Below are 56,174 nucleotides of genomic sequence, written 5' to 3' on the forward strand. Positions count from 1 at the left end.
CTGGGATGAAAATACCTGGCTGGCGCAAATCCAGTCACAAGTACACCAGGCCGGAGAAGAAGCTCAGTTGGTGCTCTTGTTATCCGATGCCGGGACTAATCCCAATTTCTGGCTGGCTCAGCGCCTGCAAGGCGTGGATTTAATCCTGTCATCGCGTGGACAGGATCTTTGGCCTGACCTGGTTTCTCCGCGTCTAGAGAACGCCAATCCCATTCCTGTCTGTCTGGCAGGCTCCCAGGGGCAGGGCTTTTTTGAAATCCGTCTGACCTCAGCTGGCGATCACTGGCAGCTGGAAGCCGACTATCATCCGCTCTGGAGTCAACTGGCTCCAGCCGCTTCAGGAGTGGCCGAACAGATTGCCCGCTTGAGAGCACCCTTTGCTGGCTGGCTGGAAGAACCTCTGGCTGTTGCTCCTGACTGGCTCTATCGACGCGATGCTCTGGCTGGAACCTGGGACCAGCTGATTGCCGAGGCCCTGAAAACCCAGGGAGCACAAATGACCCTGGCGCCCGGCTTACGTCACGGTCTGGCTGTCGCCCCCGGAGAAACCCTGACCCGTGAACACCTGCTCAGCCTGACCGCTGGTTATGAAGCGCCGGTCTATTCGGTTCAAGCCGGTCGCGAAGAGGTTCGATCCAGATTGGAAGCGGGCACAGCCCAATGGCTGGGTTCGTCACTGTTTCTGCATACCAGTGAAGATCTACCGCGCTTGACGGGAGGTCAGTATTTACTGCGTTACCAGGCTCCAGCCGGACAAAGGGTTGCCGAATTGCAATGGCCTGCTCCCAGTACCAGTGATCAGGTGCGCATTAGCGGCTGGTCACAGCACTATCAGCAGGAAGGCACTCCGCTTTGGCAGCTACTGGAATCCTGGTTGCGTGAACGTCCGGCCAACTGGCAGTTACCGGAAAAAGAAGAGCCCAGCCTGGCTTTTGTTGAAGGTCATCCCGGCTGGCATCCGCAAGCGCTGGTTTCCGGAGAGCCTTCCTGATGCCTGCCTGGCTGCCTGTGAAATCCCTGCTGCAGCTGAGTGGCTGGTTGCTGGTTGCCTGGATGAGTGCCCACTTGACCTGGACGCTTTTGCTGTACGCGCAGCCATCTACCCAGGCTAGACCGGCCTCCACTTCAGGAGCCGCCACGCCAGCGCCGGTCATCTGGCCGGATTCCCTGGCCAGTCATTGGCTGGCTTCTTCCTCTCCGGCACCTGAGGTGGAAGAAAGGGTTCAGCCCAGCCGCCTGGCCGTTCAGGTTCAGGGATTGTTTTATTCATCCCGGGCAGAGGCATCCCTGGTGGTCCTCAAGTATCAAAATCAGACGTTCACTCTGGCCGAAGGTGACCCCCTGGAAACGGGGATTACCCTGGTCAATATCCGCCCCCAGGCGCTGGTCTTCCGGCGCCACGGCCAACTGGAGCAGGTGGATCTGAACCTGACCAATGCCGAGGAAGTGGCGGATCCGTCCCAGCTTTTAAATCAGGAAGACAGCGAAGGCACTGCCAGCAACCGTCAGACTGCTGCTCCTGAGGTATCTGGCCAAGCGCAAACGTCGTCGCCTCGAACGGAGACTGCCCCGCAATCAGTGGATCGGGAGTTACGCGTGGGCACCCGGCCTTTGGAAGATGCCTTCGGCCCGGATTTTCGTGAATCTCTGGTGCGTGACCCTCTACAGTTGATGCGACACGTCACTCTGGTACCGCATTCGCAGGAAGGAGAACTCCAGGGCTATCGCCTGAGACCCGGATCAGACCCTAATCTTTTCCAGGCTTTGGGTCTGGAAGAAAATGATCTGCTGGTCGCTGTCGAAGGCAATCCGGTCAGCGATTCCTCACAAATGATGCAATTACACAGTCAACTGGCAACGGCTCGCAGCCTGGAGGTGGAATTACTCCGGAAGGGTGAGCGGTTGCGGTTAAGTCTGGAAATGGAGTAAACGGTGAAACTAATCAAAATAATCGGGCTGTTACTGCTGCTTTGCTGGCCAATTTGGGCCGGTGCAGAGGAACGCTACGCCGTCAATCTCAGGGATGTGGAACTGACTGAATTTATTCAAAGTGTCGGGCGGATTACCGGTCAGAATTTTGTGGTTGACCCGCGGGTGCGTGGCCGCGTGAGCGTGCGTAGCCAGCGAGAACTGACGGCCGAAGAGGTTTACCAGGTATTCCTTTCCCAGTTGCGTGTTAATGGTTATGCCGTGGTGGAACTGGATGAAAACCGGGCCAAGGTCGTACCCGAACAGACCGCACGCCTGGAACCTCTGCCCACGGAAACGGCTGAAAACCCGGTGTCCGAAGGTCTGGATATCATGGCCACCCGCGTGGTCACCGTGGAAAACTCCAGTGCCGCCCAGCTGGTCAATATTCTCACGCCACTGATGGACCGGCGCATCGGGGTGATTACTCACTACGAGCCTTCCAACCTCCTGATTTTGACTGACTGGGGCAGTAACCTGGATAGACTGACCCGTCTGGTGGAACGCATCGATACCGCCAGTAATGACGATATGGAAGTCGTGCTTCTGGAACATGCGGCTGCCACGGAAATGCAGGGGCTTTTGAATCAACTGCTGCGCCGGGAAGGTCAGGGCAATGCCAATGCCCCCACTCTCTTGGCAGATAGCCGCCTGAACCTGCTGATCATTCGTGGGGATGAAGCCACCCGCGAAGAAGTCAAAAATCTCATTGCTGAACTGGATCAACCGGTCGAGCGTTCGGCCAATACCCAGGTGTTTTACCTGCGCCATGCTTCGGCCCCGGAAATGGTGGAATTGCTAAGAGGCTTGACTGAGGAAACAGCAACGGGTGGCGAAGAAGGTTCGACCAGTGCATCTTTGAAAATCCAGGCGCATGAGGCCACCAATGCCCTGGTGGTGTCTGGCAGTCCCGACCAGATCCGCGAGATGCGCCTGCTGGTGGATCAGCTGGATATCCGTCGTGCCCAGGTGCTGGTGGAAGCCATTATCGTGGAAATTTCCGAAAACCGCGCCCGCGATCTGGGGGTGCAGTGGTTGTTTGCCGATACTGCGGATGGTTCCATCCCCGTAGGCGCAGGTGGTTTTCCCGGTAATACCTCCCTGGGCGGGGAAACCAGTGCCAATCTCTTGAGCGGTGACCGAGCCTCGATTTTTGAAGCCCTGGCTGGCATGACCGGAATTACCGGCGGAGTGGGGCGGCTGTCTTCTTCGGGCATCAGTTTTGGCGTCCTTTTGAATGCCATCCAGCGGGATACCGATTTTAATATCCTCTCCACGCCCAGCATCCTGACCCTGGATAATGCCGAAGCCTCGATTCTGGTCGGTCAGGAAGTCCCCTTTATTACCGGCTCCACCGCCGGGGACAACAACACCAACCCCTTTCAGACCATTCAGCGCCGGGAAGTGGGGATACGCCTGCAGATCAAGCCCCAGATCAATGACGGGGATTCCGTGCGTCTGGAGATTCTCCAGGAAGTCTCCAATATCGAGGATGCCACCCGGGCCAGCGACATTATCACCAACAAGCGGGAAATCAGCACCACGGTGATGGCCGATAACAACGACATCATCGTGCTGGGCGGGCTGATTCGCGAGGATGAGCAGGAGACCTTTAGCAAGGTGCCCTTCCTGGGGGATATCCCGCTGTTGGGGGTATTGTTCCGCTCCAGTAGTGTCAGCCGGGAAAAACGCAACCTGATGGTGTTTATCAAGCCACGTATTCTGCATGACCGCGATGCCCTGGCTCTAGCTTCCAGTGAAAAATACCGCTATATGCGGGCTGCTCAGCTACTGCGCGATAGTGAACAGCGCCGCCTGGATGCCTGGGAACCTCAGGGGCTTAACGAACAGGAAGTCAATCTGCAAAGCCTCTTCCCGGCGCGGCAGGAAAGGCCATGATGCGAGTGGAGTTGCTGCCTTACCGCTTTGCCAAGCGCTTTGGGGTGTTGGTGGAACCCCAGGCTGACGGTCGTTATCTGCTGGTGGTCGATGAGGAGGCAGATTTGTCCAGCATCCAGGAAGTCTTGCGCACTGCGGGTGACCCGCTGGCGCTGGAAAGAGTCGCTCGTGAGGATTTTGAACGCCGCCTTTCCCGTACCTATGATGCCGGACGAGCTTCCACCACCGAGCTGATCGAAGGGCTGGAAGAGGTTAATCTCGACAGCCTGATGGAAGAACTGCCCGCCATTGAAGACCTGCTGGAGAGCGAGGGTGAGGCCCCGATTATCCGCCTGATTAACGGGCTCTTTTCCGAAGCCCTGCGTTTGGCTGCTTCAGATATCCATATAGAAACCTTTGAGCAGGAGTTGCTGGTCCGCTTTCGGGTGGATGGTGTGCTTCTGGAAGTCATGCGACCACCGCGCAAGCTGGCTCCCATGCTGGTCTCGCGAATCAAGGTGATGGCGCGCCTGGATATTGCCGAAAAACGTCATCCCCAGGATGGTCGCATTACCGTGAGAACGGCAGGACGGGAGGTGGATATCCGCGTTTCCACCCTGCCTTCCATCTATGGCGAAAGGGTGGTCATGCGCCTGCTGGACAAGACCGCGGCCTTGATGGGCCTGACCGAATTGGGCATGCCGGAAAAAGTTCGCGAAACCTTTCGGGATTTGCTCAAACAGCCCAATGGCATCCTGCTGGTAACCGGGCCAACCGGGTCGGGTAAAACCACCAGTCTCTATGCCAGTCTCAATGAACTCAATGATGCCAGCCGTAATATCCTTACCGTGGAAGATCCGGTGGAATATGCGATTGCCGGTATCGGCCAGACCTCGGTTAATGTCAAAGCGGGTATGACCTTTGCCAAGGGGCTGAGAGCCATTCTGCGCCAGGACCCGGATGTGGTCATGATCGGTGAAATCCGTGACCTGGAAACAGCCTCCATTGCGGTGCAGGCGAGTTTGACCGGGCATCTGGTGCTTTCCACCCTGCATACCAATTCGGCACTGGGGGCCATTACCCGCTTGCGTGACATGGGAGTGGAGCCCTTTTTGCTGGCCTCCAGTCTCAAGGGAGTCATGGCCCAGCGCCTGGTGCGTCGCCTCTGTAACCACTGCAGCCAGTCTCGACCCTTGCGGGATTCCGAACGCGCCTGGTTGGGTCAGGCTGCTGAAGGGCTGCAAGAGGTTCGTGATGCCGTGGGCTGCCCACATTGTCAGCAGACTGGCTATTCCGGGCGGATCGGTCTTTATGAACTCGTTCCCATTAATGCCAGTCTGGCCGACAAGATTCACGAGGGGGCGGCTGAGGCTGAAATGGCCCGGGAAGTTTTTCAGGAGTGGCCGGACCTGCTGGCTGCCGGGGTGGAACGTATCGCCCGGGGAGAAACCACCCTGGAAGATGTCCTGCGCGTGACCCGGAGTTAATGCATGGATTCCTTTCGTTATCAGGCGTTGGATCGTCAAGGCAAAACCCAGAAGGGGGTGCTGGAAGCCGATAGTGAACGTCATGCGCGTCAGCTCTTGCGTGATCGTGGACTCTTTCCCCGCAAGGTGGAAATCAGTCACGGCAAAGCCGAGCGGACGAGCCCTACCCGGTCGGCAGCCGGTCATCTGAGTCATGATCAGAAAACCCTGTTTACCCGCCAACTAGCTACCCTGGTTGCCGCGGGTTTGCCCCTGGAAAACGCTCTGGAAACCCTGAGCAAGCAGGCGGAAACCGACAAGCAACGCAGTCTTCTCCTGGGACTGCGCACCCGGGTGCGCGAAGGCCACAGCCTGGCGGATAGCCTGAAAGCCTGGCCGCAAACCTTCCAATCACTCTATATCGCCCTGGTTGCAGCCGGGGAAAAAGCCGGACGTCTGGATCAGGTACTGCAGCGTCTAGCCGATTATCTGGAAACCACCCAGAAGCAACGTCAGAAAGCCGGTATGGCGCTGGTTTACCCCGTCTTGTTGACCCTGGTTTCACTGGGGATCGTGATTGCCCTGATGACCTTTGTCGTGCCTCGGATTGTCAGCCAGTTCGATCATGCCGGGCAGACTCTTCCCGCTATCACCCGGGCCCTGATCTGGATTAGTGATACCCTGAGAGACTGGGGGCTGCTCTTGGCCTGCCTGCTTGTGGGCGGATTCTTGCTGGTGCGTTTTTTACTCAGCAAACCCCGATTGCGTCTGGCCTGGCATCGCAGGCAACTCAGCCTGCCATTGGTAGGCAAGCTGGGGCGGGCTTTGAATACCGCGCGTCTGGCGCGAACAGTTGCCATTCTCACCGGCAGTGGTATCCCCCTGCTCGAAGCCCTCAAGGTGGCGCGGCAAACCCTGGGCAATCTCTATATGCAACAAAAGGTGGAAGGCATCATTGATCAGGTTCGTGAGGGGGTGAGCCTGCACCGCGCACTGGAAGCCAGTGAGGAGTTCCCGCCGATGATGGTTTATATGGTGGCCAGCGGCGAAGCCAGTGGTGAATTGGATCAGATGTTGACCCGGGTCGCTGATTTGCAGGATGGCGAATTTCAACAAAAAGTGGATGTCAGTCTGGCCTTGTTTGAACCCCTGATGATTCTGTTCATGGGGGGCGTGGTGCTGACGATCGTGCTGGCGATCCTCTTGCCGATTATGCAGTTGAATGATGTGCTCAACCTCTAGTGTGTAAACCGAAGGAAGAAAAAATGCAGCAAGTCAAAAAAAACAAGGGTTTCACCCTCTTGGAAGTGATGGTGGTGCTGGTCATTATCGGCCTGCTGGTTGCGATCGTGGCGCCCAATGTTCTGGATAACCAGGACAAGGCCATGGTGCAAAAAGCCAAGGCCGATCTGGCCAGCCTGGAGCAGGCACTGGAAATGTATCGTCTGGATAACTTCAATTACCCCACCAGTGAACAAGGCCTGGATGCACTGGTTACTAAGCCCACCCTGGCTCCGCAACCGGATAACTACCGCGAGAATGGCTATATCCGCCGCTTGCCGACTGATCCCTGGGGCAATGACTACCAATACCGTCAACCGGGAGAACACGGCCGCGTGGATATCTACTCCCTGGGGGCGGATGGTCGTGAAGGCGGCGAAGATCTGAATGCCGATGTCGGCAACTGGGAACTCTAGGTCATCTCTTGATGTTGCCTCGGTCCCGCCAGGCAGGCTTTACCCTGCTGGAAATGATGGTGGTGATTTTTATCCTGGCTTTGACTGCCTCACTGACCCTGCTCACGCTGGGACGTAATGATCAGAGTCAGGTTGACAGCCAGGCGCGGCAGTTATTGACCGATTTTACCTTTGCCCGGGATCTGGCTTTGAATTCTTCACGGCTGGTGGGCTGGCATAGCGATGCTGAGGGGTATTATTTTTCCCGGCGTAGCTCTCGGGGAGATTGGGAAAAATACACCAGTCGCGGTTTGCCGCAACGTCGCTGGCCGGAAGGACTGATCCTGGTGGGCAGCGATAGCCCGGAAAACCCAACAGCAGAGCACCTTGAGCAGCCTCGTCTGGTTTTCTTTCCCAGTGGTGCCCTGACGCCAGCCCGCCTGACGCTGCAGTTGGGGGAGGCCCGTCGCAGCCTGCAGGTTGCCGCCAGCAGGCTGGAATTGCTGGATCGGGAGGCAGCGGATGAAGACTAGTCATCAGGAGGGCATGACTCTGGTCGAGGTGCTGGTGGCCCTGTTTATTCTGGCGTTGCTGGCGGGTATGGCCAATCAGGTGGTGACTCGCGCGGTGGATGTGCGTCTGGCTGCTGAAGAGCGCTCACTGGCACAGCTCTGTGCCGACAACCTACTGATGGCCCGCCTGATCGAAAAGGATGTCTGGCCGGAGCTGGGACGCGAGGAAGGTGAGCAGACCTATGCCGGTCAAACCTGCTATTGGCTGCTGGAAGTACAGGGAACACCGCTGCCCACGATGAGACGCCTGGATATCAGCGTTTTTGCCAGTGATGAGCGCAGCTACCAGCTGGCGCGGGTTTCCGGTTTTGTGGGGCAATAGCATGCAAGACGGGCAAAAGGGTTTTACTCTGGTTGAAGTTCTGGTGGCCCTGGCCTTGATGGCAGCCCTGGCCGTAGGACTCACCCTGGTCGTGACCCAGGTGCTGGATGCCCGCAATCAATTGAGTGAAGTGCGTGCTAACGGGCGGGATGGCGTGGTCAGTTTTCTGACCCGTGTCGATCGCCAGCTAAGCCAGTTGGTGCCTCGCCAGATTCATCTGGCCGGGGAAAAGGTTGGTGACGGAGGTTTGGAAATCAAGCCGGCAAGCCGGGAGCTAAGCTGGGTGAGTGGCGGTCAATGGGCCTTGCCTCTGGAGGACTATTCGACCCGCTTGCGTCTCTGGCGAGTCCGCTGGGAAGAGGAGAGTCAAACCCTCTATCTGGAGACCTCGGGCCTTTTGGATGCGGTGGAGGAGCGGATCTGGACAGCGGCCGATCAATTGCACGGGGTGATGGCGGTGGATTGGGCTTTCTACTACCCGCCTGCCTGGCAGCCCGACCCGGTAGCCGGCAGTTTGCCAAGCGGTGTGCGCTTGCAACTGACGCGGGAAGAAGGGGAGTATCAGCGCCTGACCCTGCTGCCTGAAGTCCGGCGAGCCCGGCCAGCCACGACGGGAGCAGGTCAATGAAGGCTTCTCGGCAGGAGGGAATGGCGCTCTTGGCTGTTCTCATGATTCTGGTGGTGGTCACCCTGGCTTTGACCCAGATGCAGGGAGCCAGCCGTCAGGATCTCGAGCGCCTGGATCAGCGTCGCAGTCAGCTACAGGGGCGTGCCTATATGCTGGGTGCGGAAACCCTGGCCCGTCAGGTACTGACGGATAGCCGTATCCGTGAGCAGCCGCGTTGGTGGAATACCCTGCGGGGAGAGCCAGTGCCCTATCCGGTGGATGAAGGGCTGTTAACCCTGACCGTGACGGATCTGCGCGGCTGTTTCAATCTCAATCATCTGGCCGGACTGGAAACCCAGGAAGCCAGTTTCGATTTACAACAGCTTCTGCCCTGGCGACTTTATATCAATCACCTGGAGCAGACTTCGAGCTGGCTGAAGGATTTGTCCCGTGAAGTTTTTCTGGACCAGTTGCGCGATTGGGTCGACAGTAATAACGAAGCGCTGGAATTTGGTGCTGAAACCGGCCAGTACCTGCTGGCTGACCCACCCAGGGTAGCTGCCAACCAGCCACTGGTGGATCTGAGTGAAGTCAACTGGCTGCAGCCGGAAAATCGTGAGCGTTTTCGCCACTTGCCGGCCGGTCTCTGTGTACTGCCGGACACAGGCTTGCGTTTAAATATCAATACCCTGCCACAAGAGCAGTTGCCGCTTTTGTGGGCACTGATGGAAGGTCAGGTACCCAGGGCCGCTTTGGAGGACTGGTGGCATGAGCGGCCGGAAGTGGGCTATGACCAGTTGGAAACCTTCTGGACCGACCTGGGCGAGAACTTTCTGCCCCAGGACCTGGCCTGGAAGCAAAGAGTGGCTGCCCGGCTGATGTTTGTCAGTGATTACTATCGGGTCAGTATTGAAATGAACCTGAATCAGCGTGAAATGGTGTTTGAAAGTGATATCTACCTGGGGCCTGATGCCGAAACCCAGGTTTATGCGCGTCGCTGGGGGCCGGTTGATGGCCGGGTGACCCTGCAGGATCAATTGCCGGATGAAGAGGCAGCGGCACAAGACTAGTTGCTGCCTGGAAGGAGGATTCAAGATGCAAGGCATAGAAGCCTTGGCTTTTAACAAGTCGGCACAGACCGGGCAGCTACTCGTGCGCCTGGCGGTGGATGCCGAGGCCGATGACTACTGGTGGCTGCCGGAGGCTTCAGCGCCTCGGCGGCTCAGTATCGAAGAGGCTGCTGAAATGAGCCATCGCCAACCGGCCCAGGTTCTTCTGGATACTCGCGGAGTGCGCCTGGATTGGGTGGAACTACCTCCCGGTGTCAAACCAGCTGAAGCCAGCTTACTGCTTGAAGAGCATCTCAGCCAAAGCCTGGAGGAGGTGGAAATCCTGCCCCTGAAAAAGCAGGGACGCCAGCTGCTAGTGGCAACCCTGGATCGGCAACAGGCTGAGAGCTGGCGTGAAAGAATGCAGGCTAGCCATCTGCGAGTCGGACGCTGGTTGCCCGAAGCCCTGGCCTTTGCCCAGGCCAGCCCGGAAGAGGATCTGGTGATCAGTGAAGGAGGCCGGATCTGGCGCTACTGCGCCCGCGAGCAGCAAGTCCTGCAAATGCCGCCAGCCCTCTATGCACAAATGGCCTGGTCGCACTCCCTGACGCCCTGGGCTTCGAGTGATCTGCCCGGTGGTGCCCTGACGCCTTTTCTGGGTCAACACCTGCCACCGCGCATCAATCTCTGGCCGAGTGCCGCCTGGCGTGCCTGGCTGGCCCCCTTGAAGGCACTCAAAGGTCTGAAAAAACAGGGGCGCACTGCTCTACCCTGGGCCCTGCTGGTTTGCCTGCTGTTGGGGCAGTGGATTCTGGGCAGTCTGCAGGATGGATCCGAGGCGACAGGCCAGCGTTTACAGCAATTAAGCCAGCAACTGACCGGTCGCCAGCTGGAACCCCAGGCTTTGCAGGCTGAGGTGACGGCTCGTGTGCAAGCCCTGCAGGCACAGCAGCAATGGCAACAGACCCGTCAGCTAGCCTGGCAGACTCTGGCCGAAGAGCTGCAAGCCTTTCCCGGGCTGGAAGTGACTCGTCTGCAACTCAACCGTGAGGGTATTCGGGTGGAACTGGCTGGTGTACAAGCCGAGGATCGGGTCGCTCTGCGTGCAATTGAGGGACGCTGGCAATTTGATCAGGAACGGGCTATTTGGGAGAAAAACTTATGATGGCAGCCTGGAAAAGCTATTGGTCAGGACTGGAAGCCAGGGAGCAGCGCCTTTTGAAGCTGGGGCTGCCGGTGATTCTGGTGCTGGTGGTCTATTTGCTCTGGGATGCCTCTGTCCTCAAGCCGGGACCTTCGTCCTCGCCTGCTAGCCTGGATACTCAAGCCCTGGTGGAAAGACTGGAAAGTCTTCAGGGGCGTTTGCAGCCCAGGGTAGCCATGTCCGAGCGGCGCTGGCAGGCGCTGGCTGCCAGCCAGGGGCTCCAGCAGATCCGCGTCCAGGCCGAGGAGGATCGCTGGATTCTGGAGGCAGTGACCGAGCAGCCGGCCAAACTGGAACGCTTTCTTCAAGCGGCCCAGGAACGGGGGTGGTATTGGCAGGCTGTGGACCTGCAGGGCAGCCCTCTGCAACTCAAAGTGGAATTTGTCAGTCTATGAAAGTCGTTCAGTTCATTTTGTTGCGCTTAGCTTTTGTCTTGCTCTGTGCCTGGATTTTTGTGGTGACCTGGATTCATCAGGCCCCGGTTCCCTGGCTGTTGGAGCAGGCTCAACGGGGTTGGCTGGCCTCCTGGGTGCCACCCGCTCAAAAAAACTTGGTGAATCAGTTGTCTCCCCAGGCTTTTAACGGAACCCTGGGGGCAGGGGAGGCCAGCCAGCTTTCCCTGGCCGGTCTGCAACTGGACTCGGTGCAATGGCAGCTTTCCTGGTGGCGACTGGCCCTTTTCTGGCCCCGGTTAAGTGTGCATCTGGGTGATACCCCTCTGCCCTGGGTATTGGAAGCAACAGCCGCGCCCTGGGGCAGTCAAGTCACCCTGCAGGCCGGTAGTCTGGAAGTCCTTCGTGGAGAAGCCCTGCCTTTGGCTCTACAGGGCCGTCTGGAGGGGCAGCTGCGTTTTATTCCCACCCTGGGAGGGGGTGTTTTTGCCTGTCAGAAGCTGGAAGGCCAGTGGCAGGGACGAGTGCGTGTGGCCAGCCCTTTGCAAGTGGATCTGGGTGAAGTACGGCTGGAGCCTGGTTGTCCCCAGTCCCAGCAATTGACCTGGACACTGGCTGCGGTCAAGCAGGATGCCCATGAGTTGCATTTGCAGGGTCAGGCAGAGGCGGGCCGCTGGTCATTTACTGCCACGGCCCAGTCGGCACAGGAGGCGCAACTGGGCAGCCTCCTGCAACTGCTGCAATGGCGGCCCACCCGCACGATTAATCAGGGTGAGTTGGCTCCGGGGCAGGAATATGAAGCTCGCGGCAGTGGGCGCTTTTAGGTTGGCAGCCCCGCATGGCAGGGCTGGAGCTCCGTCCCTAGCTTTTCTTTACCCAGGCGGCCTGGAAAAGACGCACGCGACCAGCTTGTAAATTTTGCATCAGGTTTTTGCCCATCTGCACAAAACGTGGCCCGAAAATTAGCTGAGGGGTGAGGATCTGGGTCTGGCCACGGGCTTCACGCTCGGTATGTTTCTTACGCCAGGCCAGGGCCTCGTCAGTGACTTCTTCTTCAAAGCGGCACTCAAAACCGGTTTTTTCCAGAAGCTGACGTAATTCTGCCGGGGTTTTCAGATGGCTCTGCTCATCGGATTCCGCCCAGGGCACCGGATAATCCAGTGGCTCCTTGTTTTCACCCTTGAGAACTTCATGCAGCAGCAGTTGTCCGCCGGGTCTAAGCACCCGGTGGATTTCAGCCAGGCCCTGTTCCAGATCCGGCAGGTTCATCAGGGTATGCTGACTCCAGGCGGCAGCAAATTCCTCGTCTTCCAGAGGCAGTTGCTGGGCATCACAGCAGATAAACTGGCTGCGCGCATCCAGCCCCGTGGCTTGGCTTAGCCAGCGGGCGACTTCAATAAAAGGTGGGGTGATGTCCACGCCGACCAGCTGAACGCCATATTCAGCTTCCAGCAAGCGACTGCTACCTCCGGTGCCGCAACCGACATCCAGAATCCGCTGGCCGGGTTGCAATTCAGCCCGATCAGCCAACTGGCGGCTGGCTTTTCGCCCTCCCACGTGTAGCTGGTCGATCGCTGCCAGATCATCGGGGTTGAGCTGTTGCGGATTCAGGCCCTCGGCAATCAGGGCTTCTTTCAAGCGTTCAGCCAGGCTGTCATCAGCGTAGTGTTGACTTAAATCCTGAGAGGCAGTGGCTTTCATAACGGCAATATCCTTCACAAAGAAAAAAGGCAAGGCCGGGGGCCTTGCCTGCAAGCGATTAGACGCTCATGCACAGATACTTCATTTCCAGGTATTCCTCGATACCGTGGTGGGAACCTTCACGGCCGAGGCCGGAGGACTTGACCCCACCAAAGGGTGCCACTTCTGTGGAAATGATACCCGTGTTGATACCGACCATGCCGTATTCCAGGGCTTCAGCAGTAGTCCAGACACGGCTGAGATCCTTGGCATAGAAGTAGGCGGCCAGACCAAATTCGGTGTCATTGGCCAGACGTACAACTTCTTCCTGATCCTTGAATTTGAACAGGGGCGCGAGGGGACCAAAGGTTTCTTCCTTGGCCAGCTGCATTTCCTGGGTGGCACCGGTCACGATCGTTGGAGTCAGGAAGGTGCCGCCTTTGGGATGATCTTCACCCCCCGTGTAGAGGGTTGCACCCTTGCTCAGGGCATCTTCCAGGTGACGTTTAACCTTGTCGACAGCATTCTGGTCGATCAGGGGGCCCAGGTTCACGCCTTCTTCAAAGCCGTCACCGACTTTGAGTTTCTTGACCGCCTCGCTGAGTTTTTCGGCAAAGGCATCATAAACACCTTCCTGAACATAGATGCGATTGGCACAGACACAGGTCTGGCCTGCATTGCGGTACTTGGACATGATCGCGCCTTCCACGGCGGCATCCAGATCGGCATCGTCAAAGACAATAAAGGGCGCATTGCCACCCAGTTCCAGAGAGAGCTTCTTGATGCTGGGTGCACACTGTTCCATGAGCTTGCTGCCCACTGCAGTGGAACCGGTGAACGACAGCTTGCGAACGATGGGGTTGGCGCAGAGCTCGGCACCGACCTCACGGGATTTTTCGATATCCGCAGGCAGGATGTTGAGGATGCCATCAGGGATGCCTGCCCGCTTGGCCAGCTCAGCCAGAGCCAGGGCGGAAAAAGGGGTTTGCGGTGCAGGCTTGACCACCATGGCACAGCCAGCTGCCAGAGCGGGTGCAGCCTTACGGGTAATCATGGCTGCAGGGAAGTTCCAGGGAGTGATGGCCGCCGCTACGCCAATAGCCTGCTTGATCACCAGGATGCGCTTGTCAGCCTGGTGACCGGGCAGGGTTTCACCATTGACTCGCTTGGCCTGTTCGGCAAACCATTCCACAAAGGAGGCCGCATAGGCAATTTCACCCTTGGCTTCGGGCAGGGGTTTGCCCTGTTCCAGCGTCATGATGCGGCCCAGGTCGTCCTGGTGCTCCATCATCAGATCAAACCACTTGCGCAGGATGTTGCTACGTTCCTTGGCTGTCAGTGCCTGCCAGGCGGGCATGGCCGCTTCAGCTGCTTCGATGGCACGACGGGTTTCCGCTTGGCCCAGGTTAGGTACCTGGCCTAGCAGCTCCTGATTGGAGGGGTTGTAAATCGGGGTGGTTTCACCGGAATCCGCATCGACCCACTGGCCGTTGATCCAGGCTTGCTGACGAAAGAGGTTGGCATCTTGTAGTTGCATAAAATTCTCCTTGGAAATTTATTACCGAGTCTAGTCTCAGGTAAGTCCCCAGTGCAATCAATGGATTGCTGTTTTTGCGTGCTGGACTTTTCTGTAGGCTTCAAGCAGGCGCTCATGAGCTTGCAGACCACTGAGTCCAGGTGCGGGAGTAAAACCATGAAAGGTTTTCTTGCCTTCCAGCAGTTCCAGACACTGGTGAATTTCCTGCTGGCCAAAATAAGCCTCAAGAGAAGTCATGAAGTCCGAAGGTTGGGCCCTGGCCAGTTGTAACTCCAGTAAGCAGGCCAGACAGCGATAGTGCTTTTGTCGCTCCTGATGAAGGTGGCCAAATAGCAGCAGGCCGTTGATCAGGTCCAAGGCGCTTTCCAGTTCGCCCAAAGCCAGGCAGAGCATGGCCTTGAGTTCACCGACCCGCAGTTCCTTCCAGAAACTGGAGCCCCCTGGAGCCAAGCCGATCAGTGCGGCAACCGGTTGCTGGTCATTAAAGCCACTGTCTACCAGCAGATCCAGAAGCTCGGCCTGTTGCGGACGATCCAGTTCGGGCAGTTCCAGCAGAGCATCGCGCAACTCCAGCCCCTGGTTGTTGTTATCCCAGGTGAGGTCATCCAACGGGTAGATTTCCGAAAAGCCGGGGACCAGAATCCGACAGGCGGCAACGCCCAGATGATCATAATCGGCAAGATAGACCTGATGGCCCTCCTGGTGGAGCTGTTCAATCAGCCAGTCAAACTGCTCGCGGCTGGTGCCGGGAAAGTTCCAGTGGACAAATTCATAATCCGGTTGATCACCGATCAGGGGCCAGCCGACCAGGCCGCTGGAATCAATAAAGTGGGTTTCCAGGTTGTGAGGTTCGGCGACTTCATCAAGGTTCATCGTGGGGGCAGGAAAGACATCCAACTCATCCAGCGCCCTGCCTTGCACTAGCTCGGTCAGGGTTCTTTCCAGGGCCACTTCAAACAGGGGATGGGCCCCAAAGGAAGCAAAACAGCCACCATCTTCCGGATTTAAAAGGGTGATGTTAATGACTGGAAAACGACCGCCCATCGATGCATCCCTGGCCTGGACCTGAAAACCCGCGGCTTCCAGCGCCTGAAGACCTTCGACCACGGCCGGGTACTGCTGCAGAACGCTATCGGGAATCCGGGGTGGACAAAGGCCTTCACTCAAGAGGTGATTCTTTACGGCCCTTTCAAAAATCTCCGACAGGGCCTGAACCCGGGCTTCCCAGCAATTATTACCAGCGGCCATGCCATTGGAGACATAGAGATTGCCAATCAGATTGACCGGAAAATAGCAGGTTTGCTGATCGGCCTGGCGAACAAAGGGTAGGGCACAGATTCCGCGCTGTGGTGAGCCGGAGTTGATATCCACCAGGTTGGCAGCCTCCAGCTGCTGGTTTTGCTGATAGATTTCAAGACAGTGAGCATCCAGCAGCCCTGCGGGCAAACCCTCTGGCGTGACTTCAAACCAGCGTTCCTGAGGATAGTGAACGAATTCGCCGGCAGCTATTTCCGGCCCCAGCCAGAAATCAGCCCAAAAGTAGTTGCAGCTGAGGCGTTCGAAAAACTCACCCAGCGCCGAAGCCAGGGCTGCATCCGCTGAGCGACCCTTGCCGTTGGTAAAGAGTTGAGGGCAATCCTTGTCCTGAACATGAACCGACCAGACCTGGGGTAAGGGGTTGAGCCAGGAAACCGCTTCGACCTGGAAACCCTTTTTTTGCAGTTGCTCCTGCATAAAGGTCAGGGTTTCTTCCAGAGGGAGATCCTTGCCGGGAATTCGTGTTTTTGTGGGGGTGGTTTCAGCCATGAGAGGTTAGCTTCTAAGTAAATGAGGAATCAGAATAACAGGCCCTATCTGGCCTAGCCAGGATTTCCAGGTGGTCAACGGGCTTGTCAAGTGTCCACAGGTAAAAAAATGGTTTTTTTGCTTCTGGATAACTCGGGTTAACTTCCGGTTAAGTCTTTTCGAAAACAAAAGAAGGCTTGCAGTCATGTCAAGCCCTTTACTTGGGGTTAAATTAAAATATCTATAAAAATCAATGACATGAAATATTATGCTGAGTGCAGCAGGGTTCTAGGGCAGTCATTGCTGGCCTGGTTGGTGTGTTTTTAGACAATCTGTCATCAGCCTAGAAGTAATGGGAAATAGCGACGCTTGTTAGCGGGTTTTTAACAGAGTTATCCACAGTAAGTGTGCATAACTTGGTTGCTCGAAGGTCTGAAATTCAGGCAAAAAAAAGGGGCAGATTTCTCTGCCCCCAGTGCGATAACGGCACTCAAGTCAATCGACGAACAAAAACAATTACCAGCCACTCGCCAGGGCGAGGGGTAGGTTTTCCTGCTGATAACGCTGAGCAGCCCAGCGTACTGCAAAATCCCTGTCTTCCAGCAGAGATTCGGCAAACTGTTGATCCAGGTCCGGGCGCTTGGCCAGGGTCATGCGGATGGCCGCTTCTTCATCATTGCTGAGTCGCTGCATCCCGGCAAAGCTGGGGTTGCCCTTGCGAGCCAGCATCAAGCGCACCTTGGGGTCAGGGTGCTGGCTGAGTTCGTCAGCAATATCCTGCGGCAGACGCGAATGTTGAGCCAGCGCAAAAGCCAGATCGGGGCGTTGGTGGAAAATACGTTTCCAGGCTTCATCGGCAAGGGCGTGCTGAAAGGCCAGTTCCTGCTGTAAGGGGTCCTTGCTATCGAGAAGTGCGATGAGCTGTTTTTCAGTGATCATTAAGCCTCCTGAAGCTTGATCGCTAAATGCTATAGACCAAAGTATAGTGACTTTGTAGTCAAATTACAAGACTGCTTGGTCACGCAAGACCTTAGAGGTAGGACCGTCGTTAATCTATTAAGTTTGATATATCTTATGTCAATCATTCGATGAGCATTTTTTATGCGAGGCAAAAAAGAAATAATAAAAAGTAAACAATGAAGAGGGAGATACCATGGATTATGGTTACCGTTTACTGGTGGCTGCTTCGGATGCGGATGAATTTCCACTGTTCTGGAAGCGACTCGTCGCCAAGCAAATGGAGTTGGAGGCTGTTTCACAGGCTGCCCAACTCTGGGAAAGACTGGATGCCCGGGAATATGACCTGCTGATCTTGTCAGAAGGTTTACAAGGAGAGGAGTTTGAAGAGATCCTCTATCAAGCCTGTCACCACCTGCAATTACCCGTTTTAGTCCTGGCTGAATCCAAGATTACCGCCTTGACCGCACTGGAATGGCGGGCAGAAGAGGTGGTCTGGAAGAATGTCGGCCCCTATGAGTTGGAATTAAGAATATGCAAGTGTCTTGAGCGGCTTGCAGGCCAGCAGGAAGGCGCTAAGGAGGTTAATAGGCAGGAGGTCCTTTTTAGTGGTTACACGCTAAAGCAAAGAGAACGCCAGCTTCTGCATCCTCAGGGTCATGAAATTTCCTTGACCCGGGCTGAATTCGATCTTTTGAAGATCTTGGTCCAGGCTCAGGGAGAACCCCTGTCAAAAAAGCAGTTGAGCCTCACTCTGGGTGAGGACTATCAGGATACCAGCCCGGAAACCGTGGCCGTATTGATTCACCGTCTACGCAAAAAAATGGGCAGCAAAACTGCGATTCAGACCCTCTCCGGTGTGGGCTATCGCATTCAATTTACTCCTGCATCCGAGATGCAAAAGGCTCTCGCGCCACTACCCTGAACCAGGGCTTCTGGCCTACAGGTAAAAGAGAGGAAAAGCCTTCCGCGCGACTTAAACGGGTAGATGTTTCCTCTCTTTTACAGGTGTTTTCGCAGGAAGGATTTTTTAGCATTTTTTGCTAGTCAAGCGACCCTTGATAGGTTAGATTTGCGCGCATTATTCATCCTGGGAAAAGGTAGGCCGTGCCCATGAAATTTCGCTTTCCTGTCGTCGTCGTCGATGAAGACTTTCGCTCGGAAAATATTTCCGGTTCCGGCATCCGTGACCTGGCCGAAGCCATTGGCAAGGAAGGCATGGAAGTCGTGGGTTATACCAGCTACGGCGATCTGACTGCTTTTGCCCAGCAGGCCAGTCGAGCTTCCTGTTTTATCGTTTCTATCGATGACGAGGAATTTGGCGATCAGGGTGAAGAAGGCGTGGACAAGGCGCTGGATCAGATTGGCCGCTTTATCAGTGAAGTGCGCAAGCGCAATGAAGAAATTCCTATCTTTCTTTATGGCGAAACCCGGACGTCCCGGCATATCCCCAACTCCATCCTGCGCGAGCTGCATGGTTTTATCCATATGTTCGAGGATACGCCCGAGTTTGTTGCCCGGCATATTATCCGTGAAGCCAAAAAATACCTGGATGCGCTGGCACCTCCGTTTTTCACGGCGCTGATGGATTACGCCAGTGATTCCTCCTATTCCTGGCACTGCCCCGGGCATTCCGGCGGGGTTGCCTTTTTGAAAAGTCCGGTCGGGCAGATGTTCCACCAGTTCTTTGGTGAGAATATGCTGCGCGCCGATGTCTGTAATGCCGTGGATGAGCTGGGTCAATTGTTGGATCATACCGGCCCGGTAGCAGACAGTGAGCATAATGCCGCGCGTATTTTCGGCTGTGATCACCTCTTTTTTGTCACCAATGGTACCTCCACCTCCAACAAGGTGGTCTGGCATTCCACAGTGGCACCGGGGGATATCGTGGTGGTGGATCGCAACTGCCACAAATCCATTCTGCACTCGATCATCATGACCGGGGCTATCCCTGTTTTCCTGATGCCGACCCGCAACCATTACGGCATCATTGGCCCGATTCCCAAAAGTGAATTCTCTGCCGAGGCGTTGGAGCGCAAGATTGCCGAGAATCCTTTTGCCCGAAATGCGGTCAACAAAAAGCCGCGCATCCTGACCATCACCCAGTCCACCTACGATGGCATCCTCTATAACGTCGAGGAAATCAAAAAGGTACTGGGTAATCGCATCGATACCCTGCATTTCGATGAAGCCTGGCTGCCGCATGCTGCTTTTCATGAATTCTATGAAAACATGCATGCTATTGCCGATGATCGCCCACGCTCGGAAGAAACCCTGGTCTTTGCCACCCAGTCGACCCATAAGCTGTTGGCGGGTCTCTCCCAAGCGTCCCAGATTCTAGTGCAGGACAGTAAAACCCGTAAGCTGGATCGTCATCGCTTTAACGAATCCTATTTGATGCACTCTTCCACCAGCCCCCAGTACGCGATTATCGCTTCCTGTGATGTGGCTGCTGCCATGATGGAAGAACCCGGCGGGCGGGCACTGGTGGAGGAATCCATTCATGAAGCCATCGATTTTCGCCGCGCCATGCGCAAGGTGGATCAGGAGTTTGGGGCCAATGACTGGTGGTTCCAGGTTTGGGGGCCGGACAAGCTGACCGAAGATGAAGGCATCGGTGATCGTGATGACTGGGTGATTCATGCCGGGGATACCTGGCACGGTTTCGGGGATATCGAGACCGGCTTCAATATGCTCGACCCGATCAAATCCACCATTATCACGCCGGGGCTGGATGTGGATGGCAAGTTCGACGACCAGGGGATTCCGGCTGCGATTGTCAGCAAGTATCTGGCCGAGCATGGCATCATCATTGAAAAGACGGGTCTCTATTCGTTTTTCATCATGTTTACCATCGGCATCACCAAGGGCCGTTGGAACTCCATGGTGACTGAACTGCAGCAGTTCAAGGATGATTATGACCGTAACCGTCCGCTTTGGCGGGTGATGCCGGAGTTTGTCAGCAAGCATCCCCACTATGAAAAAACCGGCTTGCGTGATCTCTGTGATGCCATTCATCAGGTCTATCGTGAATATGATCTGGCTCGAATCACCACGGACATGTACCTGTCCAAGATCGAACCGGCCATGCTGCCAGCCGATGCCTGGTCAAAAATGGCCCATCGCCAAATCGAACGCTGCCCGATTGATGAGTTGGAAGGCCGGATTACTGCCATGCTGGTGACCCCCTATCCACCGGGCATTCCTCTGCTGATTCCCGGTGAGCGCTTCAATGCCAGCATTCTGCGTTACTTGCAGTTTGTGCGGGATTTCAACCAGCGCTTCCCCGGTTTTGAAACCGATGTGCATGGCCTGGTTTATGAAGAAGTCGACGGTGTGGAAGGCTACTACATTGATGTGGTGAAAGAGGACGGCTAGTTAAAAAGCCCAGGCTCCCGTTAACCGGCGGGAGGCCTGGGCTCTTCTTTTCTGTACAAGACAGTTGCTGTCAATTCGGGTTGGTATACTGATTGCTCATCAGTTGGCCGGACCACTTGGCTCGCAAAATTGCATTGCTGTCTTCAACCTGATTGCGGTCCCAGAAGCTGAAGCCAAAGTTTTCACGGTGGAAAAAGGGACCCACATGTCCACCCCAGAAGCCTTCACTGCCTAAGTACCGGCAAAAGCCGCGTGACCATTTGATTGACCAGGGGATATTCGACTTGGGGGCACTGGTAACGCCTTCTGCGCCCTGGGTGGCACTGCAGCCAGCATGGCCTTCGGGCAGATAAGCGGCTTGGTCTTCCAGATCAGGGACAAAAGTGGCTCCACAATGGGCATTGTTGCTGTCCTGGCAGGGACCATAGGCCGAGCCTTCGGTGCCGGGGTAGTCCGCATCCCACTGGGTAGTGTATTTACGCTGCTGCCCCCAGAGTGCTCGGGCAAAAAGGCAGTGATCTTTTTTTACCTGACGCTCTTCACTGGTATAGCCCACCAAGGCCCTGACATGATTGATCGCTATCCGGTGCCATTCATCCACTTCTGCTTTGGTGGGATTGCGGTTGTCGGCAAAAGGCTGGTTTTCATAAAAGACTTCACGAATACCCCGGATGGTATCACCGCTGGGGCAGATGGCCTGGGCAAATTCTGATTGCGTCATGGTGGTGGGGTCATAGGTCGTGCCATCCCACTTGGCTGCTTCCCAATCTGCGTCACTGATCCAGCCGACGCTATCCGGATCGTGAGCGGTATTGGTCGTGCCGGAAAAGGGTTTGCTGTCGAAGGTGCTCCAGTCAGCCTGGTTGGGCGTGTACTGATTGCTGGGTTGACTGCTGCTGGTGGAATCACTGCCTGAGCTGTCGCTGTCGAGGCAGCCACTGAGTGCCCAGCCGAACAAACCAATACACAACAAGGGTTTCAAGGAAGAAAAAGGCATAAGGCTCCGGTTATTACAAGCAAAAAGAGGAGGCTGGGCAGAGGGTGCGCCAGTGATTTGCAAGAAACGGGGCGCAAGAGCCGCTCTGCAGCAGATGCCACCTCACCAGTAGGTGAGGTGTTCAAGCCATTACTCTAGCTGAGATGCGCTAAGATAACCAGAGGTACACCCTTCCCTGGGTGGTCGTAATCAGATGATTTGCTGTTGCTTGAGGGCTTCCAGCAGGTGGGTTGCAGGCGTCGAGGCATCCAGTGTCAGGGGTGAGGAGGCTCCCCCCAGCTGTGCCTGGAGTTCCTTCTGGTCTGAAGCGCTGGCCGTGATGACCAGGAAGCCCTTGCCGGCCAGGAGTTGTTCCAGAGCGTCCTGCTGGCGCAGTAATTCCTTGTCCAGTTCATCCTCGTAAATCACCAGAGCCAACCGCCCCTGATCAAAGAGGCGTCTTTCCAGTTCCTGCTGGAGCTGACGTCTGCTTTCCGGGGTGCCGCCGGTGATTTCTACCTTACCCGCTTGAGGTCCCAGGCGTGCGGATCTTTCCTGGGCCGTGACCGCTTGCAGCTGCTGATCATGACTGCTTTGGGTTTCTTCACGCACCATGCCAGCAGCCAGGGTGGCCTGGTTGATACGATCGATGAGGATAAAGCTGCCGGTTCCCGGAAGCTGGTTGTAGGCATCGACCGCCAGGGGTTGATCCAGCTGCAGCTCGACTCGGGCGATTTCATTCAGTTCCAGACTGCCTGCCGGGATTTTTTCCAGAGTATTGACCTGGGTTTTGTAGTGTACGGCTGTCACCCGGGCATTGACCTGGTTGCTGCCCAGTTTCATCAGGTAGTTCTTGCCCGGAACCAGAGGCTGTTCTGCCATCCATACCAGTTCGGCCTGCAAGTGATCGGTTACCTGGGGCTCTTCGCCCTTGCGGACCAGAAGATCACCGCGGGAGATATCGATTTCATCTTCCAGCGTCAGGGTAATCGCCATGGGGGCGTAGGCTGCTTCCAGTTCACCTTCATAGGTCACGATGGAAGCCACCCGGCTGGTTTGTCCGGAGGGCAGAACCCGGATTTCATCACCGGGGCGGACTTCACCCGAAGCCAGGGTGCCGCAATAGCCACGAAAATCCAGATGCGGGCGATTGACGTATTGCACCGGGAAACGCAGCGGCTGGTGGCGGGTGTCCGCGCGGGTATCCACGCTTTCCAGCAGTTCCATCAGGGGGAGACCCGAGTACCAGTTCATTGCCTCGGAAGGACTGACGACATTATCCCCCTTGAGGGCTGACAAGGGCACGAAATCCACCTGAGGCAGGTTGAGATCACGGGTGAATTCCAGGTAATCCTTACGAATTTGATTGAAAACCTCTTCGCTGTAATCGACCAGATCCAATTTGTTGACGGCCACTACCAGGTTTTTGATGCCCAGGAGGGAAACCAAAAAGGTGTGACGACAGGTCTGTACCTGAACACCCTTGCGGGCATCGATCAGGATAATGGCCAGTTCGCAATTGGAGGCACCAGTGACCATGTTGCGGGTGTACTGTTCATGGCCGGGGGTATCGGCAATGATGAATTTACGCCGGGCTGTAGAGAAATAACGATAGGCAACATCAATGGTGATGCCCTGTTCGCGTTCAGCCTGAAGGCCATCGACCAGCAAGGCCAGATCCACGGCTTCGCCGGTGGTGCCGCTGGTTTTACTGTCTTTTTCCAGGGCTTCCAGCTGATCTTCGTAAATCATCTTGCTGTCGTGCAGCAGACGACCGATCAGGGTGGATTTGCCATCATCAACACTGCCGCAGGTCAGAAGACGCAGCAACTGCTTGTCTTCATGCTGCTTCAGGTAGGCATGGATGTCTTCAGCAATAAGTTCAGATTGGTGGCTCATTAGAAATAGCCCTCCATTTTCTTCTGCTCCATCGAGCCCTTGGCATCCTTGTCGATCATGCGGCCCTGGCGTTCAGAGGTGGTGGTCAGCAGCATTTCCTGGATGATTTCGGGCAGGGTCGCCGCTTCGGACTCGATTGCACCGGTCAGTGGGTAGCAGCCCAGGGTGCGGAAGCGCACGGATTTCATTTCGGGTTTTTCGCCTTCGTCCAGAGGCAGGCGGTCATCATCCACCATGATCCAGGTGCCATCACGCCAGACGACCGGGCGTTCAGCAGCGTAGTAGAGAGGGACGATGGGAAGGTTTTCCAGCCAGATGTACTGCCAGATATCCAGTTCCGTCCAATTGGACAGGGGGAAGACACGAATACTTTCACCTTTTTGAACCTGGGTGTTGTAGAGATTCCAGAGTTCGGGACGCTGATTCTTGGGGTCCCAACGGTGGTTTTTGTCGCGGAAGGAGAAAATCCGCTCCTTGGCGCGGGATTTTTCCTCATCACGGCGGGCACCGCCAAAAGCAGCATCAAAGCCGTACTTGTCCAGAGCCTGTTTTAGGCTCTGGGTTTTCATAATATCGGTATGCAGGGCCGAGCCGTGAACCATGGGGTTGATGTTCATATCCACCCCTTCCTGGTTGATGTGCACGAGCAACTCCATTCCGGCTTCCTTGGCCATGCGGTTGCGGAATTCAATCATCTCCCGGAATTTCCAGGTGGTGTCCACGTGCAGCAGGGGAAAAGGAGGCGTGCCGGGTGCAAAGGCCTTGCGGGCCAGGTGCAGCATGACGGTGGAGTCCTTGCCAACCGAATAGAGCATCACCGGATTATCAAAGCTGGCAGCCACTTCACGAATGATGTGGATGCTTTCCGCCTCCAGTTGCTTGAGGTGGGTAAGCCGCTCAGGTGCTGGCTGAGGCATGGGATAAACTCCTGTTGATTCTGAATGTCAGGGATTATGCCTGCGTCTTTTTGAAACCAAAAAGAATATATGTGAATTTTGTAATAGCTTTTTGGGATATGGGTGTCTTTCGATCTGGTTATATTAAAATTATAATTGAGTATTTTATGTTATATAGAAGAGGCGTTAACCTTGCACCCACTTGCTGCTGGTGACGCTGCTGACTTGACCTGAGCGATGGGGGCGCGTAAACACTCCCTGACACTTCTGGAAGAGAGGTGATCGGACTCCTCGATCAGCTTCGAGTCTCTTTCCAGTTTGCCCACAGGGGTCAGTTGCAGCCAGCCAGTCAGTCATCAAAATTTTATAGAAGGTGGTGTTTGTCCATGTACACGTATAACCAAGTCGATCAGCAGCTGGTGGATGAGCGGGTTGCCCAGTATCGTGACCAGACCCGGCGTTATCTGGCCGGCGAACTGCCGGAAGAGGAGTTTCTCGCTCTGCGTTTGATGAATGGTCTTTATATCCAGCGTCAGGCGCCCATGCTGAGGGTGGCGATTCCCTACGGCACCTTCTCGTCGACCCAGATGCGCACCTTTGCCCACATTGCCCGCACCTGGGATAAGGGCTACGGGCATTTCACCACGCGCACCAATATCCAGTTCAACTGGCCCAAGCTGGAGGAAGTACCGGACATTCTTGCCGAGCTGGCCAAGGTGCAGATGCATGCCATCCAGACTTCGGGGAACTGTATTCGCAACACCACGACGGACCCTCTTGCCGGTGTTGCTGCTGATGAAGTGGAAGATCCGCGCCCCTGGTGTGAGCTGATTCGCCAGTGGTCGACCCTGCATCCCGAATTTGCTTATCTGCCGCGCAAATTCAAGATTGCAGTCAGTGGCGGGCCTTACGACCGGGCTTCCAGTCGGGTGCATGATATCGGTCTGGAGCTGGTTCGTGGCAGTGATGGTCAGACAGGTTTCAAGGTGTTGGTTGGTGGCGGCCTGGGTCGTACCCCGGTAATCGGCAAGGTGATTCGCGACTTCCTGGAGCCTGAAGAGCTGCTCAGCTACCTGGAAGCCATCCTGCGGATTTATAACCTGCGCGGACGTCGCGACAACAAGTACAAGGCCAGAATCAAAATTCTCGTGGGTGCTCTGGGCATCGAAGAATTCCGTCGCCTGGTCGAGGAAGAGTGGCAACACCTGAAGGGGGGTGAGCTGCGCTTGTCCGAGGCAAGAATTGCCGAGATCAAGGCTCACTTCCAGCCTTTTGAATACAACCTGCAGGCTGCTGAGGATTCCACTCTTGAGCAGCAGCTGGCCGAGAACACCGATTTTCGGGTCTGGTATGAGCAGAATACCCAGTCGCACCGTCAGCCCGGTTACCGGGTAGTGCACCTCTCGCTTAAGCCGCTATTGGGCGCGCCAGGTGATATCACCCATCAGCAGATGGATGCCATTGCCGAGCTGGCCGATCGCTACAGCTTTGGTGAGATTCGTGCCACCCAGGATCAGAACCTGGTTCTGACCGATGTTGAACAAAAGGATCTGTTGAGCCTTTGGCAGCAATTGGAAGAAGCCGGTCTGGCCCGGACCAATATCAATACCCTGACTGACATGATTGTCTGCCCCGGTTTTGATTTCTGTAACCTGGCCAATGCGCATACTCTGAATATTGCCGATGCCATCAACCAGGAATTCGATGATCTGGATTATCTGCATGACCTGGGTGATATCCAGTTGAACATGTCCGGCTGCATCAATGCCTGTGCCCACCATCACGTGGGTCATATTGGCATTCTCGGGGTGAACAAGAAGGGAGAAGACTGGTACCAGATCACCCTGGGCGGTTCAGCCACCGAAAATGCCCAGCTGGGCAAGGTGCTGGGCAAGGCGGTGGCGGCTGAAGAAGTGCCTGCTACCCTGCGAACCCTCTTGAATACTTATCTTGAGGTTCGCGAGGAAGGCGAAAGCTTTATCCAGGCTTTTGAAAGGGTCGGCATGCAGCCCTTCAAGGAAGCGGTTTACCCTCCGGCCTGATCGGTGGTGGCAACCAGCTTGACTCCAAGTGCCCTGCAAACGCGCTGGACGGTGTCCAGTCGTGGCTGGGCACCGGGTCGCAGAGCCTTGTAAAGTGCTTCACGCTGAATGCCGCTGGCCTTGGCAATCTGGGTCATTCCTCTGGCTTTGGCGATATGCCCCAAGGCAGCCGCTAGCTCGCCAGGGTCGCCTTCCTGGAGAACCTGGGTCAGGTACTCGGCAACATCAGCGTCACTGGTCAGATATTCTGCCATGTCAAATTCAGACACTTGCAGCAGGTTTTTTGAAGCGGTCATGGGATTAACCTCGTAATTGTTGAGCCATTTCCTTGGCCGTGGCAATGTCTTTTTGCTGGGAGCTTTTATCGCCTCCGCCCAGCATGAGCAGGATTTGGTCACCTTCATGCAGGTAGTACATTCGCCATCCTGGTCCAAAGAATTCACGCATTTCATAGACATGATTGCCGACTGGGGCGACATCACCCAGTAAGCCTCGCTGAGCTTTTTCCAGGCGTCGCAGAAGCCGTAACCGTGTCGGGCGATCTTTCAGTCCTTTGATCCACTGCTGAAAAGCAGCGGTTTGCTTGATCGTGTACATGGTTTGACTGTAATTGATCGATTACGTTTCAACAAGTTCTGATTATGAAAAGAAGGTTTTCGACCCTGCCGCCAGGCGATTAACAGCAATGGGATAACAATCATGCTGCTGCCCACCCAAAACCAGAAGTCCGGCACCTCGGCAAAGAGTATCCAGCCCAGAGCGACCGCCCAGATCAAGCCGGTGTATTCGGCGCTGGTGACCTGATTGGCATCCACCTGCTGATAGGCCAGCAGTACCGTGATGTTGTAACCGAGAATGCAGATGGCAGAAACCAGTGCAGGCAGCAGGATTTGTGGCTGCCAGCCTGCTCCTTCCCACCAGGCCAGCATTCCCGAAGTCGGCAGAATCAGCAGATAACCAAGAAACAGCTTGTGCACCGTACCCTGAACAGAAGGGAGTTTGCGGACCAGGAGTGCACTGCTGGCCAGGGCTACAGCGGAACCCAATGCAGCCAGGGCTGCCCAGTTGAAATCAACAGGCCTTAAAATGACCAGAATGCCCAGAAAGCCACTGATTACAGCCAGTAAGCTCAGGGGTGTCAGTCTTTCCCGGAACAGGATGACTGAAAAGACCATGACCAGCAGGGGGGCGGCATAGAAGAGTGCATTGGCTGTTGCCAGGGGCAGGTAGGTCAGAGCGATGACCATGCAGATGATGCCGCCCAGGTGCAGGTGAGCCCTGAACAAGTGTACCTTCCAGCCGGTCAGAAACTGCTGGCGATTAAGTTGGCCAGCCAAGGGCAGTAGCAGGATTAGCGTAAACAGGCAGCGCAAGAAGGCAAACTGGAGTACTGGCGTACCGGGTTCCAGCAGCTTGATGGCAACATCGGACAAAAGCGCAAGAAAGTTGCCCAGTATTAATAAAGCCAGCGCCGAGTTAAGCGTTTTGCCTGACATCTTTTACCTCCATTTTAATCCTGGTCAGTGTGGGGAAGAGGCATTCTAGACAGGAGGGTGTATCTGATAAAATGATGTTTATTGCTAACCTATTAGATTTTTAGATAATGAAATTGCCTCCCTTAAAATCCCTGCCGGTCTTTGAAGCCGTAGCCCGTTTGAACAGTTTTTCCCTGGCGGCAGAAGAGCTGGCCGTGAGCCAGAGTGCGGTCAGCCACCAGATCAAACAGCTGGAAACCTACTTGGGCGAACCCCTGTTTCAACGCACCGGGCGCTACCTGCAGTTAACGGAACAGGGGCGTCAATATCAGGAGGTGGTAACTTCCTCCCTGCTGGAAATCCAGAGGGCTAGCGAGCAACTGCTGGGGCGCGAGCAATCGCGTTTGCGGCTTTCTGTTTACAGCTCCTTTGCTGTGCGCTGGCTGGTGCCGCGTCTGCCCGCTTTGCAGCAGGCCTGTCCACAACTGGATTTATCCCTGGAAATGACCGGTGAAAACCCGGTGCTGAGTGATCGGGTCGGGGATTGCTTTATTACCATTCATCAGACGTCTGCGGCCTTTGATTACGAACTGCTCTATGAAGAGCAGTTGTTTCCCGTGGTCAGTCGAGATTTTTGGCAAACCCTGGTTCGTCAATTGGATCTGGACCCCGAGCAACCCGAGTTGCAGCCGGAAGATCTGGCTGCTTTTCCTCTGCTGTCGACAGCCAGTATCTACCAACGTCCTCAGGGGGACTGGCAGGCCTGGTATCAGGCTGCCGGTAAAAGCCTGCCAGCGAGTGCGCGCCTGCAGCATTTCAGTCATATGCTGCTGGCCCTGGAAGCAGCACGTTTTCATCAGGGCATTGCTTTGACCAATGACTATATGCTGAGTAATCGCAAGGATGCCGAGGATTTTGTGCGTCTGCCCGGTCATGCCGTGAGAACTGGTGATCGTTTTTACTTTGCCTGGAAGCAGTCACGCTACCGCGAGACGGGAATACGCCAGTTACGCCAGTGGTTGGTTCGTGAAGCTGCTGCGACTGGTTTGCTTTCTTCCTGAAGTCCTTGGAAGTGGAAAGCAGCTTTGCATTTTACCCCTGAGTCTTGTAGGTGTTTTAACTGTTGGTTGGAATTAAATTATTGAAAATAAAGAATAAATAGAAAATGGACTGATTCTTGCTTCGACACTGCTGGTTAAGCAGCCATCCAATAAAAACGATTGCCAGGCAAGACGACTGGCAGCAGAGGACGGACTATGTCGAACAATGTAGAAACCTTTTATCAAGTGATGCGCCGCCAGGGGATTACCCGGCGCAGCTTTATGAAGTACTGCAGCCTGACCGCTGCCGCTCTGGGGTTGGGCCCCAGTTTTGCTCCCCAGATTGCCCATGCCATGGAAACCAAGCAGCGTACGCCGGTTATCTGGCTGCACGGCCTGGAATGTACCTGCTGTTCGGAATCCTTTATCCGTTCCGCCCATCCGCTGGTCAAGGACGTGGTCCTGTCGATGATTTCCATGGATTACAACGATCTCTTGATGGCATCAGCCGGTCACCAGGCAGAAGCTGCGCTGGAAACCAGCATGGAAAATCACAAGGGCAACTATATCCTGGCCGTTGAGGGCAATCCGCCTCTGAATGAAGATGGCATGTTCTGCATCAGCGGTGGCAAGCCCTTTATCGAGAAGCTGAAAAAAGCAGCAGAAGGCGCCAAGGCGATTATTGCCTGGGGTAGCTGTGCCAGTTGGGGCTGTGTTCAGGCTGCTCGCCCCAACCCCACCCAGGCGGTGCCTATTCATAAGGTGATCACCGACAAGCCGATTATCAAGGTGCCCGGTTGTCCTCCCATCGCCGAGGTCATGACCGGGGTGATTACCTATATGCTGACCTTTGATCGTCTGCCCGAGCTGGATCGTCAGGGCCGACCCAAGATGTTCTACAGCCAGCGTATCCACGACAAATGCTACCGCCGTCCCCACTTCGATGCCGGACAGTTTGTGGAAAGCTGGGATGATGAAAATGCCCGCAAGGGTTACTGCCTCTACAAGGTGGGCTGTAAAGGGCCGACCACCTATAACGCCTGTTCCACCGTGCGCTGGAATGAAGGGATTTCCTTCCCTATTCAGGCGGGTCATGGCTGTATCGGCTGTTCCGAAGATGGTTTCTGGGATCAGGGCTCTTTCTATGATCGCCTGACCTCCATCAATCAGTTTGGTATTGAAGAAAACGCCGACACTGTGGGCATGACCGCTGCCGGTGTGGTGGGTGCAGGTATTGCTGCCCACGCTGCAGTGAGTGCCATTAAACAAACGACCCAGCGCAAGAAGACGGAAGAGGAGCAGAATTCATGAGCAGTATTTTGAACGCCAGTCAGCTGGATGCCTCCGGGCGCAGGGTTGTGGTGGATCCGGTGACCCGGATCGAAGGGCATATGCGTTGTGAAGTCAATGTTGATGACCAGAATATCATTCGCAATGCAGTCTCCACCGGCACCATGTGGCGTGGCCTGGAAGTCATCCTGAAAGGTCGTGACCCGCGTGATGCCTGGGCCTTTGTTGAGCGTATCTGTGGTGTTTGTACCGGTACCCACGCCCTGACTTCGGTTCGCGCTGTGGAAGATGCCCTGGACATTGATATTCCCTACAACGCCCATCTGATCCGTCACCTGATGGATAAAACACTGCAGGTGCATGACCATATCGTGCACTTCTATCATCTGCATGCCCTGGATTGGGTGAATCCGGTCAATGCCTTGAGAGCCGACCCACGCAAGACCTCCGAATTGCAGAAGATGGTTTCTCCCAGCAATCCCAAATCCAGCCCCGGCTACTTCAGTGACCTGCAAAATCGTCTGAAGAAGTTTGTGTCCGGTGGCCAGTTGGGTATCTTTGCCAATGGCTACTGGGATAATCCGGCTTACAAACTATCGCCAGAAGCGGACCTGATGGCCGTGGCCCACTATCTGGAAGCCCTGGATATGCAGAAGGATATCGTCAAGATCCACACCATCTTCGGCGGTAAGAACCCTCACCCCAACTACCTGGTCGGTGGGGTGGCCTGTGCCATTAACCTGAATGACACGGGATCGGCCGGTGCGCCGGTGAATATGAACAGCCTCAATTTTGTTCTTCAGCGCATCAAGGAGGCCCAGGCCTTTGTCGAGCAGGTTTACCTGCCGGATGTTCTGGCCATAGCCAGCTCCTACAAGGATTGGCTCTACGGGGGTGGTCTGGCTTCCGAGAACCTGCTGTCTTTCGGTACCTATACCCAGACACCAGGCGACAAGTCCACCGACCTGCTGCCTGCCGGGGCGATTGTTAATGGCAACTGGGATGAAGTCCTGCCCGTGGATGTACGCGATCCCGAGCAGATCCAGGAATTTGTTTCCCACTCCTGGTACAGCTATGCCGATGAAACTCAGGGTCTGCATCCCTGGGATGGCGTTACCGAGCCCAACTTTGAGTTGGGTGCCAATACCCGCGGAACCCGGACCAACATCGAGCAGATCGATGAAAGCCACAAGTACAGCTGGATCAAGGCACCCCGCTGGCGCGGTCATGCCATGGAAGTCGGTCCTTTGGCCCGCTACATAATTGCCTATGCCTCCGGTCGCGAATACGTTCAGGAGCAGGTCAATCGTTCCCTGTCCGCCTTCAATCAGAACACCGGTCTGAATGTCGGCCTCAAGCCCTTCCTGGCCTCCACTCTGGGTCGCACCCTGGCGCGTGCCCTGGAATGCCAGTACTGCGCGGATACCATGGAAGATGACTGGCATGCCCTGGTCAATAACATCAAGAATGGCGATACCGCGACAGCCAATACCGAGAAGTGGGAGCCTTCCACTTGGCCCAAGGAAGCCAAGGGTGTGGGGATCAATGAAGCACCTCGCGGTGCCCTGGGTCACTGGATCAAGATCAAGGATGGCAAGATCGATAGCTATCAGGCGGTGGTGCCCACTACCTGGAATGCTTCGCCTCGGGATAACGAAGGCAATATCGGTGCCTATGAGGCTGCCCTGCTGAATACGCCCATGGAGCGTCCCGATGAGCCGGTCGAAATCCTGCGCACCCTGCACAGCTTTGATCCCTGCCTGGCCTGTTCGACGCATGTGATGTCACCGGAAGGACAGGAAATCACCCAGGTCAAAATCCGCTAAGGAGGCAAGATCATGGCGTTGGAAAAAAACTTGGCTCCCGGAGATTCCGAGGAGAAGGTGCGCCGCCAGACGGCCGTTTATGTGTATGAGGCGCCGTTGCGCCTCTGGCACTGGGTTACTGTCCTGAGTGTGCTGGTGTTGGGGGTGACGGGTTTTCTGATCGGTCGTCCTCTGCCCAGTGTACCGGGGGAGGCCATCGATAATTACCTGATGGGTTATATCCGCTTTGCCCATTTCAGTGCAGGCTACGTGGTAACGATTGCTTTTATTGGTCGCATCTACTGGGCTTTTGTGGGTAATCATCACGCACGTGAACTGTTTATTCTGCCGGTGCACCGCAAGCGCTGGTGGAGTGAGCTGTGGCACGAGATCCGCTGGTATCTGTTTCTGGCCAAAACACCCAAGAAGTACATCGGTCACAACCCGCTGGGGCAACTGGCCATGTTCTGCTTCTTCGTGGTGGGTATGACCTTCATGATCTTTACCGGTTTTGCCCTCTATTCCGAGGGGGCCGGTGTCGGTAGTTGGCAGGATCAGGTGTTTGGTTGGGTGATTCCGCTGTTTGGTCAGAGTCAGGATGTACATACCTGGCATCGCCTGGGCATGTGGTTCCTGGTGATCTTTATCATGACCCATATCTATGTGGCCGTGCGTGAAGACATCATGTCGCGCCAGTCGTTGATCTCCACCATGGTGGGTGGCTGGCGGATGTTCAAGGATGATCGCCCGGATTAGTGTGGATAGTTGCTAATCGTTTTGCTGCTCAAGTGGAATCTTTTCTTCCGCTTGGGCGGTAAGCCTTCGAAGTGTCTCGGCTTTGCATCCCCGCAGGCCCGCCTTTTATTGCACTTTTATTTCTCTGGCATGCTACTTGCTCAACTTCATGTAAAAAACATGATTGAGGACAGGCATGGCCGATCAATTTCTTCTGCTGGGTATCGGTAATCTACTCTGGGCCGATGAGGGCTTTGGCGTTCGCTGCGTCGAACAGCTCAACCAGCGCTACACCTTTCCCGAAAATGTCACCCTGATGGATGGTGGAACCCAGGGGATCTACCTGGTTCAGCACGTTCAGCAGGCTACCTGCCTCGTGGTTTTTGATGCCATTGATTACGGTCTGGAGCCGGGGACGTTCAAGCTGGTTCATAACGAGGAAGTGCCTAAGTTTATGGGGGCTAAAAAAATGAGCCTGCATCAAACCGGCTTCCAGGAAGTTCTGGCCATGGCTGAACTCACCGGTTCCTATCCGAATGAACTCCTGCTGATCGGTGTTCAGCCTGAAGAGCTGGATGATTTTGGTGGCAGTCTGAGGCCTCGCGTCCGGGATCAATTGGAGCCAGCCCTTCAACATGCTCTGGATTATCTGGCGGCCAGAGGGGTCGAGGTAAAACCCCGAGTCGAGGGTGAAAGCGCTCTGGGACCGGAGGAGCTGCAACTGGATCGCTATGAAACCCAGCGCCCCGCCGAACAGGAAGCCTACCGCTACGGCGATCCGCGTTTTATTCCTGCTACTGCGCTCAAGGAGGAGAGCTGATGTGCATCGGTTATCCCCAGCAGGTGGAAGTGGTTGAGGAATCCCGAGCACTTTGCCGCTCGGGCGACCAGCAGCAGTGGGTGGATACCCGCCTGGTTGAAGCCTGTGTCCCGGGTGACTGGTTGCTGGTTTTTCATGGCGCTGCCCGGGAAAAATTGAGTGAACAAAGAGCCCACCAGGTCAGTCAGGCTCTGGCTGCTTTGGTGGCTGCCGAGCAGGGAGATCACCAGGCCATTGATCATCTTTTTGCGGATCTGGTCGATCGAGAGCCCCAGCTTCCCCCGCATCTACAAAAATAATTTTCAGGAGTTTCTTGATGTCTCATCCTCTTCTAGACCGGCTCACCGGTGAGCTGGGTTACGCTTCGGTTACCCGTGAAAACCTGGATGCCTTCATCCTCTCCCAGCCGCTTACCCTACTATTTTTTGCCGGTTCTCCCGATCGCTTTCCCGAGACCCTGGATGTGGCGGTGATCCTGCCGGAAATTATCAAGGCTTTTCCCGATTTTCGTCCTGGCCTGGTGGAGTCTGCTTCTGCGGCTGAATTGCAAAAACGCTACGGTTTCAGTGTCTGGCCCACGCTGGTCTTTTTGCACCAGGGCCAATGCCTGGGGCAGCTGTCACGGGTGCAAAACTGGGATACCTACCTTAACTCCATTCAAGGCTGGCTGGATCAGCTGCCTGCCAGCGGTGAGACGGGCAAGATCCCGGCTTTCCACCTGAATTAATACCGGGAGATTTTTTGTTATGATGCAATCCATACCTGCTGTGCAACTGGGCCCGGAAGGGCAGGAGCCGGAAGAAGAGCTGGATTACCTGCCCCTGCCCAAGGAAATGCACACCTTTGAATTGCCGGTTTTTCCCGAGATCGGCGATCTGGATGCTTATCAACAGGCCGTTGCGGCGCTGGATGAACTGCAGACGCTCCTGGCCACGGCTCGGGTGGGTGAAGTCGGGGTTCTGGCTCTGGATCAACTTTCCAGCGATGAGATGACTCTGCTTCAAGAGCTGCTGGGTGAAGGTGAAGTGGCCATTCAGTTTCAGAACCCGCTTTTGCCGGAAATCCAGGAAACCCGTCTGGCCGGGGTCTGGTGGTTGCGCCAGAAAAACAATCAGGGTTGGCGGCAATGGCTGGAAGTGGCTTCAGTGCCTGCCGCGGTGTTGCAGGAAACCTTTGCCCGCTGTCAGCGACCCCAGGTCAAGCTGGAAGAAGCCGTTCATCAGTGCAATGCAGCGCCTTTGATTACCGAATTGCTAGAGGCTTCAGCGCTCTATGACCAGGCACCTGACGAGGTCAACAAGGTGATCAACCTCAGCCTGCTGCCCTTTTCTGCGGAGGATCATCAGTTGCTGGCGCGCTACCTGGGAACGGGTGAAACCCTGGTCCTGTCCCGTGGTTATGGCAACTGCCGGGTGACCAGTACCGCCACGCCCTGGATTTGGCGGGTACAATACTTTAATAACACCGACCAGCTGATTCTGGATGCTCTGGAAGTGACGGCCGTACCCGAAGTGGCTACCGCCGCTCAGGAAGATCTTGAAGATTCGGCTGAACGCCTGCGTGAAATCAAGGAGTTGCTGCATGCCTGAAGACCGGGCTTATGAATGCCGTATCTGCCAGTATTGTTATGATCCGGCCCAGGGTGACCCTGAAGGGCAGGTGGCAGCCGGTACGGCCTTTGCGGACTTGCCCCAGGACTGGTTTTGCCCTGAATGCGGCGCAGAGCCGGAAACCTTCATGCCGGCACCGGATGCTGACTGATGACAGGCGAGCAGATTACAGCCTGTTTTCAGCAGGCGGCCCGGCAGATGCAGGAGCTGCCTTTTTATAATCCGCAGTTGCAGGTGGAGCTGTTGGGCTGGCAGCCCATGGCTGCAGGTGGCTCCTTGGGGATTTTGATCACTCCCTGGAGCCTGCAATGCCTGGTGTTTCCGGGTGAGGCCGTGACGCTGCCCGCTTTTGGGCAAAGATTTCATCTCAAGCTGCCCAGCGGCGATTATGAATTCCAGGCGGCCTGGCAGGAAGAACTGGGTCGCTACGCCGTGGCCTCGCTGGAAACCGATTTGTTGCAATTCAATAGCCAGGCCGAAGTGCAGGCACTGGCCGAGGAAATTCTCCAGCTGCTTTTAGAACCGGAAACACCGGTTAAGACCCCTGAAAACCCCGAAAGAAGACAGCTTTTTGGACGCCTTCTGGGCCGGCAACCAGCGGGAGTGCAAGATCATGCCTAGTCTCCAGTCTCTGACCGGACAGTTACAGCTACGTCTGGACTGGTCACGAAGTCGGATTCGCCGGGTTGAAGTGGAGCTTCAGCGCCCGCTGCAACAGCTTTCCCGCTTGTGGACAGGACGCAGGCCGGAAGAAGTTCTGCAACTAATGCCCCTGACCTTTGCTGTTTGCTCCCTGGCCCAGCAGGCCGCCAGCGTGCAGGCACTGGAAGCGGCAACAGGCTGGGAAGCCGATCCAGCCATCCACGACTGGCGTCAGCAGGCCGTGCGTCTGGAGGCCCTGAGAGAAACCCTGTTGCTTTTGCACAGCTGGCAGCCCCAGGCTTGCCCGGACTCTTTCCTGCCCTGGTTGCAGGCCACTCAGCCGCTGCTGGGGCAATGGCAGTCAGTGATGGGCTTCCAGCAGCAGGGGCTACCCGAGCAGCTGGAGCAGCCAGCCGATCTGGAGTTGCTGTATCAAGAGCTTCTCCAGGCCGAGCAGCAGGTGCAACCGGGAGAGCAGTTGGCCTGTCCTTCCGTGGTTTTGTCCCCTGCTTCTTGCGAACCTTTGGAAGAAGAAGACTGGCCGCATCTTCTGGCTCAGCTACGCCGGGGTGATGCTAGCGCTCATCTGGCCGGTGATCCGCGGGTCACCGGTTTGCCAGCCACCCGGAAGGCCAGTCAGGCCAACGATCAGGTCAGTCAGGCCTTTCTGTCGCTTCTGCACCAGGCGCAATCCCTGACCCGGGCCTTGATGGGCGAGGGTGAATTGCGCCAGTATCCGCCGCTGCCCCTGACCCGACCCGGAGAAGGCTGGGCCCGCGTCATGACGGCCCGGGGCTGGTTGATGCATCGGGTGGAAGTGGAAGCCGGGCGTATTGCCGGTTATCAGCTCCTGGCACCAACCGACTGGAATTTGCATCCTCAGGGGTTGCTCTTCCAGCAGCTGAAAAATCTGAAGGTGGACAAGGCCGACCTCCAGCCTCTGGCTTCGGCCCTGATGGCCTGCCAGTTTCCCTGTGTCGAGTCCCAGGTGGAGATCGAATATGCATGAAATGTCGATTGCTGAAGGGGTGATCCAGCTTCTGGAAGAACAGGCGCAGGCACAGCATTTTAGCCGGGTGAAAACCCTGTGGCTGGAAGTCGGCCCCCTGGCCAGTGTCGATGTCCAGGCGCTGAGCTTTTGTTTTGAGGCGGTCAGCCGCCATACGCTGGCTGAAGCCGCCACCCTGAATATCATCGAAGTACCGGGTCTGGCCTGGTGCCTGGGTTGTGAAGGCCAGGTTCCCATCCGCCAGAGGTTTGATGCCTGCCCCGACTGCGGTAGTTATCAATTGCAGGTCATCCAGGGGGATGAGCTGCGCGTCAAAGAATTGGAGGTAGACTGAACATGTGTAGTGTATGTGGCTGTGCCGAAGGCGAAACCCGGATCGAGGGCGTGGATCATCATCACGGCCATCACCATCATGACCACCATCACGGGGAGCATCACCATCCGCATACCCCTGCTCCTGCGGCTGAGCCGCAGACGTCGCTGGCCAAAGACTGGCTGCATTATGGCCAGGGCGCTGCCCGGGCCCATGCACCGGGTCTGACCCAACAGAGAATGGTGCAGATCGAGCAGGATATTCTGGGCAAGAACGACCGCTATGCCGCGGCCAACCGTGAAGAGTTTGCCCGCCGCTCTCTATTTGCCCTGAACCTGGTGTCCAGCCCCGGTTCGGGCAAGACCTCCCTGCTGACGCGTACGCTGCGCGAACTGGATCAGCGTTTTCCTCTGGCTGTTATCGAAGGTGATCAGCAGACCTCCCAGGATGCCGATCGCATTCGTGAAACCGGGGTGCAGGCGGTACAGGTGAATACCGGCAAGGGCTGCCATCTGGATGCTCACATGGTGGGTCATGCCCTGGAACAGCTGGAGGCTCTCAAGGGTGGCCTGCTGTTTATCGAAAACGTGGGCAATCTGGTTTGTCCGGCAGCCTTTGATCTGGGTGAGGCCCACAAGGTGGCCATCCTTTCGGTCACTGAAGGGGAAGACAAGCCGATCAAATACCCGGACATGTTCCATGCGGCCGATCTGCTGCTGCTCAACAAGGTGGACCTGCTGCCGCATCTGGATTTTGATGTCGAGGCCTGCATTGATTATGCTCGCCGGGTCAAACCGGATATCCAGGTAATACAGGTTTCTGCCCGTAGCGGAGAGGGCATGCAAGCCTGGATCGACTGGCTGCTGGAAGGACGAGCCCGCCTGATCAACCAGCGCCTGCAACAGCTGGAAGACGAAACCCAGGCCCTCAAGGCATTGCTGTAACTGGCAAGTTCAATAACAACAAAGGCTGGTTAGATGTCTGCAAAAAAACTGCCCCGAGTCCTCTGTGTGGATGACGAAATCCGCTCGCTGGAAACCCTGGAGCGGACGCTGGATGAAGAATTTGAAGTCCTTCTGGCATCCAGCGCTGCTGAGGCCATGCAGTGGCTGGAAAAAGAGGAGGTGGATGTTCTTCTCTGTGACCAGCGGATGCCGGATGAAACCGGCGTGGCTTTTTTGACCCGTGTGCGTGAGCTCTGGCCGCAGACGGCACGTCTGATCCTGTCCGGCTACACCGAATCGGAAGACATCATTCGTGGTTTGAACGAGGCGGGTATTTTCCAGTATCTGACCAAACCCTGGCACCCGGAGCAGCTACTCTTGGCCGTACGCAATGCCAGCCAGCTGGTTAGCCTGCAGAAGGAAAATACCCAACTGGCCACCGAGGTCAAGATGACCGGTCCCCAGCTGGAAAACCAGTTGGATGCCAAGAAGCAGCTGCTCAAGCAGCGTTTTTCCTTTGCCGAAATCATCCGCAGTGAAACCAGCCCGCTCAATGGCCTTTGTGATCAGCTGGCGCGTCTGGCCCCCTATGATATTCCCGTTTTGATTACCGGCCCCTCGGGCAGTGGCAAGGAGCTTTTTGCCCGAGCCTTGCACTACAACAGTCTGAGGGCCGAAGCCCCCTTTGTGGTGGAAAACTGCGGGGCGCTCCCGGATGAGACCCTGGCCTCCGAGCTGTTTGGTCATCGCCGGGGGGCTTTTACCGGCGCTGTCAGTGACCACTCCGGCCTTTTTGAACAGGCTGATGGCGGCAGTATTTTCCTGGATGAAATCGGGGATACCTCACCGGCTTTTCAGGTGATGCTACTGCGCGTTCTTCAGGAGCAGGAAATCCGGCGGATGGGCGAAAGCCGTAAGCGCCCGATCAATGTTCGCATCATTGCTGCCACCAACCGCGATCTGGAAGAAGAGGTGCGTCAGGGGCGTTTTCGCGAAGACCTCTATTACCGTCTGGCCGGGGTTTCCCTGGAATTGCCGGGACTGGCTCACCGGCCCCAGGATATTCCGCTGCTGGCCGAACACTTTCTGGAGCTGGCCTGCCAGGCCTATGGTCGGGAAACCCGCGGGTTTAACGGGCAGGTGATGGAGTTGCTTCAGGCCTACCCCTGGCCGGGCAATGTGCGCGAGCTGCAACATGAGATCAATCGTCTGTTGGTGCTCTCGGAAACCGAGGAACTGGAAGCTCACCTCTTGAGCCAGAAAATCCTGCGTTCCCATCCGCAGTTGGAACCCTCAGGATTACAACCCCTGCTGGATCATCCCGGTTCCCTGAAAGAAAGAATCGAATTGCTGGAGCAGCAGCTGCTCAAGGAAAGCCTGATCCGCAACCGCTGGAACAAGAGCCGTGCAGCCAATGAACTGGGGCTTTCCCGCGTCGGCTTGCGGGCCAAGCTGGAACGCTACGGCCTGGAGTCGCCTGCATGAAAACCCTGCAGTTAAGCGTGCAGGGACAGGTGCAGGGAGTAGGATTTCGACCGGAAGTTTATCGTCTCGCCAGGGATTTATCCCTGGTCGGACAGGTCTGTAATAACCGCACCGGGGTGGAAATTCTTCTGCAGGGCGCTAGGGCTCAACTGGATGCTTTTGTGGAGCAGCTGCCCGCCCGGCTAACCTCCCTGGCGGTTATCCGCTCCCTGCAAACCCGCTGGCTGGAAGCCGAAGCCTTCAGTGATTTTCGCATCCTGGCCAGCGCGGCAGGCAATGACAAGCCCGCGCTGGTGATCCCACCCGATACCCGGCCTTGCTCTCAGTGCCTGGCCGAGATGTCTGATCCCGATAATCGGCGTTGGCGCTATCCCTTTATCAACTGCACAGCCTGTGGGCCGCGCTACAGCCTGATTCACCAGCTGCCCTATGACCGGCCTTATACCAGCATGGCGGCCTTTGAACTCTGCTCATCCTGTGCTGACGAGTATGCTGATCCGGGCAATCGACGTTTTCATGCCCAACCCAATGCTTGCCCAGACTGCGGCCCTCAGCTTTGGTGTGCTGATGCTGAAGGTCAACGCCTGGAGGGTGATCCTCTGGCCTTGGCCTGGTCGGCCTTGCAGCAGGGACAAATCCTCGCGGTCAAGGGCGTCAGTGGTTTTCATCTGCTTTGTGCAGCGGACCAGACTGCTGCGGTCGAACGTCTGCGAGCCCGCAAGCAGCGCCCGGATAAACCCCTGGCCGTGATGGCCCTGAATACAGCCTCGCTGGAGCCGCTGGTCGAGCTGGATCAGGAGGCCCGCCAGCTACTGCAATCCCCGGCAGCCCCGCTGCTTTTATTGCCTGCCCGCTCCTCTGCACAAGAACACCTGGCCTGGCAGCAGCTGGCCCCGGGCATGAGGGATCTGGGGGTGCTTTTGCCCTCTTCACCGCTGCATTGGCTGCTGTTTCATGAAGCACTGGGACGCCCTCGGGGTGAAGACTGGATGCAGCAGGCCAGTCCTCACTACTGGGTGGCGACCAGTGCCAATCTCAGTGGTCAGCCCCTGGTGGCTGATAATGATCAGGCTTTACAGCAGTTGGCAGCTATTGCTGATCTTTGGCTGCTGCATGACAGAGACATCGTTACGGCCCAGGATGATCCCGTGATCCAGGCTGCTGCCCGGCCTTTTGCCCTGGTTCGACCGGGGCGAGGCGGGGCACCCTTGCATCTGCCCTTAGCGGAAGTCCCGTGTCAGGAGGGAATCCTTGCCCTGGGGGGCTTTCTCAAGACCAGTAGCTGCCTGATCCGCCAGGGCGAAGCCTGCCTTTCCCAGTATATTGGTGACCTGGATCAGGCTGCGACCTGCGAGCGTTTGGAGGCCAGTGTCGAGCAGCTTTGTAATCTACTGGATACCCGCCCCCGCCTGGTTTGCAGTGACCTCCACCCGGACTTTTATTCATCGCGCCTGGCCGAGCGGCTAGCCCGAGAAGCGCAAATTCCCTGGTTGCAGGTTCAGCATCACCACGCCCATGTGGCGGCGGTGATGGCGGAATACGGCCTGCACCAGGAGGTTCTGGGGCTGGTACTGGATGGTCACGGCCTGGGCGAAGACGGCCAGGCCAGAGGTGGGGAAGTACTCAGCGTGACGACCCAGGGCTTTACCCGCTTGGGTGCTCTGGCCCCTTTGTCGCTTCCGGGCGGGGATGCTGCCGCGCGTGAACCCTGGCGGCTGGCCGCAGCGGTGCTGCAGCAACTGGGAGAAAACGACCGGCTGGAACAGCAGTTTGCCAGGGAGCCGCATTTTCAGGTCTTGTTGAAGGTGTTGCAGCGTCCCGGATTATGCCCTGTAACCACCAGTGGCGGCCGTCTCTTTGATGCAGCTGCCGGCCTTCTGGGTATTTGCACTCATCAGGCTTATGAAGCCCAGGCCGCGCTCTTACTGGAAGCTGCCGCCGCCACTGTTTCTCTACCCATTTCGCCGCCCCGGCTTTGGACTTTGCAGCAGGGGGAATTGAGTTTCTGGCCCTTGCTGGCCGAGCTGGCTGGCTGGACCGGCAGTCGTGAAGAGGGGGCTGCTCTTTTTCATGCGGTTCTGGTGGACGGACTCAGTGAGTGGCTGGTGCAGATGGCCGGGAAAACGGGCTTGCAGCAGTTGGTCCTGACCGGTGGCTGTTTTTTTAATGCCCTCCTGCGTGGTCAATTGATTGCCAGCCTGGAGGCCCGAGGTTTACAGGTTTATTTTCCCAGCAGAGTCTCTCCGGGTGATGCCGGACTTTCGCTGGGGCAGGCCTGGGTTGCCCAGTGGGCACTCCAGGAAGATGAATCCCGATTACATGAGAGGTTGTCCTATGTGCCTGGCCGTGCCGGTAGCCATTGAAGCCCTGATCGATGATCAGACCGCCCGGGTAAACCTGGGCGGGATCAAGAAAAATATCAATATCGCCCTGATCGACGATCCCCAGGTGGGGGACTATGTGATCCTGCATGTGGGGGTGGCTCTGAAAAAGCTGGATCAGGAAGAGGCCGAAAGAACCCTGGCACTTTTTGGTGAACTCCAGGCCCAGGAAGAGGAGCAATAAGCCGGATGAAATACGTTGATGAGTTTCGTGATGGTGACAAGGCTCGCCAGCTGGCCGCAAGAATCCTTGAAGAGGTCGACCCTGAGCGTAGCTACCGGCTGATGGAGTTCTGTGGCGGCCATACCCATGCGTTTTTTCGCTATGGCCTGACCGATTTACTGCCACCGCAGATTGAACTGGTTCATGGTCCCGGTTGCCCGGTCTGTGTGCTGCCGATTGCACGGCTGGATATGGCCATCGAGCTGGCCCGGCGTGAAGAGGTGATCCTCTGTACCTATGGCGATATGCTCAGGGTACCTGCCTCGGGTCGGGTTTCCCTGCTCAAGGCCAAATCCGAAGGAGCGCAGGTGGTGATGGTGTATTCACCGCTGGATTGTCTGGAACTGGCCCGTCAGAATCCGGATAAGGAGGTAGTCTTTTTTGCCATAGGTTTTGAAACCACCACGCCACCAACGGCTCTGCTGGTTCGTGAGACAGCCGAGGCCGGGCTGGAGAACCTCTCCATTTTCTGTAACCACGTCCTCACACCGGCAGCCATGCACGGCATTCTCGCCGGGGATACCCCCCTGGGGCTGGATGGCTTTATCGGGCCAGCACACGTCAGTACTGTGATCGGTAGCCAGGCTTATGAACCCTTTGCTCGTGAATACGGCTATCCGGTGGTGATTGCCGGATTTGAACCCCTGGATTTGCTGCAGGCCATCCTGCAACTGGTTCATCAACTAAACCAGGGACGCGCCGAAGTGGAAAATGAATTCACCCGTGCGGTGACCCGAGAGGGCAATCTCAAGGCCCGTCAGCTCTGTGATGACATCTTCACTCTGAGAGACAGTTTTGAATGGCGGGGGCTGGGCAGCCTGCCCGAAAGTGCCCTCTGCCTGAAACCGGAATGGGCCCACCTGGATACCGAGAAACGCTTCAGCTTTCAGGCCGGGGCTTCACGCGAGAACAAGGCCTGCGAATGCCCTTCGGTTTTGCGCGGGCTGACCAAGCCACATGAGTGCAAGCTCTTTGGTAACCCCTGTACCCCGGAAAATCCCCTCGGCTCCTGCATGGTTTCATCGGAAGGAGCCTGTGCGGCCTATTACAGTTATGGTCGCCACCAGCTTCCGCAAAAGGCAGACATCCTGGCAGTAGGTAACTGATTTATGGCAAAAATTAATTTTAACAGCGGTAAAGTGGAGATGCTGCACGGCAGCGGCGGCAAGGCTTCCAGTGATTTGATCGAGCAGCTTTTTTTACCCCTGCTGGATAACCCCTGGCTGCAACAGCAAAACGATCAGGCAGCTTTTGATCTGCCACCAGGGCGCTTGGTGATGGCTACCGATGCCCATGTGGTGTCTCCCCTGTTTTTCCCCGGAGGGGATATCGGCAGTCTGGCTGTGCATGGCACGGTCAATGACCTGGCCATGGCCGGGGCTCGTCCCGCTTACCTGTCCGCGGCTTTTATCCTCGAAGAAGGCTATCCCCTGGCTGATCTCAAGCGCCTGGTGGAATCCATGGCTGCTGCCTCGAAAAAGGCCGGGGTGCCCATTGTGACCGGGGACACCAAGGTGGTGGAAAAAGGCAAGGGCGACGGGGTGTTTATCACCACCAGTGGTGTGGGGGTTCTGCCTGAAGGCGTTCATCTCTCCGGAGATCTGGCCCGCCCCGGTGACCAGCTGCTGGTTTCCGGTTATCTGGGCGATCACGGGGTGACTCTCTTGTCCCTGCGTGAAAACCTGGGCTTCGAGTCGGAAATCCAATCGGATTCCCAGGCTTTACACGAACTGGTCGAGGTGATGCTGCAAGCAGCACCGGGCTTGCGCTGCCTGCGCGACCCCACCCGTGGCGGATTGGCCACCAGTCTGAATGAGCTGGCGCGTCAATCCGGAGTCGGCATGCTGATCAATGAAGACCAACTGCCCTTGAGACCGGCCGTCAAAGCCGCCTGTGAATTTCTGGGGCTGGACCCCCTCTATTCTGCCAATGAAGGCAAGCTGGTGGCCATATGTCCGGCCGAGGAAGCCGAGGCTCTGTTGGCCGCCATGCAGGCTCACCCCCAGGGAGAGGACGCAGCCATTATCGGCGAGGTTGTGGAAGATGATCGCCACCTGGTGCAGATGAAAACCAGTTTTGGTGGCCAGCGTATTGTTGACTGGTTGCAGGGGGATCAGTTGCCCAGGATTTGCTAGGAACCCCCGATAACTCTTGAGCTGGCCTCTTGAAGAAGGGGCCGGTTTAGCTGTTACCTGGTTTGTAGGCAATAAAAAAGCGACGGTGGTTAACCGTCGCATCAAGAGGGAGATCAGAAACCACTGATTAACTACTGCGTTGAAACGGACTTCAAAATGCTCATTTACTCGCTGTAAACTCCGCTTTTTCAGTCAGTTTCGATGGCGACCTACATGGATGTAGGAAGTGCTGGAATTCATCAGGAATGAATTCAGCTCTGACCTGCACTCGTAACGTTGATCAGAGGTCTCTTAAATCAAGTGTTTCCAGCCATCGGGCTGTAAGCCTTTAGATCAGTAGCAGCAGGCCGGTACAGCTGACGGCAACACCGGCACCGCGCAGGGCGAGGGGAAAGCTGCCCAGGGCGGAGCGGGCAATCATCACCCCGGTCAGGTGAAGCAGCAGGCTGGCCAGTAGCAGTCCCAGTCCGAAGCCCAGGCTGTTACCCACCGCTTCCACACCATGTGCAGAACCGTGGAAGGCGGCAAAGCCGGCAGCGAGGAAGAGCAGACCGGCAGCAGGCAGGCGCAGGCGACTGGTGACCAGCAGGCCGAAGATCAGCAGGGAAGCGGCAATACCCACTTCAAACCAGGGCAGGATTACCCCAGCCAGACCTGCCAGGTAACCGCCCAGCAGGGCAACCAGGAAGCAGGCAGGCAGCAGCAGTTGCATACGGCCCTGGTGCAGGCCGGCCAGCAGGCCCAGAGTAATCATGGCCAGCAGGTGATCCCAGCCACTCAGGGGGTGCAGGAGACCGCTCAGAAAACCATTTTGCAGGTGCAGGTGGTCGCCGGTGTGGGCAAGAGCCAGGCCGGGCAGTAAAAGGCCCAGGCAAACGGCCAGTAAACGAGTCATCGCAGGAAAAGTTTGCATGTTTCTTCCTTAGTTTCCTTTTATATTTGGACGGCATTCGGATAATCATAAGCAAAACAAATGCCAGTTACTGCCTGTTAGTGGATTTTTGTCCTTGTCTTTGCTGAGCTTCGCCAGCTGCAGCTTGAGCGGGGCATAGTCCTTGCTTGGCAGCGTGAAGGCAAGCTTGCGTCCCAGCAAAGGCTTTTTTGGGGTGGTTGCCTGCTTTGCATCCTGTATCCTTAACAGGTAAGTCGCCTTTCACCCGCCGGGGTTTTTTATGGACAAAGAGAGCCAGCTCACTGATTATTTACCCGACCTTCAGTCTTTTACTGATGAGGCCTGGGTGGAAGTGATCCGCAAAATGGATGAAGCCTATGCGGATCTGGTGGGCTATCAGGTGCAGATTGAAGAGCAGAATGCGGCGCTGGAAGAGGCGCGCAGCTTTTTCGATAGTGTGCAGTCGGCCATGAGTGATCTTTTGATCGCCTGTGACCATGAAGGCCGGGTGCAGCAGGTCAATCGGGCCTGTGAAGAATTGACGGGCCGTTCGGCCGAGGATTTTATTGGCGCAGCCCTGATCAGTCTTTGTGAAGGAGCCTGCCAGCAACGCCTGCAGCAGGCTCTGCAGCAGGTCAGGGTAGAGCCGGTACGTGATCTGGAAGTGGAACTGGAAGGCAAGGAGGGGCCGGTTCCCCTGGCCCTGAACTGTTCCGCACGTTTCAGTCAGCGAGGTCGCCTGGTGGGAATCGTGGTGGCCGGACGCCCTCTGGGGGAACTCCAGCGTGCCTTCAAGGAACTCCATCAGGCCCATGCGGAATTGAAGCTGGCCCAGGAGCGTCTGGTGCAGGCGGAGAAAATGGCCTCCCTGGGGCGGCTGGTGGCCGGTGTAGCCCATGAGCTGAATAATCCCATCAGTTTTATCTATGGCAATATGCATGCCCTGCGCGGTTATACCCGGCGTTTGACCCGTTATTTTGATGCCGTACATGCCGGTGAGGATCGCCAGAGTCTGGCAGCCCTGCGCGAAGAACTGCGCCTGGACAAGTTGATTGCCGACCTGGATTCCCTGGTTGAAGGCACCCTGGAAGGGGCCGGGCGAGTCAGGGATATTGTCGATGATCTGCGCCAGTTTTCCTCGACCCAAAAGACCTCAAAAGCGGCTTTTGATCTCTTGCATGTGGTTTGCTCGGCCCTGCACTGGATTACCAAGGATTCCCCCGGTCAGTTGGAGGTGATCACCCACCTCCCTGAACATCTGGAAGCCTACGGCCATTCCGGACAAATCCATCAGGTCATTGTCAATTTGCTGCAAAATGCCGTGGATGCCGTCCATGACCAGCCGCATCCACGCCTGGTGATTACTGCAGGGCAGACCGTGGATAAAGCCTGGCTAACTCTGGAAGACAATGGCCCCGGCGTTTCCGATGAAGACCTGTCGCGCTTGTTTGATCCCTTTTACACCACCAAGCCGGTCGGGCAGGGCACAGGGCTGGGTCTGTCGATCAGTTATGGTATTGTAAGCGAGCATCAAGGTTCCCTGACGCTGAAGAAAATCGACCCGCCTGCTGCAGAAACCCCGCCTCGGGGAATGCTGGCGCGCCTGGAATTACCCCTGCCCCCCGATGACGAGGAGTCTCCACATGGCTAACCTGCTCTGGCTGCAATCCGGTGGCTGTGGTGGCTGCACCATGTCCCTGCTCAATGCCGAGTCCCCGGATCTGCTCACCCGCCTGGAAGCAGCAGGTATTGAGCTACTCTGGCACCCCTCCCTGAGTGAAGAAACCGGCTCCGAAGTGCATGCCTTGTTGCAGCGGATTCTGGAGGGCGAGCTGGCCCTGGATTTTTTATGCCTGGAGGGTGCGGTGTTACAAGGCCCTCAGGGGACGGGGCGCTTTCACCTGCTGGGTGGAACGGGTATTCCCATGATGGAATGGGTCCGCCAGTTGGCCGAAAAAGCCCGCTATACCCTGGCGATCGGTAGCTGTGCAGCCTATGGCGGCATGACCTCGGCCGGTATCAATCCCTCTGAAGCCACGGGCCTGCAGTATGAAGGTGAATTGCCCGGAGGTCTGCTGGGTAGTGAATATCGCGCCCACAGTGGTTTGCCGGTGATTAATGTGGCCGGTTGCCCTACCCATCCGGAATGGGTGCTGGAAACCCTGATGGAACTGGTCTGGGATGCTCCCGACCGGCAGCGTTATGATGCCTGGCAACGGCCACGCCTCTATACTGATTCCCTGGTTCACCATGGCTGTGCCCGTAATGAATACTATGAATACAAGGCCAGTGCCGAGCAACTGGGTCAGCAGGGCTGTATGATGGAACACTTGGGCTGTCTGGGGACTCAGGCTCATGCCGATTGCAATACCCGACCCTGGAATGGTCAGGGTTCCTGTATTCAGGGCGGCTACCCCTGCATCAACTGCACGGCACCGGAATTTGAAGAGCCCCGGTCAACCTTTCTGGAAACCCCCAAGTTGGCGGGGATTCCTGTCGGCCTGCCCAGGGATATGCCCAAGGCCTGGTTTGTTGCCCTGGCTTCCCTGTCCAAGGCAGCCACACCGCAGAGACTGAGAGATAACGCTGTGGCTGAGCAACTGATTTATCCACCCACGATCAAGCACAAGAAAAATAACTGATGTCGCGTATTCTGTTAGGACCCATCAACCGGGTTGAAGGTGACCTGGATATCAGCCTGGAACTGGATGGCTCTGTCATTCGTGAGGCCCGAGTCAACTCCACCCTCTATCGTGGTTTTGAACAGCTGCTGGTGGGCAAACCCGCTCTGGATGCCCTGGTTTATGCCCCGCGTATTTGTGGCATCTGTTCGGTCAGTCAAAGCCAGGCTTCCGCCCTGGCCCTGGCTGAGGCACTGCAGCTAGAGGCACCCGCCAATGGCGAACTCTGTCGTAACCTGATGTTGGCCAACGAATCCCTGGCGGATCTGCTGACGCATTTTTATCTTTTCTTTATGCCGGATTTTGCCCGCGCCGATTATTCTTCCGCCAGCTGGTACCCGCAGATCGCCCGGCGTTTTCAAGCCATCAAAGGCGAAGCTGCCAAGACGGTGCTGCCAGCCAGAGCCCAGTTTTTGCATATCCTGGGCTTACTGGGGGGTAAGTGGCCGCATACCCTGAGTTTGCAGCCGGGTGGTTCCAGCAAACCGGTGCGCCCCCAGGAGCGCCTGCAATTGCTGACGCTCCTGCGCAGTTTTCGTAACTTTCTGGAAAAGGAAACCTTCGCTGCGCCCCTGGAGCGGATAAATGCCCTGAGCAGCCCGCAAGAGCTGGCCGCCTGGGAAGCGGAAGAATCCTGGCAGACTGGGGATTTGCGTACTTTTCTGCATTTGAGCCGCGAACTTCGGCTGGATCAGTTGGGCCGGGGTTATGATCATTTTCTGAGCTACGGTAATTTTTCCCTGCAGGGGCAAAAACTGCTACCTGCAGGCACCTGGAATCTTCAGGAGGGTTACCAGCCTCTGGATACGAACGCCATCGCCGAGGATGTCAGTCACGCCTGGCTGGAAGAGGAGCCTGCAAGGCATCCGCGCCAGGGGTCTACCCGTCCAGTGGTGGAAAAAGATGAGGCCTACTCCTGGTGCAAGGCTCCACGCCTGGATGGACAGGTAATGGAAACAGGGGCGCTGGCCCGCGCCCTGGTCGCAGGCCAGCCCCTGCTGACTGCTCTGGTTCGCGAGCAGGGAGGCTCGGTGCATACCCGAGTACTGGCCCGTTTGCTGGAATTGGCGCGGCTGCTTCCGGAAATGGAACACTGGGCCGCAGCCCTGCAACCCGAGCAACCCTTTGCTGTTCACGCCGAGGAGATGGGCTCCGGGGAAGGTGCGGGTCTGATGGAAGCGGCCCGTGGCAGCCTGGGCCATTGGCTGCGTTTGGAAAAAGGCCGCATTACCCACTATCAAATCGTGGCCCCCACCACCTGGAACTTTTCACCCAGGGATAGCCAGCAACAACCGGGAGCGCTGGAAAAAGCCCTGGCAGGCACCCAGGTGGAAGATCCCGGCCGGGATTCGGTTCGGGTTCAGCACATCCTGCGCAGTTTTGATCCCTGTATGGTTTGCACGGTGCACTAATAGCAGCTTGAAAAATCCTTTTTATATTCCTTTTTGAAATATAAAAAGCTCTAGTTAGTATTTTTTGTTTCTCCTTCTTGCCGTTAGACTGCCTGACTAAGTCAAGATGATAGAGGAGAGGCTCATGCCCCTGTTAGTCAACCGTCAAGCCGTGGAAAAGGATCCCTGGCAGTTTATCTACCCGGATGCAGAAACCGGCGAACTGCCTGCTGATGCCTGGCCGCAAGCGGCTGTGTTGCCCGCCAGCCATCTGGCTGAACTGGAAGTGGCCCAACTGGCCGAAGAAAGAGCCCTGGGTGCCTGGCTGACCACCGAAGAAGAAGTGGATCTGCTACTGCCCTGGGTCGAGCAACTGGAACTGGTGGCCATTGAATTCCCGGTATTCCGTGACGGTCGCGGTTTCAGTCAGGCTCGCCTTTTGCGTCGGGCCGGTTTTAAAGGCGAACTGCGGGCACGTGGTGATGTGGCTCGTGACCGCCTGGCCTACATGGAGCGTTGCGGTTTTGATGCCTTTGATATTCCTGCCGAACGTTTTGATGCTACGGATCTGGGTGCTTTCACAGAAATCAGTGTGCACTACCAACCAGGCGTGAAGCGCGTCGGGGAGGAAGGTCATGTCTCTTGATGCCTATCTGGAACCCGGCAGTCAGCCCCAGGTGGACCTGGATGCTGATCTCCAGGCCAAGCTGGATACCCTGGTGCAGCGTTTACAGCAGGCCCGGCAGGATTATGGTGAAGGCCTGACCTTTGCCAACAGTCTGGGTGCTGAAGATGCCCTCTTGACCGGAGTTCTGGCCAGCCATCAGCCGGAAATCGAACATTTTGTGCTGGATACCGGACGCCTGCCCGAAGAAACCCTGACCCTGCTGGATCAGGTGCGTCGTCGCTGGCCGCAACTAACCCTGAAGGTTTACTATCCGCAGTCGCAAGAACTCCAGGCTTTTGTGGAAAAAGAAGGCGTCAATGCCTTTTATCTATCCCAGGAATTGCGCAAAGCCTGCTGTGGCGTGCGCAAGCTGGAACCCCTGAAGCGTGCCTTGCAGGGTAAAACAGCCTGGATTACCGGCTTACGTCGTGAACAGTCGGTTACCCGTGATCAACTGGAATACAGCCAGTGGGATGAAGGCAATGGCCTGCAAAAGCTGAGCCCCTTGTATGACTGGAGTGAAGGAGAGGTTTGGCAGGCGATTCGTGGTCTCAAGTTGCCTTATAACCGACTGCACGATCAGGGTTACCCCAGCATTGGCTGTGCCCCCTGCACCCGTGCCGTTGCTGCCGGTGATGATCCGCGTTCCGGCCGCTGGTGGTGGGAAAACCCCGAAACCCGTGAATGCGGGCTGCATCAGCGTTAAGGATCGATTGCTTTTCTGTTGAGCCGAGGTGTGTCTTGGACTATTTGCCTTTATTTTTCCGCTTGCAGGGGCGTTCCCTGCTTCTGATTGGCGGTGGTGAAGTGGCTTTACGCAAGGCTCGCCTGCTGGTTCGTGCCGGTGCCCGGGTCGAAGTGGTGGCGCATGAGCTGCACCCGGAGCTGCAACAGCTGCTGGATGATCATCAGGGGCAGTGGCTGGCCCGGGAATTCCTTAGTGAGCACCTGGATGGCCAGGCACTGGTAATCGCTGCCACCGATGATCGCACTTTCAACCGTCGGGTTTACGAGGAAGCAGTCGCTCGCCAACTGGCCATTAATGTCGTCGATGACCCGGCACTCTGCACCTTTGTCTTTCCCGCCATTCTTGATCGTTCCCCGCTGGTCATCGGTATCTCCTCTAGCGGCAAGGCACCGGTGCTGGCGCGCCTGCTCAGGGCCAAACTGGAAACCTGGATTCCCAGCCGCTACAGCGATTTGGGGCAATTGGCCGGACGTTTTCGTGAAGCCGTCAAGCAGCGCTTCGGTTCGATCAATCGCCGACGTAAGTTTTGGGAAGACACTTTTAGCGGCACGATTGCCGAAAGAGTTTTTTCCGGGCAGATGCAGGAAGCGGAAAAACTCCTCCAGGAACAGCTGGACAAAGCAGATGAAGAAACCGGCGTGGGTGAGGTCTATCTGGTTGGTGCTGGCCCCGGTGATCCCGAACTCCTGACCTTCAAAGCCCTGCGCCTGATGCAGCAGGCCGATGTGGTCCTCTATGATCGCCTGGTTTCCGCCGAGGTGCTGGATCTCTGCCGCCGGGATGCCGAGATGATCTATGTGGGCAAAAAACGCGATCATCACAGTCTGCCCCAGGAAGGCATTAATCGTCTTCTGGTAGATAAGGCACGCGCCGGCCACCGGGTCGTGCGTCTCAAGGGAGGCGACCCCTTTGTTTTTGGGCGTGGTGGCGAAGAGCTGGAAGAATTGAAGGGAGCCGGTATTCCCTTCCAGGTGGTGCCGGGTATCACTGCCGCCAATGCCTGTTCTGCCTATGCCGGTATTCCCCTCACGCATCGTGATTATGCTCAGTCCGTCAAACTGGTGACCGGTCAGCTTAAAAACCGTACCAGCGAGCTTAATTTCGAGGAGATGGCGGACCCCAACCAGACCCTGGTTTTTTATATGGGGTTGCACACCCTGGAGCTGATCGTTCAGGGTCTTTTGGAAAAGGGCAAGCCAGCAACCACTCGAATTGCCCTGGTCTCTCAGGGGAGTACGCCCCAGCAGCGAGTGATTACCGGCACCCTGGAAACCATCGTGGCCCAACAGCAAGAGGCGCAGCTGCCTGCTCCAGCCCTGATAATCGTGGGTGAAGTGGTGGAGTTGCAGCCCAGGTTGGCCTGGTTTAATACAAACTATTAGACTTATTGGTCTTTTTTATCAGTTATTTGCTTGTCAGCCCTCTGAGTTAACTATACCATTCAGTTACTAACTATACTGATTGGTCTATTTTTGAGGTGGTCATGACTGATAAACCAAGGCGGCGTAATAATTCCCGCGGTGCAATTCTCGATGCAGCCCAGCGGGTCGCTGTTAACAAGGGTGCCAATAAGGTCAGCCTGGATTCTGTCGCCAAGGAGGCAGGCCTCACCAAGGGTGGTGTTCTTTACAACTTCTCCGGTAAAGATGCCTTGATGACGGCCCTGCTGGAACGCCTTGTCGATACCTACAAGCCGCTGGTAGAGACTCGTCGCGAAGAGCTGGCCGGTGAAAAAAATGCCACCCTACGCTCGGTGATCCAGGTGATTCAGCAGCTTCAGCAACTGGATCACAATATTCCCATGGCCATCCTGGCTGCCGGAGCTGAAAATCTCGATCTCTTGCAGCCCCTGCGTGCGGAAATGGCGCGTCGTCAGCAGCAGATCCGTGATGAAGCCGAAGATCCGGATCAGGCCTCGTTAATCTGGGCCGCTGGCGAAGGCATGATGCTAATGGATATGCTGGGTCTCTTGCCCTTTGACGAGGAAAAAAGACAACAGCTATTTCAACGCCTGGATGAAGCTGCCGAAGGCGTGCGCCCATGAAAAGGCAACTGCTGCTTGTTGGCCTCCTTTTTCTCGGAGCCAGCCTTCTGGCCCCGAATCTGGTTGCCGAAAATAACACCTCCCTGACCAGCGTGAGGGTGGAAACCCTGGGTGATCATCGCTCTACAGCCAGTCGTCGCTTTGTCGGGCGAATTGATGCCGTCAGTAGCGTTGATCTTTCTTTTCAGGTCGGGGGACAGCTCCTGAGTTTACCGGTTCGTCAGGGTAGCCAGGTGGAAACAGGCAGCCTCTTGGCGCAATTGGACCCGACCAATTTCCAACTGGCGGTGGAGGAAGCTAAGGTTCGACTGAATCAGGCGGAAAGAGACCTGAGGCGCAAGCAGACGCTGCTGGAGAATAATTCGGTTTCTCCTGCGGTGGTTGATGAAGCCAGGGATCAATTACGCCTGGCTGAACTGGGCTTGAATGCCGCCAGACGTAATCTCTCCTTTACTCGCATAGAAGCCCCGTTTAATGCCCTGATTACCCGACGCCTGGTTGACCCCTATGTCAATTTGTCCGCTGGCACTCCGGTGGTTCGCATTCAGGATGTTACCGAGCTGCGGGTTCATATCAGTGTGCCCGAAGACCTGGTGCGCAAGGTGAATACGCCGGATCAGGTAGCCGCCGAATTGCTGCTGCCCGGTCGCGAGGAGCAGCCGCTAGCCCTTGAATACCGTGAACATGCCACCGAGCCGGATCGAGTCGTTCAGACTTACCAGGTGACCTTTGGTTTTCAGCCGCCTGAGGGCATGAATCTGCTACCCGGCATGACCGCTACCGTGAGAGTCACCCCGACTTCTGAAGAAGCCCTGCATCCGCATCTGGATCTTCCCGCCAGTGCCATTAACGCTTCCAGTGACGGCACCTTTTTTGTCTGGGTTTTCCAGCCACAAAGCGGCACCGTGGAAAAGCGCCAAGTGGAGGTCGGCCGTCTGGCCGGTGATCGTATCGAAATACTAGCCGGTGCCGAGGCAGGCGAGCAGGTGGTTACCGCCGGAGGCACTCATCTGCATCCGGGCATGCGTGTCCGCCCCTTCAGTCAGTTTTAAGGATAACCTCATGAATGCTGCGCACTGGTCGATTGAACGGCCTATCAACACCTGGCTGTTGATTCTTCTGTGCTTTTTGGGGGGGATCTGGGCCCTGATGACGCTGGGTCGTCTGGAAGATCCGGCCTTTACCATCAAGCAGGCTCTGGTGATCACCCCCTATCCGGGGGCCACTGCCACGGAAGTGGAAGAGGAGGTCACCGAGCAGATGGAATCGGCCATCCAACAGCTTTCCCAGCTGGATCTGATTGAATCCCGCTCTTTGCCGGGGCTGTCGGAAATCACTGTGGAAATCAAGGATACCTACCAGGGGGATGCCATTCCCCAGATCTGGGATGAATTGCGTCGCAAGGTCAATGATGCCCAATTGCAATTGCCACCGGGCAGCGGCTCTTCACGGGTGGTGGATGACTTTGGTGACGTTTTCGGGATTTTCTATGCGGTCACTGCAGAAGGCTACAGTGACGATGAAATTCGTGAGCTGTCACGTTTTCTACGCCGTGAACTGCTGACGGTACCCGGAGTGGCCAAGGTTTCCACTCGGGGGGAACCCCAGGAAAGCATCTACATCGAAGTTTCCCACGAAAAGCTGGCGCGTTTGGGGTTACCCATTGAACAGCTGCTCAATACCCTGCAACTGGAAAACTCGGTGGAGCAGGGCGGCGAAATCAGGGTTGAAGACCAGAGTATCCGCATTGTGCCCCGGCCGGGGCTGGATTCGCTGGCCAGCCTGGAAGCCCTGCGCGTGGGGCAGGTGGGCACCACCGAGCAAATCAGCCTGATCGATATTGCCGAGATCAAACGCCAGCGCCAGGAAATTCCCGACGAGGTGATTCGCTTCGATGGCGAGGCCGCTTTTACCCTGGCGATTGCCGGGGTGGCTGATACGAATATCGTCAAGGTGGGCGAGGCCGTGGATGCCCATCTGGCCTCGCTGGAAAGTCAGATCCCGCTGGGCGTCACCCTCCATCCGATTTATGAACAGCACCGGGTGGTGGATGAAGCCATAGACAGCTTTATGATTAACCTGGCGCTTTCGGTCGCTATCGTGATCGGGGTGCTGTGTATTTTCATGGGCTGGCGGGTTGGCCTGGTGGTGGGTGCCACCCTGTTTCTAACCGTTATGGGGACGCTGTTTTTCATGCGTATCTTCCATATCGAGATGGAACGCATCTCCCTGGGGGCCCTGATCATTGCCATGGGGATGCTGGTGGATAATGCCATCGTTGTCGCCGAAGGCATGTTGATCAACATGCAAAAACGCCTGGGTTCGCTGGCCGCCGCTGAAGATGCGGTCTCCCGTACCCAGTTGCCGCTTTTGGGGGCAACGGTAATCGGGATTATGGCCTTTGCCGGTATCGGTCTTTCCCCGGATGCCACCGGTGAGTTTTTGTTTTCTCTCTTTGCCGTAATCGGCATTTCCCTGCTGCTAAGCTGGGTGCTGGCTGTCACTGTGACCCCCTTGCTGGGGCATTATCTGTTCCGGGCCAGTGCCTCTGGCGACACGACTGAAATCTATTCCGGGCGTATCTATGCCTTTTATTTGCAGAGTCTTAAAAAAGCACTCAAGCACCGTGGACTGACACTCACCTGCCTGCTATTGCTGACTCTGGGTAGCTACGCCGGTTTTGGTTGGGTCAAACAGGCTTTCTTTCCCGCCTCCAATACGCCACTTTTTTATATTAATTACCACCTGCCCCAGGGCACGGATATTCGTGCCACGGCCCGGGATATCGAGGCAATTGAGCAGGAGGTAATGGCGGCGGAAGGTGTGGTTAGTGTGGCCAGCTTTATCGGCCAGGGGGCCAGCCGTTTTATGCTGACCTACGATCCCCGCCAACCGGACCCTTCCTATGCCCAACTGATTGTGCGTGTGGAAAGTCTGGATCAGATTCCCGTGCTGACTCAGCAGCTGCGCCAGGATCTGGGGCGCGAGTACCCTCAGGCTCGCATCTATACCCAGCGACTGGAATTCGGCCCCGGTGGCGGGGCCAAGCTGCAGGCGCGTTTTTCCGGATCCGATGCCGAAACCCTGCGCCATCTGGGCCAGCAAGCCATGCAAATCCTGCGCGATAATTCGGACATCCGCGATGTGCGCCACAACTGGGGTGAAAGAGAGCTGACCCTGTCACCGCTTTTTAATGAAGAAAGAGCAAGATACGCCGGAATCAGTCGCCATGATCTGGCCGAAGCCCTGGAATATTCGACCACCGGGGTCAAGGCCGGTATCTATCGTGAAGGGGTGGAGCAGCTGCCGATTATTGCCCGGCCTCCCGAAGAAGAGCGCCTGAAGCCCGAGCGCCTGAGGGATCGCCTGATTTGGAGTAGTGTGGAAAGGGCCTATGTGCCCCTGACTCAGGTGGTTTCCGATTTTGAACTGGTGGCCGAAGAAGCCCGTATTCATCGACGCAATCGGGTCAGAACCCTGACAGTGGAAGCCGAGCCTCGGCCGGGCGTAACCGCCGCAGAAGCCTTGTCTCAGGTACGCAGTTCAATCGAGGCGCTGGA

54 protein-coding genes (2 of these 54 cut by a window edge) are annotated in these 56,174 nt (G+C 56.4%); 43 read left to right on the plus strand and 11 right to left on the minus strand.

All coding sequences use genetic code 11. The features are described from left to right. The 13 genes in view from DFK18_RS08360 to gspN are tightly spaced (at most 50 nt apart) and all read left to right on the plus strand, a layout consistent with a single transcriptional unit that may run on beyond the window. Positions 1-991 carry the 3' portion of a bifunctional UDP-sugar hydrolase/5'-nucleotidase gene (locus DFK18_RS08360; RefSeq protein WP_114417808.1) on the plus strand. The gene continues 677 nt to the left of window position 1, outside the view, so 991 of the gene's 1,668 nt are visible here — the last part of the coding sequence; its start codon lies beyond the left edge, outside the window; its stop codon occupies positions 989-991. Next, entirely contained in the window at positions 991-1,929 is a 939-nt protein-coding gene (gene gspC / locus DFK18_RS08365) for a type II secretion system protein GspC (protein WP_114417809.1), read from the plus strand. Before DFK18_RS08360 ends, gspC begins: the two co-directional genes overlap by 1 nt. Positions 1,930-1,932: 3 nt before the next feature. Beyond that, the gene (gene gspD / locus DFK18_RS08370; RefSeq protein WP_114417810.1) at positions 1,933-3,867 is read left to right on the plus strand and encodes a type II secretion system secretin GspD; all 1,935 of its coding nucleotides are present in this window, start codon (positions 1,933-1,935) and stop codon (positions 3,865-3,867) included. A gap of 50 nt (positions 3,868-3,917) precedes the next feature. Continuing rightward, positions 3,918-5,333 carry a type II secretion system ATPase GspE gene (gene gspE / locus DFK18_RS08375; protein ID WP_425451593.1) on the plus strand — a complete coding sequence of 472 codons (1,416 nt, stop codon included), beginning with the start codon at positions 3,918-3,920 and terminating at the stop codon, positions 5,331-5,333. A 3-nt stretch (positions 5,334-5,336) separates the two neighbouring features. Beyond that, complete coding sequence (gene gspF, locus DFK18_RS08380) at positions 5,337-6,554, plus strand: type II secretion system inner membrane protein GspF (RefSeq protein WP_114417811.1); 1,218 nt, start codon at positions 5,337-5,339, stop codon at positions 6,552-6,554. A gap of 23 nt (positions 6,555-6,577) precedes the next feature. Then, positions 6,578-7,009: a type II secretion system major pseudopilin GspG gene (gene gspG, locus DFK18_RS08385; protein WP_114417812.1), complete on the plus strand. Its 432-nt coding sequence runs from the start codon at positions 6,578-6,580 to the stop codon at positions 7,007-7,009. A gap of 11 nt (positions 7,010-7,020) precedes the next feature. After that, the gene (gspH, locus tag DFK18_RS08390) at positions 7,021-7,521 is read left to right on the plus strand and encodes a type II secretion system minor pseudopilin GspH (RefSeq protein WP_114417813.1); all 501 of its coding nucleotides are present in this window, start codon (positions 7,021-7,023) and stop codon (positions 7,519-7,521) included. Next, positions 7,511-7,882, plus strand: coding sequence for a type II secretion system minor pseudopilin GspI (gspI, locus tag DFK18_RS08395; protein WP_114417814.1), 372 nt, complete (start codon positions 7,511-7,513; stop codon positions 7,880-7,882). The genes gspH and gspI overlap by 11 nt, the downstream gene beginning before the upstream one ends. 1 nt (position 7,883) lies before the next feature. Continuing rightward, a complete protein-coding gene (gspJ, locus tag DFK18_RS08400; RefSeq protein ID WP_162299738.1) occupies positions 7,884-8,510 on the plus strand; it encodes a type II secretion system minor pseudopilin GspJ in 627 nt (208 codons plus the stop codon). Further along, positions 8,507-9,559: a type II secretion system minor pseudopilin GspK gene (gene gspK, locus DFK18_RS08405; protein WP_114417816.1), complete on the plus strand. Its 1,053-nt coding sequence runs from the start codon at positions 8,507-8,509 to the stop codon at positions 9,557-9,559. The genes gspJ and gspK overlap by 4 nt, the downstream gene beginning before the upstream one ends. Positions 9,560-9,584: 25 nt before the next feature. Further along, positions 9,585-10,703 (plus strand): type II secretion system protein L, encoded by a 1,119-nt coding sequence (locus DFK18_RS08410; protein ID WP_114417817.1) that lies wholly within the window; start codon positions 9,585-9,587, stop codon positions 10,701-10,703. Then, complete coding sequence (locus DFK18_RS08415; RefSeq protein WP_114417818.1) at positions 10,700-11,137, plus strand: hypothetical protein; 438 nt, start codon at positions 10,700-10,702, stop codon at positions 11,135-11,137. Before DFK18_RS08410 ends, DFK18_RS08415 begins: the two co-directional genes overlap by 4 nt. Continuing rightward, a complete protein-coding gene (gene gspN, locus DFK18_RS08420) occupies positions 11,134-11,958 on the plus strand; it encodes a type II secretion system protein N (protein ID WP_114417819.1) in 825 nt (274 codons plus the stop codon). The genes DFK18_RS08415 and gspN overlap by 4 nt, the downstream gene beginning before the upstream one ends. 37 nt (positions 11,959-11,995) lie before the next feature. Here the strand turns inward: gspN and DFK18_RS08425 are convergent, their stop codons facing one another. The 4 genes from DFK18_RS08425 to DFK18_RS08440 all read right to left on the minus strand — a co-directional run bounded on the left by DFK18_RS08425 (position 11,996) and on the right by DFK18_RS08440 (position 17,075). Beyond that, on the minus strand, positions 11,996-12,835 hold the full coding sequence (locus DFK18_RS08425) for a class I SAM-dependent methyltransferase (RefSeq protein ID WP_114417820.1): 840 nt from the start codon (positions 12,833-12,835) through the stop codon (positions 11,996-11,998). Between the two features lie 58 nt (positions 12,836-12,893). Beyond that, on the minus strand, positions 12,894-14,351 hold the full coding sequence (gene gabD / locus DFK18_RS08430; protein WP_114417821.1) for an NADP-dependent succinate-semialdehyde dehydrogenase: 1,458 nt from the start codon (positions 14,349-14,351) through the stop codon (positions 12,894-12,896). A gap of 57 nt (positions 14,352-14,408) precedes the next feature. Continuing rightward, a complete protein-coding gene (ycaO, locus tag DFK18_RS08435; protein ID WP_114417822.1) occupies positions 14,409-16,157 on the minus strand; it encodes a 30S ribosomal protein S12 methylthiotransferase accessory factor YcaO in 1,749 nt (582 codons plus the stop codon). A gap of 495 nt (positions 16,158-16,652) precedes the next feature. Further along, positions 16,653-17,075, minus strand: coding sequence for a hypothetical protein (locus DFK18_RS08440; RefSeq protein ID WP_114417823.1), 423 nt, complete (start codon positions 17,073-17,075; stop codon positions 16,653-16,655). Between the two features lie 214 nt (positions 17,076-17,289). Here DFK18_RS08440 and DFK18_RS08445 point away from each other — a divergent pair, with 214 nt between their 5' ends. Next, the gene (locus DFK18_RS08445; RefSeq protein ID WP_114417824.1) at positions 17,290-18,018 is read left to right on the plus strand and encodes a winged helix-turn-helix domain-containing protein; all 729 of its coding nucleotides are present in this window, start codon (positions 17,290-17,292) and stop codon (positions 18,016-18,018) included. Positions 18,019-18,206: 188 nt separating this feature from the next. Beyond that, complete coding sequence (locus DFK18_RS08450; RefSeq protein ID WP_114417825.1) at positions 18,207-20,471, plus strand: arginine/lysine/ornithine decarboxylase; 2,265 nt, start codon at positions 18,207-18,209, stop codon at positions 20,469-20,471. Positions 20,472-20,541: 70 nt separating this feature from the next. Here DFK18_RS08450 and DFK18_RS08455 read toward each other — a convergent pair whose 3' ends face one another. The 3 genes from DFK18_RS08455 to cysD all read right to left on the minus strand — a co-directional run bounded on the left by DFK18_RS08455 (position 20,542) and on the right by cysD (position 24,263). Next, positions 20,542-21,468 carry a hypothetical protein gene (locus DFK18_RS08455; RefSeq protein ID WP_178006183.1) on the minus strand — a complete coding sequence of 309 codons (927 nt, stop codon included), beginning with the start codon at positions 21,466-21,468 and terminating at the stop codon, positions 20,542-20,544. A 189-nt stretch (positions 21,469-21,657) separates the two neighbouring features. Then, on the minus strand, positions 21,658-23,346 hold the full coding sequence (gene cysN, locus DFK18_RS08460; RefSeq protein ID WP_114417826.1) for a sulfate adenylyltransferase subunit CysN: 1,689 nt from the start codon (positions 23,344-23,346) through the stop codon (positions 21,658-21,660). Then, positions 23,346-24,263, minus strand: a complete 918-nt coding sequence (cysD, locus tag DFK18_RS08465; protein WP_114417827.1) for a sulfate adenylyltransferase subunit CysD — start codon at positions 24,261-24,263, stop codon at positions 23,346-23,348. The genes cysN and cysD overlap by 1 nt, the downstream gene beginning before the upstream one ends. 365 nt (positions 24,264-24,628) lie before the next feature. On the opposite strand from cysD, the gene DFK18_RS08470 reads away from it, so the two are divergent. Further along, positions 24,629-26,284 carry a nitrite/sulfite reductase gene (locus tag DFK18_RS08470; protein ID WP_114417828.1) on the plus strand — a complete coding sequence of 552 codons (1,656 nt, stop codon included), beginning with the start codon at positions 24,629-24,631 and terminating at the stop codon, positions 26,282-26,284. Here DFK18_RS08470 and DFK18_RS08475 read toward each other — a convergent pair. Genes DFK18_RS08475 through DFK18_RS08485 form a run of 3 tightly spaced genes read right to left on the minus strand, consistent with a single transcriptional unit; the run spans position 26,269 to position 27,780 of the window. After that, entirely contained in the window at positions 26,269-26,580 is a 312-nt protein-coding gene (locus DFK18_RS08475) for an addiction module antidote protein (RefSeq protein ID WP_114417829.1), read from the minus strand. The genes DFK18_RS08470 and DFK18_RS08475 overlap by 16 nt on opposite strands. A 4-nt stretch (positions 26,581-26,584) precedes the next feature. Beyond that, the gene (locus tag DFK18_RS08480) at positions 26,585-26,881 is read right to left on the minus strand and encodes a type II toxin-antitoxin system RelE/ParE family toxin (protein WP_114417830.1); all 297 of its coding nucleotides are present in this window, start codon (positions 26,879-26,881) and stop codon (positions 26,585-26,587) included. Beyond that, positions 26,830-27,780 (minus strand): DMT family transporter, encoded by a 951-nt coding sequence (locus tag DFK18_RS08485; RefSeq protein ID WP_114417831.1) that lies wholly within the window; start codon positions 27,778-27,780, stop codon positions 26,830-26,832. Before DFK18_RS08485 ends, DFK18_RS08480 begins: the two co-directional genes overlap by 52 nt. Positions 27,781-27,887: 107 nt before the next feature. Between DFK18_RS08485 and DFK18_RS08490 the strand changes: the two genes are divergently transcribed. The 18 genes from DFK18_RS08490 (at position 27,888) to hypE (ending at position 44,191) form a co-directional block, all read left to right on the plus strand. Beyond that, a complete protein-coding gene (locus DFK18_RS08490; RefSeq protein WP_114417832.1) occupies positions 27,888-28,820 on the plus strand; it encodes a LysR family transcriptional regulator in 933 nt (310 codons plus the stop codon). 195 nt (positions 28,821-29,015) lie between these two features. Further along, a complete protein-coding gene (locus tag DFK18_RS08495) occupies positions 29,016-30,110 on the plus strand; it encodes a hydrogenase small subunit (protein WP_114417833.1) in 1,095 nt (364 codons plus the stop codon). Further along, entirely contained in the window at positions 30,107-31,915 is a 1,809-nt protein-coding gene (locus DFK18_RS08500; protein WP_114417834.1) for a nickel-dependent hydrogenase large subunit, read from the plus strand. Before DFK18_RS08495 ends, DFK18_RS08500 begins: the two co-directional genes overlap by 4 nt. A 12-nt stretch (positions 31,916-31,927) precedes the next feature. Beyond that, entirely contained in the window at positions 31,928-32,650 is a 723-nt protein-coding gene (gene cybH / locus DFK18_RS08505) for a Ni/Fe-hydrogenase, b-type cytochrome subunit (protein WP_114417835.1), read from the plus strand. A gap of 175 nt (positions 32,651-32,825) precedes the next feature. After that, a complete protein-coding gene (locus tag DFK18_RS08510) occupies positions 32,826-33,449 on the plus strand; it encodes a HyaD/HybD family hydrogenase maturation endopeptidase (RefSeq protein ID WP_114417836.1) in 624 nt (207 codons plus the stop codon). Then, a complete protein-coding gene (gene hypC, locus DFK18_RS08515) occupies positions 33,449-33,748 on the plus strand; it encodes a HypC/HybG/HupF family hydrogenase formation chaperone (RefSeq protein ID WP_114417837.1) in 300 nt (99 codons plus the stop codon). Before DFK18_RS08510 ends, hypC begins: the two co-directional genes overlap by 1 nt. A gap of 17 nt (positions 33,749-33,765) precedes the next feature. Beyond that, entirely contained in the window at positions 33,766-34,176 is a 411-nt protein-coding gene (locus DFK18_RS08520; RefSeq protein WP_114417838.1) for a thioredoxin domain-containing protein, read from the plus strand. Between the two features lie 19 nt (positions 34,177-34,195). After that, positions 34,196-35,038 carry a hydrogenase expression/formation protein gene (locus DFK18_RS08525; protein ID WP_114417839.1) on the plus strand — a complete coding sequence of 281 codons (843 nt, stop codon included), beginning with the start codon at positions 34,196-34,198 and terminating at the stop codon, positions 35,036-35,038. Beyond that, entirely contained in the window at positions 35,031-35,210 is a 180-nt protein-coding gene (locus tag DFK18_RS08530) for a rubredoxin (protein ID WP_114417840.1), read from the plus strand. The genes DFK18_RS08525 and DFK18_RS08530 overlap by 8 nt, the downstream gene beginning before the upstream one ends. Next, positions 35,210-35,680 carry a [NiFe]-hydrogenase assembly chaperone HybE gene (gene hybE, locus DFK18_RS08535; protein ID WP_114417841.1) on the plus strand — a complete coding sequence of 157 codons (471 nt, stop codon included), beginning with the start codon at positions 35,210-35,212 and terminating at the stop codon, positions 35,678-35,680. Before DFK18_RS08530 ends, hybE begins: the two co-directional genes overlap by 1 nt. Continuing rightward, positions 35,673-36,710 (plus strand): nickel-dependent hydrogenase large subunit, encoded by a 1,038-nt coding sequence (locus DFK18_RS08540; RefSeq protein WP_114417842.1) that lies wholly within the window; start codon positions 35,673-35,675, stop codon positions 36,708-36,710. The genes hybE and DFK18_RS08540 overlap by 8 nt, the downstream gene beginning before the upstream one ends. Next, a complete protein-coding gene (hypA, locus tag DFK18_RS08545) occupies positions 36,703-37,044 on the plus strand; it encodes a hydrogenase maturation nickel metallochaperone HypA (RefSeq protein WP_178006184.1) in 342 nt (113 codons plus the stop codon). Before DFK18_RS08540 ends, hypA begins: the two co-directional genes overlap by 8 nt. 2 nt (positions 37,045-37,046) lie before the next feature. Continuing rightward, positions 37,047-37,967, plus strand: coding sequence for a hydrogenase nickel incorporation protein HypB (gene hypB / locus DFK18_RS08550; RefSeq protein ID WP_114417843.1), 921 nt, complete (start codon positions 37,047-37,049; stop codon positions 37,965-37,967). A 33-nt stretch (positions 37,968-38,000) separates the two neighbouring features. Then, positions 38,001-39,452: a sigma-54-dependent transcriptional regulator gene (locus DFK18_RS08555; RefSeq protein WP_114417844.1), complete on the plus strand. Its 1,452-nt coding sequence runs from the start codon at positions 38,001-38,003 to the stop codon at positions 39,450-39,452. Further along, positions 39,449-41,815: a carbamoyltransferase HypF gene (gene hypF / locus DFK18_RS08560; RefSeq protein WP_114417845.1), complete on the plus strand. Its 2,367-nt coding sequence runs from the start codon at positions 39,449-39,451 to the stop codon at positions 41,813-41,815. Before DFK18_RS08555 ends, hypF begins: the two co-directional genes overlap by 4 nt. After that, the gene (locus DFK18_RS08565; protein ID WP_114417846.1) at positions 41,787-42,017 is read left to right on the plus strand and encodes a HypC/HybG/HupF family hydrogenase formation chaperone; all 231 of its coding nucleotides are present in this window, start codon (positions 41,787-41,789) and stop codon (positions 42,015-42,017) included. Before hypF ends, DFK18_RS08565 begins: the two co-directional genes overlap by 29 nt. 5 nt (positions 42,018-42,022) lie before the next feature. Further along, complete coding sequence (gene hypD, locus DFK18_RS08570; RefSeq protein ID WP_114417847.1) at positions 42,023-43,162, plus strand: hydrogenase formation protein HypD; 1,140 nt, start codon at positions 42,023-42,025, stop codon at positions 43,160-43,162. Positions 43,163-43,165: 3 nt separating this feature from the next. After that, on the plus strand, positions 43,166-44,191 hold the full coding sequence (hypE, locus tag DFK18_RS08575) for a hydrogenase expression/formation protein HypE (protein ID WP_114417848.1): 1,026 nt from the start codon (positions 43,166-43,168) through the stop codon (positions 44,189-44,191). 328 nt (positions 44,192-44,519) lie between these two features. Here the strand turns inward: hypE and DFK18_RS08580 are convergent, their stop codons facing one another. After that, complete coding sequence (locus DFK18_RS08580) at positions 44,520-45,104, minus strand: HupE/UreJ family protein (RefSeq protein WP_114417849.1); 585 nt, start codon at positions 45,102-45,104, stop codon at positions 44,520-44,522. 259 nt (positions 45,105-45,363) lie between these two features. On the opposite strand from DFK18_RS08580, the gene DFK18_RS08585 reads away from it, so the two are divergent. The 9 genes from DFK18_RS08585 to DFK18_RS08625 all read left to right on the plus strand — a co-directional run. Beyond that, a complete protein-coding gene (locus tag DFK18_RS08585) occupies positions 45,364-46,734 on the plus strand; it encodes a PAS domain-containing sensor histidine kinase (protein ID WP_114417850.1) in 1,371 nt (456 codons plus the stop codon). Then, on the plus strand, positions 46,727-47,725 hold the full coding sequence (locus DFK18_RS08590) for an NADH-quinone oxidoreductase subunit B family protein (RefSeq protein WP_114417851.1): 999 nt from the start codon (positions 46,727-46,729) through the stop codon (positions 47,723-47,725). The genes DFK18_RS08585 and DFK18_RS08590 overlap by 8 nt, the downstream gene beginning before the upstream one ends. Then, positions 47,725-49,176 (plus strand): nickel-dependent hydrogenase large subunit, encoded by a 1,452-nt coding sequence (locus tag DFK18_RS08595; protein ID WP_114417852.1) that lies wholly within the window; start codon positions 47,725-47,727, stop codon positions 49,174-49,176. The genes DFK18_RS08590 and DFK18_RS08595 overlap by 1 nt, the downstream gene beginning before the upstream one ends. A gap of 124 nt (positions 49,177-49,300) precedes the next feature. Further along, positions 49,301-49,801, plus strand: a complete 501-nt coding sequence (locus DFK18_RS08600; protein WP_114417853.1) for a DUF934 domain-containing protein — start codon at positions 49,301-49,303, stop codon at positions 49,799-49,801. Continuing rightward, positions 49,791-50,528: a phosphoadenylyl-sulfate reductase gene (locus tag DFK18_RS08605; RefSeq protein ID WP_114417854.1), complete on the plus strand. Its 738-nt coding sequence runs from the start codon at positions 49,791-49,793 to the stop codon at positions 50,526-50,528. Before DFK18_RS08600 ends, DFK18_RS08605 begins: the two co-directional genes overlap by 11 nt. Before the next feature lie 35 nt (positions 50,529-50,563). Continuing rightward, positions 50,564-51,952 (plus strand): siroheme synthase CysG, encoded by a 1,389-nt coding sequence (gene cysG / locus DFK18_RS08610; protein WP_114417855.1) that lies wholly within the window; start codon positions 50,564-50,566, stop codon positions 51,950-51,952. A 101-nt stretch (positions 51,953-52,053) separates the two neighbouring features. Further along, complete coding sequence (locus DFK18_RS08615) at positions 52,054-52,614, plus strand: TetR/AcrR family transcriptional regulator (RefSeq protein ID WP_114417856.1); 561 nt, start codon at positions 52,054-52,056, stop codon at positions 52,612-52,614. After that, positions 52,611-53,666 (plus strand): efflux RND transporter periplasmic adaptor subunit, encoded by a 1,056-nt coding sequence (locus tag DFK18_RS08620; protein ID WP_114417857.1) that lies wholly within the window; start codon positions 52,611-52,613, stop codon positions 53,664-53,666. The genes DFK18_RS08615 and DFK18_RS08620 overlap by 4 nt, the downstream gene beginning before the upstream one ends. A 10-nt stretch (positions 53,667-53,676) precedes the next feature. Then, on the plus strand, positions 53,677-56,174 hold the 5' portion of the coding sequence (locus DFK18_RS08625) for an efflux RND transporter permease subunit (RefSeq protein WP_114417858.1). Its footprint extends 547 nt past the window's final position; 2,498 of the gene's 3,045 nt are visible here — the first part of the coding sequence; the start codon lies at positions 53,677-53,679; its stop codon lies beyond the right edge, outside the window.

The organism is Marinospirillum perlucidum (genome assembly GCF_003336805.1).
Classification (GTDB): domain Bacteria; phylum Pseudomonadota; class Gammaproteobacteria; order Pseudomonadales; family Halomonadaceae; genus Marinospirillum; species Marinospirillum perlucidum.

What these genes read in the sequence shown, in the direction of transcription:
- hypB (WP_114417843.1), top strand. Translation starts at nt 37,047, where the DNA reads ATGTGTAGTGTATGTGGCTGTGCCGAAGGCGAAACCCGGATCGAGGGC.
- hypA (WP_178006184.1), top strand. Translation starts at nt 36,703, where the DNA reads ATGCATGAAATGTCGATTGCTGAAGGGGTGATCCAGCTTCTGGAAGAA.
- DFK18_RS08600 (WP_114417853.1), top strand. Translation starts at nt 49,301, where the DNA reads ATGCCCCTGTTAGTCAACCGTCAAGCCGTGGAAAAGGATCCCTGGCAG.
- DFK18_RS08500 (WP_114417834.1), top strand. Translation starts at nt 30,107, where the DNA reads ATGAGCAGTATTTTGAACGCCAGTCAGCTGGATGCCTCCGGGCGCAGG.
- DFK18_RS08565 (WP_114417846.1), top strand. Translation starts at nt 41,787, where the DNA reads ATGTGCCTGGCCGTGCCGGTAGCCATTGAAGCCCTGATCGATGATCAG.
- DFK18_RS08540 (WP_114417842.1), top strand. Translation starts at nt 35,673, where the DNA reads ATGCCTAGTCTCCAGTCTCTGACCGGACAGTTACAGCTACGTCTGGAC.
- DFK18_RS08605 (WP_114417854.1), top strand. Translation starts at nt 49,791, where the DNA reads ATGTCTCTTGATGCCTATCTGGAACCCGGCAGTCAGCCCCAGGTGGAC.
- DFK18_RS08495 (WP_114417833.1), top strand. Translation starts at nt 29,016, where the DNA reads ATGTCGAACAATGTAGAAACCTTTTATCAAGTGATGCGCCGCCAGGGG.
- DFK18_RS08615 (WP_114417856.1), top strand. Translation starts at nt 52,054, where the DNA reads ATGACTGATAAACCAAGGCGGCGTAATAATTCCCGCGGTGCAATTCTC.
- DFK18_RS08470 (WP_114417828.1), top strand. Translation starts at nt 24,629, where the DNA reads ATGTACACGTATAACCAAGTCGATCAGCAGCTGGTGGATGAGCGGGTT.
- DFK18_RS08510 (WP_114417836.1), top strand. Translation starts at nt 32,826, where the DNA reads ATGGCCGATCAATTTCTTCTGCTGGGTATCGGTAATCTACTCTGGGCC.
- DFK18_RS08595 (WP_114417852.1), top strand. Translation starts at nt 47,725, where the DNA reads ATGTCGCGTATTCTGTTAGGACCCATCAACCGGGTTGAAGGTGACCTG.
- gspF (WP_114417811.1), top strand. Translation starts at nt 5,337, where the DNA reads ATGGATTCCTTTCGTTATCAGGCGTTGGATCGTCAAGGCAAAACCCAG.
- cysN (WP_114417826.1), bottom strand. Translation starts at nt 23,346, where the DNA reads ATGAGCCACCAATCTGAACTTATTGCTGAAGACATCCATGCCTACCTG.
- DFK18_RS08580 (WP_114417849.1), bottom strand. Translation starts at nt 45,104, where the DNA reads ATGCAAACTTTTCCTGCGATGACTCGTTTACTGGCCGTTTGCCTGGGC.
- ycaO (WP_114417822.1), bottom strand. Translation starts at nt 16,157, where the DNA reads ATGGCTGAAACCACCCCCACAAAAACACGAATTCCCGGCAAGGATCTC.
- gspI (WP_114417814.1), top strand. Translation starts at nt 7,511, where the DNA reads ATGAAGACTAGTCATCAGGAGGGCATGACTCTGGTCGAGGTGCTGGTG.
- DFK18_RS08410 (WP_114417817.1), top strand. Translation starts at nt 9,585, where the DNA reads ATGCAAGGCATAGAAGCCTTGGCTTTTAACAAGTCGGCACAGACCGGG.
- gspJ (WP_162299738.1), top strand. Translation starts at nt 7,884, where the DNA reads ATGCAAGACGGGCAAAAGGGTTTTACTCTGGTTGAAGTTCTGGTGGCC.
- DFK18_RS08445 (WP_114417824.1), top strand. Translation starts at nt 17,290, where the DNA reads ATGGATTATGGTTACCGTTTACTGGTGGCTGCTTCGGATGCGGATGAA.
- DFK18_RS08520 (WP_114417838.1), top strand. Translation starts at nt 33,766, where the DNA reads ATGTCTCATCCTCTTCTAGACCGGCTCACCGGTGAGCTGGGTTACGCT.
- DFK18_RS08590 (WP_114417851.1), top strand. Translation starts at nt 46,727, where the DNA reads ATGGCTAACCTGCTCTGGCTGCAATCCGGTGGCTGTGGTGGCTGCACC.
- hypE (WP_114417848.1), top strand. Translation starts at nt 43,166, where the DNA reads ATGGCAAAAATTAATTTTAACAGCGGTAAAGTGGAGATGCTGCACGGC.
- cybH (WP_114417835.1), top strand. Translation starts at nt 31,928, where the DNA reads ATGGCGTTGGAAAAAAACTTGGCTCCCGGAGATTCCGAGGAGAAGGTG.
- gspN (WP_114417819.1), top strand. Translation starts at nt 11,134, where the DNA reads ATGAAAGTCGTTCAGTTCATTTTGTTGCGCTTAGCTTTTGTCTTGCTC.
- gspK (WP_114417816.1), top strand. Translation starts at nt 8,507, where the DNA reads ATGAAGGCTTCTCGGCAGGAGGGAATGGCGCTCTTGGCTGTTCTCATG.
- gspG (WP_114417812.1), top strand. Translation starts at nt 6,578, where the DNA reads ATGCAGCAAGTCAAAAAAAACAAGGGTTTCACCCTCTTGGAAGTGATG.
- gspH (WP_114417813.1), top strand. Translation starts at nt 7,021, where the DNA reads ATGTTGCCTCGGTCCCGCCAGGCAGGCTTTACCCTGCTGGAAATGATG.
- DFK18_RS08480 (WP_114417830.1), bottom strand. Translation starts at nt 26,881, where the DNA reads ATGTACACGATCAAGCAAACCGCTGCTTTTCAGCAGTGGATCAAAGGA.
- DFK18_RS08620 (WP_114417857.1), top strand. Translation starts at nt 52,611, where the DNA reads ATGAAAAGGCAACTGCTGCTTGTTGGCCTCCTTTTTCTCGGAGCCAGC.
- DFK18_RS08490 (WP_114417832.1), top strand. Translation starts at nt 27,888, where the DNA reads ATGAAATTGCCTCCCTTAAAATCCCTGCCGGTCTTTGAAGCCGTAGCC.
- DFK18_RS08525 (WP_114417839.1), top strand. Translation starts at nt 34,196, where the DNA reads ATGATGCAATCCATACCTGCTGTGCAACTGGGCCCGGAAGGGCAGGAG.
- DFK18_RS08440 (WP_114417823.1), bottom strand. Translation starts at nt 17,075, where the DNA reads ATGATCACTGAAAAACAGCTCATCGCACTTCTCGATAGCAAGGACCCC.
- hypC (WP_114417837.1), top strand. Translation starts at nt 33,449, where the DNA reads ATGTGCATCGGTTATCCCCAGCAGGTGGAAGTGGTTGAGGAATCCCGA.
- DFK18_RS08415 (WP_114417818.1), top strand. Translation starts at nt 10,700, where the DNA reads ATGATGGCAGCCTGGAAAAGCTATTGGTCAGGACTGGAAGCCAGGGAG.
- hybE (WP_114417841.1), top strand. Translation starts at nt 35,210, where the DNA reads ATGACAGGCGAGCAGATTACAGCCTGTTTTCAGCAGGCGGCCCGGCAG.
- DFK18_RS08455 (WP_178006183.1), bottom strand. Translation starts at nt 21,468, where the DNA reads ATGCCTTTTTCTTCCTTGAAACCCTTGTTGTGTATTGGTTTGTTCGGC.
- DFK18_RS08425 (WP_114417820.1), bottom strand. Translation starts at nt 12,835, where the DNA reads ATGAAAGCCACTGCCTCTCAGGATTTAAGTCAACACTACGCTGATGAC.
- hypF (WP_114417845.1), top strand. Translation starts at nt 39,449, where the DNA reads ATGAAAACCCTGCAGTTAAGCGTGCAGGGACAGGTGCAGGGAGTAGGA.
- cysD (WP_114417827.1), bottom strand. Translation starts at nt 24,263, where the DNA reads ATGCCTCAGCCAGCACCTGAGCGGCTTACCCACCTCAAGCAACTGGAG.
- DFK18_RS08485 (WP_114417831.1), bottom strand. Translation starts at nt 27,780, where the DNA reads ATGTCAGGCAAAACGCTTAACTCGGCGCTGGCTTTATTAATACTGGGC.
- hypD (WP_114417847.1), top strand. Translation starts at nt 42,023, where the DNA reads ATGAAATACGTTGATGAGTTTCGTGATGGTGACAAGGCTCGCCAGCTG.
- DFK18_RS08585 (WP_114417850.1), top strand. Translation starts at nt 45,364, where the DNA reads ATGGACAAAGAGAGCCAGCTCACTGATTATTTACCCGACCTTCAGTCT.
- gspC (WP_114417809.1), top strand. Translation starts at nt 991, where the DNA reads ATGCCTGCCTGGCTGCCTGTGAAATCCCTGCTGCAGCTGAGTGGCTGG.
- DFK18_RS08555 (WP_114417844.1), top strand. Translation starts at nt 38,001, where the DNA reads ATGTCTGCAAAAAAACTGCCCCGAGTCCTCTGTGTGGATGACGAAATC.
- DFK18_RS08475 (WP_114417829.1), bottom strand. Translation starts at nt 26,580, where the DNA reads ATGACCGCTTCAAAAAACCTGCTGCAAGTGTCTGAATTTGACATGGCA.
- DFK18_RS08530 (WP_114417840.1), top strand. Translation starts at nt 35,031, where the DNA reads ATGCCTGAAGACCGGGCTTATGAATGCCGTATCTGCCAGTATTGTTAT.
- DFK18_RS08450 (WP_114417825.1), top strand. Translation starts at nt 18,207, where the DNA reads ATGAAATTTCGCTTTCCTGTCGTCGTCGTCGATGAAGACTTTCGCTCG.
- gabD (WP_114417821.1), bottom strand. Translation starts at nt 14,351, where the DNA reads ATGCAACTACAAGATGCCAACCTCTTTCGTCAGCAAGCCTGGATCAAC.